Below are 56,482 nucleotides of genomic sequence, written 5' to 3' on the forward strand. Positions count from 1 at the left end.
CGCAAGTTCGAATATTCGGCGCTGGAGGGCACCATCGGGGCAGATGGCTTTGACGGCTACACCCGGGATTTTTACAAGGGCGGCTGGTTCCGCAGCGACAAGAACGTCTATGGCGCGGTGGATGCGGAGCTGGATGCGGCGCTGGATCAGCAGGTTGCCGGGCTGACCTCCGGCCTTCTGTCGATGTCGGAGGCGCTGGGGCTGGGCTCCGATGCGCTGGCGGAGTTCGAGGGCTATACGCTGTCGGTGATGACCTCCGGGCGCACGCAGGAGCAGATCCAGCAGGACATCGCCGATCACATGGCGGCGGCCTCCGACCAAATGGCGGATCTGATCCTCGGCACCGACGACTTCACCCGCGCCGGGGAAAGCGCCTCGGACACGCTGGCGCGGCTCTCGGGCAGCCTGGTGGCGGTGAATGACGCCATGGATCTCTTGGGCGGCACGGCCTTTGATGTGTCGCTGGCGGGCGGTGATCTGGCCTCTGACCTGCTGGCGGCCTTTGGCGGCTCGGAGGCCTTCTCGGTTGCGATCTCGCGCTATTTTGACGGCTTCTATACCGAGGCGGAGCGCAGCGAGACCGTCCTGCGGCGGCTGGAAGAGGAGTTCGAGGAACTGGGGCTTGCCATGCCCGCCTCGCGCGAAGCCTTCCGCGAGCTGGTTGAAAGCCTCGATCTGAGCACCGAGGGCGGGCAGACCCTCTATGCCGAACTGCTGCGGCTGGCCGGGGCGATGGATGAGGTGCTGCCGCAGGTGGGCGCCTTCACGGCGGAGCTGGCCGGGTTGGCGCAGGAGATCGGCGGCGAGATCGGCGTCCAGATCGATGCGGCCCAGGATATGGTGAGCGCGGCGCGAGAGGCGGCGGCGGATTGGCGGCGGACCTCCGAGGATCTGCGCGGCTTTGTCTCCGACCTGCTCACCACCGAATTGAGCGCGGCCAGCGATGCCCAGACCGCCACGGCGCAGAAGGCCCGCCTCAATGCGGCCTTTGCCGGGGTGCAGGCGGGGGATGCAACGGCGGCGGCGGCGCTGCCGGATCTGGCGCGCAGCTACCTGCGCAGTGCCCGCGACATGGCGGGATCGGATCTGGATTACCGCCGGATTGCCGCCGAGGTGCAGGCGCGTCTCACCTACGCGGCGGGGATCGCGGATCTGGAAGCGGGCAATGATGAGGTGCTGGCGGGGCTGTATGAGCAGCAGATCGAGGTTCTGACCGCGCTTGGCACCTTCCTGCAGTTCGAGGGGCTGACGGCGGATGAGGTCGCCAATCTGAGCGAGGGCGTCCAGGCGCTGGCCGAGGATTGGGATGGCACGGTGGCCTCCTTCGAGGCGTCGCTGTCGGCGCTGGAAAGCGCCATCGAACAGGCCGAGGCCTTCAGCTATGACGATCTGGTCGGCGCGCTGGATGTGGCGGTGACGCTGGATGACAGCGCCCCGGGCTGGCTGCGCGAGTTGGTCGAACAGGCCGACACCGGCATTCGCACCACGCTCGATTTTATCATCCGCCGCGATGACCTGACGCCGGCGGATCGCTGGATTGCCACCCATGCGCTCTCGCAGCATGTGGCGACGCTGGACCTGGTGCTGGGCGCCGATCTGGATGCGGAGAGCCGCAGGCTGGCGCTGACCACGGCGGCGGATCTGCGCCGCCGGGTGATGCTGGATCTGACCCGTGACCTCGACCCGGAGACCCGGTCGCTGGTGCTGACCCGTTCCGCCAACCTGTCGCGCCGGGTGACTGTGGCCCTGACCGGGGCGGGGGCCGACACGGTGGCGCGGCTGAGCGAGATCGCCGGGCTGATCGGCGATGGCGGCGGCAGCGGTCGGCTGACCTTTGGCGGCGGCGTGGTGCTGGAGGCCGATGATGTCTTTGCCGATCTGGCGACACAGACCGAACGGCTGCAGGACCCGCTGGACCGGCTGCGCGGCATGCTGGGCGAGCTGCGCGATGCGGTAGAGGCGGATCGGCTGGCACGGGCGGCGCAGACGCAGATTGCCGCGCTGCAGGCGCAGGGGCAGACCGTGGCCAGCAGCCTTGCGGATCGCAGCGAGGCGGCGGGGCTGATCGGCCAGATCGAGGCGCTGGAGCGCCGCACCGGCGTAAGCCTGACCCGTTCCGGCGGCCGCGACGCGGAGCTGCGGCTCTCAGAGGTCTCGGGGCGGATCATCTATGACGCGGATTACCTCACCTATGGGGGCGGGGCGGATCTGGCGGGCTTTCGCTCTGCCTTCCGGGGTGCGGATGGGCTGGAGGCACAGATCCGCGCCTACAACCAGCGCTACAACGGCAACGAGGATCAGATCGAGACCCTGCGGGCGCAGATCCGGGATCTCGGCGGCATTCCCGCCTTTGCCCGGGGCGGGGCGCATAAGGGCGGCGCGCGCATCGTTGGCGAGCGCGGCTGGGAGATCGAGCACACCGGCCCCGCGCGCATTCACAGCCATGCGGAATCGGTGGCGATGCTCGACAACCGACCGCTGGCGCGGGGGGTCGAGGATCTGACCCGCCATGTGGTGGCGCAGGGCCAAGCGTTGCAGCTGATCGTGGACCGGATCGCCAATCAGATGGATGATTGGGACGAGATCGGCCTGCCGGGGGAGCGGAGCTGATGGACTTCAACATCATTGCACCGATGCCCGTGAGCGAGGTGGAGCTGATTGCCTCGAACATCCCGGAGGATGATCATCCGGACTGGGACAGCGCCGCCACCTATGACCAGGGCGCGCGGGTGATCTCCACCCTGTCGCACCGGATCTATGAAAGCCTGGTGGACAACAACCAGGGCCATGACCCGCTGGGGGATGACGGCAGCCATTGGCTGGAGATCAGCGCCACCAACCGCTGGCGGGCCTTCGATCAGCGCCGCTCCAACACCGCAAAACAGGCGGACCGCATCACCTATTCGGTGGTGCCGACGCAGGATTGCGATGCGATTGCGCTCTTTGGTCTGACCGCGGGCACGGTGCGGATCGAGGTCTGGGACGGGGCGGCGCGCATCTATGACCGGAGTTTTGCCATGGCCGACACCGGCCATGTGGTCAGCGCCTATACCTGGTTCTTCGGCGGCGTGGTCTATGCCCGCCAGAAGGTGCTGAACGGCTTTCCCGGTTATATCGGCCACCGCATCGACATCACCATCGATGCCACCGGTGCGGTGGCCGAGGTCGGCCATATCGTCATGGGGCGTAACAATCTCCTGGGGCGGGTGCGCAACCGGCCCACGGTCCAGTTCGTCAGCCACAGCCGCAAGGGCTATGACGACTTTGGCAATGAGATCCTGGTCAAGCGCGGCTCCACCCGCAAGGTCGACCTGTCGCTCCTGGTGCCGACGCATCAGGCGCAGCGGGTGATGGACATCGTGGCCGAGGTCGATGGTCTGGCGACGGCGTTTTACGTCTCCGGCGATGCCCCGTCCTTCGGGATCGAGGGCCTGGGATTTGTCGATGACCACAGCCAGCCCATCGATGTGGCCGGCGAGTCCGTCTTCCCCCTGATTTTGAAAACCTTAAAATAGGAGAGTGCCACAGATGAGCATTCCTGGCTTCTCACCCTTCCCTGAGATCCCCCAGCGCAGCACGCCGGAGGCGGATTTTGACGCCAAGATGTACGCTCTGTTCCAGCACTTCGCGACCACCCATCGCAATGAGCTGCTGGCCTTTATCGAATTCTTGGAAACCAACTCCGTGGTCATCGGCGCGGCGCTGAATGGCACAACCATCGGTCTTAGCGATCCGGCGGCGGCGAAGTTCACCACGCTGGAGGCCGACAGCATTGGCGGTGCAGCGGTGCAGGCGAATGCGACCGATGCGAGCGACGGCAAACTGCTTGCGGTCGGGGCAGGGGGCATTCTGGCCACCAACCCGCCGAACCTCGCGGACCCCGCGCAACTGGATGTGCCCGCCGGTCTCTACAGCATTGCCGCGTCGGACGGCTGGCCCTTTGACGGCGCGCTCCTGCAACTGCGGCGGAACGCGGGGCGCGGGGTTCAGATCGCGGCGCGGGGATCGTCCTCGGCGCCCAATGCCTCCAGCGAGATCCTTGTGCGCACCTCCGGCAACAGCTTTGGCGGGTGGGCGCAGTTGATCCATGCCGAAAACCTTCTCGGCACTGTCTCGCAGTCCGGCGGCACGCCTACGGGCGCAGTGATCGAGCGCGGCAGCAACGCCAATGGCGAATACGTCCGCTTCGCCGATGGCACCCAGATCTGTTGTTCGGGAGACTGGTCGGAAGATGTGACGACGGCACAAGGGGCACTTTATCGCAGCGCGGCTCCGAAAATCTGGACGTTCCCGGCCTCGTTCTACTCGTCAAGCGGTTTGGTCGGCCATGTCGGCGCTACTGGAAACTCGCAAACCCATTGGGGGGTCGTGCGGACCACATCCCCATCTGACGCTCAGATCACGATTTTTAGCCATTCGCAGTATACGGATCGCACGGTCCGCGCCACGGCAATTGGCCGCTGGTTCTGAAGGAGGACATCGCATGCAAATCTCATTTACCCCCATGCGCCTTGACCGGGCGCTGAGCGTCAGCCGCCAGGGCGATAGCCTGACAATCAATGGCGAGACCTTCGACTTCGCGCCGCTCCAGGAGGGCGACGTGCTACCCCGCGCGGCTGTGGCCTGCGACTGGCTGGCCGCCGATGTGACCCGCGAGGGCGGCGTGATCCGCCTGACCCTGATCCTGCCCCATGGGCCGGATGCGCCGGAGGCCACCCGCTTTCCGCAGCCCCTGAGCCTGACCGGCGACGGGCCGGTGCCGCTCCCCGCCTATCAGACCACCGCCACAGAGGACCCCGTGCCATGAGCACCATCGACTTCTCCCAGGTCATCACCGCCCAGGATCGCACCGAGGCGGCACGGGCACAGGCGCTGGCCGATCTGGCCGATCTGCGCTGGAAGCGCACACTTGCGGGCGTGACCCTGCCCGGCGGCCTGCACATGCCCGGCGATGAAACCACCCGCCTCGCGCTCTCCGGTGCGGTCAGCGCGCTTGACCAGGGCATGATCGCCGCGCCGGTCGCCTGGAAGACACCGGCAGGCTTTGTCGAGCTGACGCAAGAAGAGATCAAGGTCGCAGCGGCGGCAGTGGTGCAGCATGTCCAGGCCTGCTTTGCCGCCGAGGCTGTAGTGGCCGCGCAGGTCGCAGCCAGCGCGGACCCGGCGGGGCTGGATGTTGAGGCGGCCTTTGACGCCGTATTCGCAGGATAAGGGCACAGAAGAATGGCCATGATTGAAAACAGCGATCGCGGGATCACCATGAACAAATCCCTTGCCTGGACGGTGGCCTGCGGGCTGGTCGGGGCAGGGCTCTGGGTCGGCATTCAGGTGGCGACCTTACGCGGGGAAACCGCCGGTCTGTCCAGGACCATCAACGCCCTGCGCGCGGATCTGACCGCCTCCGAAGCCCGCCAGGTGACCCTGACCGCCCGCGTGCGCACCAATGAAACCGCGCTCGCTCGCCAGGATGAACGCCTGTCGCTCATCCTCTCTACCCTCAACAAAATCGACAACCGGCTCGAACGTATGGAACGCGCTCCGATCCGCTGATCCACCCCCCGACATTCTGAAACCACCCCGTCTCGCCAAGGTCACCTTGCGCGGGGCGTTCTCATTTGGAGGCGGCATGACCGACATTCTCACCTTTGACACCCTGGAAAAGATCACCGGCAAGATCCCTAAAGCCAGCGCGCAGGAGGCAAACGCCTGCTCGTTCCTGCTGTCGCTGAACACCTATGGCGGCGACCTCGGGCTGAACCGGCGGCACCGCCTGTCCTGTCTTCTGGGGCAGGTGCTGCTGGAAAGCGGGGCGTTTCGCTATGACCGCGAACTCTGGGGGCCGACACAGGCGCAGCAGCGCTATGACACCCGCACGGATCTCGGCAATACGCCGGAGCGCGATGGCGATGGCTACCTGTTGCGTGGACGCGGGCCGATCCAGATCACCGGGCGCTGGAACTATCGGGCGTTCACCGCCTGGGCGCGTGGCCTCGATCATACCGCGCCGGACTTTGAGGCCGATCCCGATGCGGTGCTGACCGATCCCTGGGAAGGGCTGGTTGCGCTTTGGTACTGGACCGTGCGGGGGCTGAACGCGCTGGCCGATCTTGGCGACGTGCGCGGGATCACCCGCAAGGTCAACGGCGGCTTCAACCATCTGGCAGAACGGCAAGCCTGGACCGACCGGGCACAGCTTGTCTTGCTTGGCCATGCGCCCACGGATGCGCGCGCCTTCCAGCGCTCTGCTGGCCTGACCGTGGACGGGGTAATCGGCTCGAAGACCCGCGCCGCGCTGCATCAAGCGCTGCTCACCCTGCCGCCTGTACCCACACTCCCGAAACCCGCGCCGCGCCCGAACTGGCTGCGGCGCGTCCTCGCCTTCCTCTGCAGCTAAGCGGTGGTCGGCTTTCTTCTCCCTGAAATCGAAAGGATTGACTGATGAATGACATCTTGCAGGAATTGCTGCCGGTGGCCCTGAGCGGGCTGAGCGTGCTGTTGACGGCGCTGATCGGCAGCGCGGCCCATACCGCCAAACGGCGCTGGGGTCTCGACATCGAGGCCCGCCACCGCGACGCGCTGCACAGCGCCCTGATGAGCGGCATCCGCGCCGGTCTGGAGCGCGGCCCCAATGAGGCGGCGGAGGTCCTGATCCGCGAGGCCGTGGATCACGCAAAGGCCTCTGTTCCCGACGCGATCCTGCGCCTGGGGCCGAACGATCAAGTGTTGCAGAACCTCGCCCGCAGCAAGCTCGCCAGTGTGGTGGGCGGCCTCATTCAATGACGAAAACGGACTGGCGACAATCGTCGCCAGTTCGTTCCTTTAGTGCAGCAAGCTCGAACGGCGGCAAAGCGCAGTTAGCGTCATTCTCAAACTCGGCCCTTTGGCGCAACCAGCCGAGGTTTTTTACTGCCGCGCGGCCCGTGGTTCCTGCCGTTTGCTGCGACTGCGAGGTTCCGGAGCTGGTGAGTTCACACAGTGCCGAACAAACCGGCCTTTCGTTTATGCCACTATTGCTGACTCGGAAATCCCTCGCTCCCGCGGTAGGAGACTTATGACAGTGCGGCAAATTTCCCGTCCTTCGGTCATTCGGGCAAGCAGAAATCGACGAAGGCTCAATGCCTGATACTGCGCGCATTCGACCGATAAGTCGCGAAGATCCAGGCTCGCACTACCCTTCACACAATCGCTACATAGTTCTTGGCATGCCTGTCAAAGAACCCGTAGGGTAACTCTGTATGGGGATCGGGGAAGCACGTCCGTTACACGATTGTTGAAACAAATCCGGTGTTATTCAGAATTGCTATCGCGCAGTGTGTCACAACGCGCTTGAAAAAAAGAGATTGGATTCATAATGGTAAGCGTAATCAAAGATAACATGCAAAGAATTTTTTCTGACGTTATCTCAGCCGATTGCTGGTTCAGCAGCGTCGAAGGCGAGGAAAGCAGGTACAGGGTCTTTGCAGACATCAGCTTTTCGCAGGCCTGCCTAAGCGGACAAAGCGAAGCCCCGATCTACTTTGATTTGTCAGTTAAATCGGCTAGTGTTCGGTTGTTTCTTCATGATCGCGAGGGTTTTTTTGTACCCAAAATGAGCGTAAGGGAGGACGATCATCTTGTGGAAATCACTTCTGAAAACAAAATCTTGTCCTCAAAAGAGGTTGAGGCCAGCTTGAACGTTTCGCTGCTTCCTAAAAGAGGCGGCTCGGAGCTACCATTAAACGCAGGGATGAATTTTCAGGGGTCAGAAGTACTTACTGGGGATTCTGTGCTGGCGACAAAGACGAACAGGACGATCCAAACAAGGTCATTGGTCCAGCCGAATGGCCAGTACCAGTGGTTGCTAAAGCCGCTGGTCGTGAATGAACTACTTGGGCGGGCTTGGTCAAGAAGCAGTTCCCTTGCTGACTTTATTGCTGTCAACGCTGAAAGCTTGGACAATAATCCGGTGCGTGTCACTGTTACGTGCAAAAATGAAGACCTTAACATTAGCAATATTCGTGCAAAATGTGGCGCGGACGAATGGTTGAAAATATTTAAATCTTCCCCAAAGAGAGCAGCTGCCGCACACTATATTAGGCGGAAGCTGTTGGAGGGTGGGCTTGAGTTCCGAGACGTAGAAGACCCTTATTGTGAAGTTACGTTGGCTGACGTGATGCTCTCGGAAGCACAGCTATGAAAGAAAACTACTTGAAAGCCGCGTACAGCCTCCTTGTGGCAAATACAGATGACCTCAGGGAACTAGCTGTTTTAGCGGGTGAGGACCCAGCCACTTTCTACGAATATTGTGATTTTTCCGGAGTTGATCTCCGCGGCCAAGATTTTACAGGAGTCAGTACTCTTGGAGCGAATTTTATGGGAGCATTGATTGATGAAACTACTAAGTTTGATGAAGGAAATATTGTCGATGAGGCATTTGAAAGCTCGAATGACTTGAAAATTCGTCTGCTAAGGGAGTGTGATTTGTTCACCCACGCATCCGAAGACGTTTTAGAAGAATTGTTCAGTTTTTCTCGTTGGGTAATGTTTGATGCAGAAGATGTTGTCTTTGAAAAAGGCGAATCTTCCGCTTCTGGTGCATACCTTGTCGTTGAAGGTGAAGCCGACTTAATGCTGCCGGATGAGCATGGGGTAAAAAGACTGATTGTGAAAATTGGACCGAATAGACTTGTCGGCGAACTCGGCTTGATTCGTGGAGAGCCTCGCCAGTTGGCAATGGTGGCGAGCAAACCCCTTAAGTGTATTCTAATTGACGGAAAAGGGTTTAATGAATTGCTGCGAAAAGAAGGGGAGTTTTGCTTTGGGGTGCTGCAGGAAGTTGCAGGATATGTTTCCAGTCAATCTGGTTGATGAAAGCAATAAAGTACCACAGGTTTTGTCGCTTCTTTCTTGGAATGTTTGGTGTCTAGATATCTTCGGCGTTTGCTCGAACTTGAGGCGACAACCAAGTGAGCTTTGCGGGATTCTGCAAATTCTGCTTCTGCGCTTCGCTGACATCCGTGCCAAACGCAGTATCGCCTAGTGTCAGGATGCATTGATTTCTCGAGCGTTGCGTGATCCACGGCCCCGAAAACGGAGCGGTGACATGAGCGACCTTTTCTGGCTGAACGACGAGCAGATGGCCAAATGGGCCCCTTTTTTCCCTAAGTCGCATGGCAAACCAAGAGCCGACGACAGAAGGGTTCTTAGCGGGATTATCTTCATCAACCGTAATGGGTTACGGTGGCGCGATGGGCCTGCCGCCTATGGTCCACACAAGACATTATACAGCCGATGGAAGCGTTGGAGCGAGAAAGGTATTTTCGCGCGGATGATGACCGGGTTGGCTGCGGAACACGGCGAGGAAAAGACCGTGATGATTGACGCAAACTACCTGAAGGCACACCGAACCGCGACCAGCATGGCCGCGAAAAAGGGGGGGGGCGTGGCCGCCTGATCGGTTGGACAAAGGCGGTATGAACACCAAACTCCATGCCATCTGTGAAAGTCTAGGACGACCTATCGACCTCTTTGCCACCGCCGGGCAGGTGAGCGATTATATCGGCGCGCGAGCTCTGCTCAGCGGCTTGCCAAACGTCAAATGGCTGCTCGGGGATCGCGGCGATGACGCTGACTGGTTCAGAGAAGAGTAGCAACACAAAGGGATACGTCCCTGTATCCCCGGGAGAACGCAACGAAAGACGCCCGTCAAATACGACAAACGCTGTTACAAGCGGCGCAATCGCATCGAGATCATATTCGGCAGGCTTAAGGATTGGAGACGCGTGGCGACACGCTACGTCTGCTGTCCCAAGGTCTTCCTCTCGGCCATCGCTCTCGCCGCCCTCGTAATCTACTGGTTATGAATCCTGACCCTAGGCTATTGCTAAACTTGTCGCACTCTAGTGAAGTCAGTACCAAATTGAAAAAGGAGCCGCAATTAGAATCCTTTTCAAGTTGAGAGGTGTTTTATTCGTCTCCCGACGGTCCCGAAATGTTCGCCATTTGATCTAGTATTCGAGCGTACTCTTGTCCGACAGATTCTTCCCTGCGGTTCACTTGGGTCACTCTGAATAGCTCCTTGAGCTCAGCATAATTCTTTTTCTGAATCCAGTGTTCAAGGCTATTTTGGGGATCTGAGTTGTTAAAGTTGTCAATTGAATTGCGCTCGATATCTCTCCACACGTCTTTGTACTTCTTTTGAAAAAATCTTCCCCCCCCTTCTCGCGACCTGGAAGTGAAGGCGAAAGTTATGTTCGCGAGATCACAATTGTCCAGCTGTGAGTCTGAAAGGTTGAAGTGTCTTTTATATACCTGTGGCAGGAGACTCGCTATATCAATTTTCCTAGTGCTTACAGGCATTGTAGCTACAAAGGTGCCAATGATTTCAACTATTTGCCTTATGTCGCGGGCTTCGGTTTTGCCTTTGCTAAAGCATTCGGATAAAAATGTGATAACGTCGTATCCTGGTAGGGGTACAAAGTTTTCAACACTTAGCCCATTTCTCTTAAGCGCAAAATCGATAAGCTGGTTTTTTGGCGAGTCTTGGAAGTGGTAGGTCCGATCAACGAAACGTTTCAGGTAGCGTTCACCGTCAAATTCAGAGCCGTATACACCTTTGATAGCATTCGCTAGCTGTCGAGTGTCTGTTCCAAGAATGAAGACGAAGTTTTCAAGGGAAAAGATGTGCTTTACTCGTTCTAAAAGTTCTATGGCATAGCTCGGTCGGCACCTGTCCAGTTCATCGATTAGGATGAAAATCGGCGTTTCTATGCCATCTTGATTTAGAACGTCCTTACCGATTTCGGTGAGTTGGCACCGGAAATTTTCTTGAACCTCTTTCTGTAGCCGAAATTGCGATAGCAACTCTGAACCGGCTGTATCTACCGCGCTATCGACAGCTATTCGAATGGATTCTTCAATTTTGTTGCTTTCACCGTTTCCGAAATCAGTATTGGGATCATCGTTTTCCCATAGCTCGGAAATACCCTCAATGGCTTCTTGCCCGATATACTTTACAGCCCAGTGCTTCCCGCCGGTAAACAAAGCCCCGCCAATGATTCTGATCGCTGACTTCCTGAAGGGAGCAGTCCTCTCCAGCATTACTTCAGGTGTTACTTTTTCAGACAAGCGAGCGGAAAGCTCAGCCTGAATCTCATCGACCACGGTCATGAACGGATCGTTGGAGTGGTCATTCTCCCAGGCATTCACATAGACAGAAATATGGCCGTGCGCCTCAAGGTGCTTCTTGAAACGGTTCAGGAAGAACGACTTACCAGCGCCCCAGTTAGCATCCAAGTTAAGGACGTATGTCCGTGGCTCGCCTGCATTCTCACGCAAGTTTAAATGCCCGATGGTGAAGGTCCTGAGTATCTCAGCATCCTTGGACCTGTTTAGGGCGTCTCCCTCCCAAATCTTGGCCATCGTAGTTGTGTGTTTTTCTTCTACCATGCTCGCCCTCAAATAGTTTGCTTAAAGGTAGGTCGTCCGAGGTAAGAGGAACCGCGCTCAGACCCCGATTGGTACAACAGCGCTGCAGAACTCAACCAGGTATGAGATTGCGGATTAATTCAAGCGTTACTTGCCTTTGTGCCGGTTATGCTCCGTTTTGGTTGCCGTCGGATGGGTCATTACCCAAGGGCTTCAAATTAATACCTAGCTGTCCGGCTAGGATATTAATGCGATGAGCCTCAACCTCGGAACGAACGCTTTCAATCACTTCTACAAAGTGGCCTCTTTGTTCGTCGGTAACCTTTTCGAGCGCGGACCTCAACGATGTAGAATGCCTCTCAACAAAAGCCACACCTTTCTCTCTCGCGGATGCGATGGCCGGCGTGGCAAAATTCCTTACTTTTACATCATCCGATGACTTGGAATAAATTTGGTCGACAAGTTCTGGAAATACTTCTTGTACGTATCCGAATGTTTCTTTGTTTGTGGAGACGTTGGCCATACGGTCCGCGATAGCCTTAGGCATCGCCGCTCGTGCCCTAGGCGGTATCGATTTCAGGACTTGCTCAGACAAATTTGGCCTACTGTCCAGCTGAGCTTGTCCAGACATCAACTCAACCACCAGATCAGAAAAAGGCTCTTGGAACCTATGTGCGGGCAGCTTGAAGTCTCTCAGCGTCGCCTCAACCGACAATACCGTAAGCACAACACTGTCGGAAGCTAGGTGGTTTTTCCAGTTCTCGTCCAAAGAATCCGTAAGAGCTTTTTCCACAGCGGTGTGGAAAAGCTTCCAACCGTCTTCTTCACGATTAGCCGTATCCCGCAACAGTGCGATGGGTATCGAGCCAAGATCTATATTCTCCAATTGATCACTTCGAACAATTCCGCTGGTGTTTGTGAGAACTTGATCGATCCTATCTCCAAAGATTTTATGTATCTGATCGTAGTGGTTAAGCAGTGTTGCTATAGGCAAAGAATACAGGTCATCTCTCTCACTTAGGCGTTCGAAAACGGAGGAATAGATCCTTTGATAGGGTGAAGCCTCGGCAGCTAATCCTATCCAGCGAGAGACCATTTTCTGGCTAATAACATAAGAAGCCAAATGATCGATCACTGCATCCGAAAACTCGACGGAACCACTTAATACTTGACTTAGCCAATGTCGTGCTGGGTGAAGATTGCCAAAAGGTGGTTGGTTTGTGTTTCCGCCAACTTCAAACGTCGCCGTTTTGAGATTCTGCAGCGTCAACCATACCGTTGCGGCCAAGGCTCCATCCGCTTCACTTGACTGTTTTGTGGCGTATGCATGCCATGCCAGAGTGCCGTTGTTTGAAAGCGCTCCAAGCAATTCATTGGCTTTCTTTAGACTTGAAATTTCCCCATAAGTAGCAATGAGATTTTCCGCGCGACAGGCGAAATAGTCTTCGTCACCACCGAAGGTTTGGCTCGTGAGCTGATCGTGCTGGTGTTGCAGAAGCGCCAAAAGCTCAGATGCATTCAATGATTTCGCCGACTTTAGCTGCTTGAAAACGTAGTGAAAAGTTAATGGATCGTCTGAACAGATCTCTTTGAGGGGCTCCAAGAATGCCTTCGAAGAAATGGAATGCTTGAACCGTGAGAACGAAAGGCCAATTTCATCACAATCATAGGCAACTCCGAGTACAAACCGTACATTTGGGGGCAACTGTAACGCATTGAGCAATGGATCGGCGAACGCTTCGACCCTTCTATCGGTGTTATTAATCAGCATGCCGAGCGACTTGACCCAAATATTGCCATCGTCGAAAGTCGCTTCCTTAGCGTCAAAGCAGTTCGTCATCCATTCAGCCAAGCGAAGTGACACAGACGAACGCTGATTGTTTGGGCATAGATCAACTATCGCGCGTAGGCTCTGCACGTCTTCGGGGGTCTCAATTTCTAGGGTACTCAGATCTTTCAGCCCCGAAAGGTAGAGCGCGAGCACATGAGTCGAGGTCTGAACATCTAGAGCAATGGAACTTAGATTTTTTGCAACTTGGGCATAGGTGACTGCTGATTCCTTTGCCCAACTTGATGCCTGTGTCTCCAAAATCCCTATCAGAACCTGTGGGAATCCCGGGGCACGCGAGACGTTTTTAATTTGTTCGGGGTCTTTGTCCACAAGCGCTGCAGAGACAGGACCTTCCAGCAAGACTTGGTAGGCCAACTGTGGCTCAACGTTGTAGGCAATCGCCGCTAGATGCCGATTCAAGTCAACATCATTCGAATTGACTAAATACGGTGCCAGCTGGCTCGATAAATTGTTTAGTGATTGCGGCTTGCGTTCTATATCCTCTCTGAAAACTTGAAAAATGGCTATCGTGTCTAGAGGTATTCTTCCTCCCCATTGAGCAAATATGCTCGAAATTTCATTGATGAATGAAATGACTTGTCTTGGTGTGACGGGGCGACCTTGTAGATGTGTTGACCGCTGAAAGATTTTTGTTACGTTGTAGATTGCGTTTTTATCATTGAAATTGGGCAGCCCTTTTCGAAGTGTGGCTTCAACATGCGCGGATATATTCGAAGCAACCGGAGGAGACACCCGAAATATTTCATCGAAGGTTTTTCGGAATAAGTCCTTTTCGGAATAATTGTTATTCTTTCCATCAGATATCGCCTCGAAAACGTGATCTCTGTCGTATGGAACGATCGCAGTGCACGCGCGTGGCCCCGTGTTCAGGCTGGCCGGATCGCCAGAAAAAACTGCCCGTATATCTGCCCAAGCGTTCGAAATACCATCCTTTGGAAGGCGGTCGATGTTGTCGAATACGACGACAATTCGGTCATTATCTTCTTGAAGAACCTGCAGAATATCCAGTAGTGTGATCTCAAATTCATACTCGTTTGGATCTTCTTCTCGAATGTTTTGGGTGGTTGTTTCATTCTCTTGCTGTTTGGTGAATAGCGACGCCGACATTGAGAGTGCGTCGGTAAACTTTATGCTTTCATCCTCGGCGCGTTTCCAAACTCTGACAATGAAAGCTACATAAAGGAAACCGACCAGAAGAATTGCCACGGACCAAGCCGGTACACAGAATCCGAAAATCGAAAGCGACAAGGCTGAACCGCTCGTGGGGTTAATCGAGAATGGGCTGAGCCAAGCAAAAGCCAAAGGCAGCATTGGTCCAAGTAAAATGAAGAGAACCCCAAACCAATCAAGTCGTCTGAAAGATTTAGACTCTGTTGTAACGGTTCTGTCACGAACCCTGTCGAGTAGTTCATTAAGTTTATCAACGCGGGACTTGTCGTCTGTGAATTCGCGCTTTCCCCAGTCTATCAGTTTCTCAAGGAAGGTGCGGCGAAAGGGGCTCGTTTGGTTGCTCCACATATCAAAAGTGAAGAACCGATAGTTTCTTTTTTTTATCTCAGACAATTCGTTGGCGGCGAGTTGAACAACTGTTGATTTCCCTGCCCCCCAATCTCCCTCCAACCCAATAGAACGATCTTCGTTGTCAAATTCTACAATGGTCCTGGCCAGTTGATGAGCCGTCCGTAGGTGGCCTTTACCTTCGAAAACGTCCTCGCGAGCCGGTTGATCGACGACTATGTGGCGCTCAAAAATTTCTTCTTCACTCATTGAAGTATCCGTATTGCAATCGCTCTGTTTAGAGTTGTGTCGCCAACCTATCCGCCTTCGAGAACAAAGACAAAACTTATTGTAGTTCAACCAATCTACGGTCATTTCAAGTGCGGCGAATGTCTCGGAAGCGCGCTACTACCGCAGCATTGGCTGGGCCAGGTCAATGGCCAGTATGGGCCGCAATGGTCGCTAACTCCGCTTTGCGGTCCTTGAGCCAGAACATAGGAAGATCGACTTTACGCCCTTTCGTTAACACGCAGCTCCAGCTGCTATATGCACGATGGATTTGGAAGGTTTGGTTTCTCGTCCAAGAAAACCTGAATGAAGCAGGGATGGTCTGAGTAGACTCGTCTAAGGTCGCGACCTAATCATGAGGCGCCAACTCTTTGAGCGCCGTACTCGCCGTTCTGCTCGGACCGCATTGATCCGAATATTTAGAAGTTCTACTTATGTTCCGTCATGCGAAGCGGAGCAGTGAATGCCTCTTTTTCTTCACATCTGGTGTGAGTGCGGTCACGTTGGCAAGATCGAGGTAAGCCTCCACGACAACCATCATGCAGTTTTTCGGAAAGCGGGATGTAGGATCCTTCGCTCCGCGGGGTACCGGGGAATTCCTGTCAAGGCCGTGCTGGGGTGGGATCACGAATGCGATTTAGAGGGGGAGGTTGACGTGTTGAGGGGACGTGTGCCTCACATCAGCTGAATGCTACGCTGCTCGATCTGACCTTGACCTGTTCTCGCGCTCCGACGCTTCAGCTCTCGCGCTGGTCCTGTTACGGATGCTGGCGGCAAAGCAAAGCGCTGATAGAGCTCGCAAGTCGTGAAACAGGCCGAGCTGAGGGGAGAGTTGATGAGCGTAGACAAAATCAAGGTTGAGCGGCTGGAGAATGGGCAGGTCAGCGTTCGAAAGGGAACTTGGTCCGATGTCTTCCCCGAAGACCGGAGAGAGCCATGGGCGGCATGGTATGAGCGGATGCATGTCGAATATAGCTATCTCGGGTATCTGGATATGGCGAAAGCTCTGCGGGATCTACCAACATGATAACCCCGGACTTCATCGTGAGGTCCGGGGCTCATTTTCTCGTGGCACCAACACTCTGAAAATAAAGGCAAACCTACCTACTTAAAATCCCCAGGCTTTAGCCGTGCGGGTTCGAGTCCCGCCGCCCGTACCAATCTGAAGATAATAGATTTTTCCCAACAATGAGTTTGCCTTCAAAAGCGTTCGGTACACGAGTTGGTACAGGTTGCGTTCTCAGCCTCGTCGTTTCCTGATTTCTACGATCTTCGACGCCCCACCAGAGCGGTCCCGGGGGGAGGTGGTGCCCTCAGTGTGCTGGTCTACGGGCTTCAGGGGGGTGGGACCCATCTGTGGGGTTTTCTGCGGGCCGAGAAAGGTGTGTTCTGTGCGGCCCTGTGTATGGTGAAAACGATCCGGTCAACCTTGGGGCGGCGGACCGGCAAAAGGGTAATACGCGCGGGGCGATGCCCGTTGGCGCGGTTGCCAAGGCTGGCGCCCACTGAGGCAGATTGGAAAGTGATCGACCGCCTGCGGGCCTTGGCGGAACCTGGCGAAAACGGGGGCGTGAAGGGATAAACCCTTTCGTCGTCCCGTGAGAGGACCGGCAGCAGGATCTTTGCTGCCAGCCAAGGTGACTCCGCGCGTCAGAACCGGGTGATGACCGTGGCTCCGACGGATTGGAACTTGTCCATGCTCATAAGGGCCTCGGGGGCCTCGGTGAGGCTGATCTGATCGCCCACCAGCCGCGCCGGATCAAGTGTCCCGCTGGCGACCATGTCCAGCATCGCGCCATAGCGGTGCGCCCGCATCCCGTGCGAGCCGAGCAGCTCAATCTCCTGGCCCACGATCTTGGGCATGGGCACGGCTGGGGTGGCATGCTCTCCCAGCATCAGCCCGACCTGAACGTGTTTGCCCCGTGGTCGCAGGCAAAGGATAGAATTGGTCATGGTGACCGGATGCCCAAGCGCATCGAGCGAAACATGGGCGCCGCCGCGTGTCAGTTCCTTGATCGCTTCCGGCACATCGGCCTCGCCACCGTTGATGACCGCGGCGGCACCGAGATCTTTGGCCAGGTTAAGCTTGGCCTCATCGAGATCCACGCCGATGACGTTGGCCCCCGCCGCCGCCGCGATCATGACGGCCGACAGCCCGACACCGCCGCAACCGTGTACGGCCACCCATTGGCCTGCGCGCACCTTGCCCTGATCGATGACAGCGCGGAAGGATGTCGCGAACCGGCATCCAAGGCTGGCGGCGGTCGCAAACCCCATGCTCTCCGGCAGCGCCACAAGGTTCAGATCGGCTTGGTGGATGGCGACATATTCTGCAAACGAGCCCCAGTGAGTGAAGCCGGGCTGCTCCTGATGCAGGCACACCTGCTGTTGGCCTGCGTGGCATTCGCTGCAGCTGCCGCAACCGCAGATAAAGGGGACGGTGACCTTGTCGCCAACCTTCCAGCGGGTGACGTCCTTTCCCACCGCCTCGACCACGCCGGCCAGCTCGTGGCCGGGGACATGCGGCAGATCGATATCGCTGTCATGACCCATCCAGCCATGCCAGTCGCTGCGGCAGACCCCCGTTGCGGCAACCTTCAGGACGACACCATGTGGCGCGGGGCTCGGGTCTGCGACCGTGACCACCTTCGGGGCGTGTTGGAACTTTTCGAACAGGACAGCTTTCATCGGGGTGTCTTTCGGTTCTGGTGTTTGATCAAGGCGATCATATCGTTTCCTGTGGAAAGACACCTGCCAATCTTGCAGAAATCCAGGTGATCCTGAGCGGGATCTCCTTTCTATTCCTCATTTTCTGAAAGTTTCTGCCCTTGCCTGACCTTGATGCCGTAAACGTTCACCTCCTGTCCTTGCTGCAAGAGGATGGCCGTATGACCAATGCGAAACTGTCCGAAACCCTCGGGATGAGCGAAACACCCTGCTGGCGCCGCTTGAAAAAAACTGGAGGAAAGCGGGGTCATCGAAGGTTATCAAGCCAATCTGAACCGCCGCAAGCTGGGGCTGGGCGTCATGGCGTTTGTACAGCTGCGCTGTTCAGAACACGATCAGGCCGCCACGGCGGAGTTCCAGCGGATTGTCGAGACAACCCCGAATATACTGGCCTGTCACAACACCACCGGAGCGGACGATTTTCTGCTGATCGTCGTGGCGCGGGATCTGGACGATTACAGCGCCTTTGTCGACAGCACCCTGCGTCGCCTGCCGGGGGTCACCAGCATTCGCTCGAACCTTTCACTGAAAGAAATGAAAGCGTCCAACAAACTGCCGGTGAGACCGTCTGCGAGGACATGACACCAATGACATGACGCGGCGAACCCGCGTTGCGACATCCGTCCGCCGTCGTCGGTACAGCCGCGACGGATCACCGAAGGGATATGAGGGGTGCGTTGCTGCCCTGCGCGGCGACGGTGCAAACGACGGCTGTGTCAAACGGGAGGCTGGCCGCTCAGTCTCGCTATCCGGCAAAGAACTCAGGCTCCGGGCCGCCAGGGTATATCCGTAGCGCGATAGTGCACCTTCAGCGCACTGGTGACCTGGCTACGATGGTGTGGTCGCGGGTCTGTCCCGATATCGTCGCAGCATTTGAAGAGGCTATCGTTCTGCCAGCGAGAATAGGCCGCCATTTCCTGAATGTAGTCGCTTGTGATCATCGTGCTCTCTCGAAACTGTCCGGTTGTCTGAACGTTACAAAGCCCTGCCGGTCATCGCGGTGAAACAGGTTTGCGTATGATTGGCCGGTGGAGTGTTGTGCAGAGATCCGTATCGCCTTGGGCGACGGGCCGCCCTGTGGCCCGGTGTTACCCGCCGTCCGTGACAACGAACCGGTGGAGGATGCGGCGCACGATGGGCGCGACGACCAGCACGGTGGGAAAGGCAATGGCCCAGGAGGGCAGCCAGGCGGAGAGCCAACGCGGTACAAAATCGGCTGCAAAGCCGATGGCCAGGAATGTCGCCACGGCAGATATCAGCAGCGACATGAAGCAGGACAGAAGAAAGCCAAAAGCAATATGCTCAAGCTTGCGTGGAATGAACGCGCGTATCATGGAACCTCTGCATGGGTTTGACAGGGGGAACGGCGGTTGTGGACATGCAGCTTGGTCTATTCGGCTGCGGCGCGCGTGTCATCTGTAAGGGCGGTCCATGCATCGTTTTGTGACAGGAAGATCCGGCCGTTCAGATCATCGATCAGATGCGACCGTTTCAGCCGATCCATCACCGGGCCTTTGACCTCGGACAGATGGAGGCCGACACCCATATCCCTGAGCCGGGCGTTCACCGCTTCAAGGCTTTCGAGGGCGGAATAGTCGACCTCATTCACCGCTGAGAACATCAAGACGACATGCGCGATGCTGCATCCTTCGGTGACGCGGGACTGGACAAGATCCTCCAGAAAACGCGCGTTGACGAAATAGAGGCTTTCGTCGATCCGCAGGCTGAGCACGCGAGGGTCGGTTTCCACGTCATGGCGCAGCACGTTGCGAAAATGCTCGCTGCCGGGGACGCGGCCGACCTCGGCCACATGGGGCCGCGAGGTTTTGTAGAGATGCAGCAGGACGGACAGGATGACCCCGGCTGCGACGCCAACCTCGACGCCGAGCGTGAGGGTCAGCACGATGGTTGCGGCAACGGCGGTAAAATCCGCGCGGCTGTAGGTCCAGGTTTTTTGCAGGATCGACAGATCGATCAGCGACAGCACCGCCACGATAATGGTCGCAGCGAGGGCAGCGTTTGGCAAATAGTAGACCAGGGGCGTCAGCGCGACGGCTGCAATCGCCAGGCCAAGGGCGGTGAAGGCCCCGGCGGCCGGGGTTTCCGCGCCGGCGTCAAAGTTCACGACGGAGCGCGCAAAGCCACCGGTGACGGGATAACCGCCGGTGAAGGCCGCCCCGAGGTTGGCGGCGCCCAGGCCGATCAGCTCCTGATCCGGGTCGATCCGCTGACGTTTCTTGGCGGCAAGTGTCTGGGCGACCGATACGGATTCGACAAACCCGATGATCGAGATCAGGATTGCGGGCACCAGGAGCGCCTGCAAAAGCTCGGCGGAAAACCCCGGACGTGTCAGCGGCGGCAGGCTTTGCGGGACGGCGCCCACGATCTTGACGCCGTGGCCGGCGAGATCGAGCGCCCAGACCACGACCGTGGTGCCGACAACGGCGGCGACTGGCCCGGCCTTGGCTGCAATCTCGGTGACCAGCGTCGCAGCCCCAAGCCGTTTAAGCGTCGGTTTCAGGCCCGTGCGGACCCAGAACAGGAATGCGGTCGCCGTGACGCCGATGGCCAGCGTGATCCAGTTGATCTCATGCAGCTGCGTCGAGAGCGCCACCAGTATGTCCGGCAGCGTATGCCCATGGGCCGGGACGCCCAGGATATGCTTCAGCTGGCTGGTTGCGATAAGAATGCCCGAGGCGGTGATGAAACCAGCGATCACAGGGTGGCTGAGAAAATTGGCAAGAAACCCCAGCCGGAACACCCCCATAAGGACCAGAAAACCGCCCGACAGGAACGCAAGCGTCAGCGCCGCGATCGCGTAGCCCGCGGTGCCTTGCTCTGCAACCTGACCGATGGCCGAGGCGGTCAACAGCGAAACCACCGCGACCGGGCCGACGGCCAGCGCACGGCTGGTCCCGAAGAGCGCGTAGAGCATGATCGGCGCGATCGAGGCATAGATCCCGGCCTCTGGCGGCAGACCTGCCAGAAGGGCATAGGCAAGGCTTTGCGGGATCAGCATGATCGTGACGATCAATGCGGCGATCATATCGTTGGAAAACGCCTTGCGGTCGTAAGTGCGCCCCCAGTCGAGGACCGGCAGGTAGCGGCGTAGAAGTCGGGTCATGTTCTTGTCCAGAAAACAGGGCAGGGGGCTGATCTGTGCACGCAGGCGCCCCGCGCCGGGCGCGCGCATCCGGGTGGCGATGCGCGCGGGTCAGGTCTTGGTGTCTCAGTCCGTTGCGGGGTTGAGCTTTTCAGGCTTGGCCATCCATTCCTTGCCCTTCAGCATGGCCTTCCAATAGATCGGCGGCAGCATCTTTTCCTTCAGGAACCAGGCCAATCGCGTCGGCTGTGTGCCGTCCAGCAGCACCGAGGGGAAGCTGGGTTTGAGCACGCCGCCATAGCCGAACTCCGCCAGCACGATCTTGCCGCGCTCGACGGTCAGCGGGCAGGATCCGTAGCCGTCATATGCGGCGGTGGGGGACCGCCCGGCAATATCGGCGACGATGTTTTCCGCGACTGTTGGCGCTTGTTTGCGCGCGGCCGCGGCGGTCTTGGCATTTGGGGCGTTCATGACATCGCCAAGCGACCAGATGTTGTCGAAACTCTTGTGGCGCAGCGTGGTCTGATCCACATCCACCCAGCCCGCAGCATCGGCAAGCGGCGACACACGGATGAAATCCGGTGCGGTCTGCGGCGGGCAGACGTGCATCATGTCAAAATCGACCGTGACGGTTTCGGGGGTGGTGTCCGGTTTGGAGACCTTGAACGTCGCGGTCTTTGCAGGCCCATCCACGGCCACCAGATTGTGGAAGAAGTTCAGCGTCGCATCGTATTTCTCGACGTATTTCTCCAGCGCCGGAACGTAGTCTTTGACACCAAACAGAACACCGCCGGCAGTCATGAACTGGATGTCGATATCCTTGAGCGCCCCGGTGCGGAACCAGGCATCGCCGGACAGATACATTGCCTTTTGCGGCGCTCCGGCACATTTGATCGGCATCGGCGGCTGGGTGAAAAGCGCGCGCCCTTCATTCAATCCCTGCACCAACTGCCAGGTGTAGGGCGCAAGGTCGTAGCGGTAATTCGAGGTCACGCCATTGCGACCAAGCGTGTCTTCGAGGCCTTCGACCGCGTCCCAGTCCAGCTTCAGGCCGGGGCAGACGACCAGCCGGTCATATTTTACCACCCGGCACCCATCCAGGATGACCGCGTTGTTGTCCGGCTCGAATGCGGCGACGGCGGACTTGATCCAGGCCACGCCGCGCGGGATGAGCGACCCCATGGTCTTGGCGGTTTCGCGGGCCTCGAAGATCCCGCCGCCGACCATGGTCCAGCCGGGCTGGTAATAGTGAATCTCCGCAGGATCGATGATGGCGATCGACAGGTTCGACTGTCGCGACTGAAGGCTCGCGGCCACCGAGACGCCACCGGCGCCGCCACCGACGATGACCACATCATATTTGGCGTCACCGGTGTCCGTCGGGGTCTTGCCGCCGTTGGCAATCCGCCTTGCAACCCCGTTCATGTCATAGCCCGCAGCCTTGGTCGCCGCGAGGATCTCCGGCATCGGGCGTTTCTTGCTCTCATGGAACGACCAGAGCGTCGCCGACCGCGTGCCGGTCCGGCAATAGGCCAGAACCGGACGTGGCAGATCGGCAAGCGCGGTGCTGAACGCCGCCACATCCGCATCCTGCACCAGACCGGATTGCACAGGAACATAGGCCGCCTTGATCCCGACAAGATCCGCAGCCGCAGCGATTTCCGCAAAACTGGGCTGGTCTGCGCCTTCCCCGTCGGGGCGGTTGCAGATAATGGCGCGAAAGCCGGCCTCCTTGATGGCGGCGATATCTTCGACCGTGATCTGGGGGGTGACAGAGGTTTTGTCGCTGATTTTCCGGATGTCCATCGTCCCGCCCCTCAAAGCCCGTTCACGGGCACTTTGAGCATGGGGTTGCCGTCCTTGTCGGTCGGCACTTCGCCCGCGCGCATGTTCACTTGCAGCGAGGGGATGATCAGCCTTGGCATGGCCAATTGCGCATCCCGTTCGGTGCGGAACTTGACGAACTCCTCCTTCGTCTTGCCACCGCCGACGTGGATGTTGTGGGCTTTCTCTTCGCCCACCGTGGTTTCCCACTGGATGTCGCGACCGTTGGGGCCGTAGTCGTGGCACATGAACAGACGCGTCTCGTCCGGCAGGGCCAGGACCTTCTGGATGCTGTCATAGAGCTCGCTCGCGTCGCCACCGGGGAAGTCGGCACGGGCGGAGCCGCCATCCGGCATGAACAGCGTATCCCCCACAAAGGCGGCATCGCCCATCACATGCACCATGCAGGCGGGCGTGTGGCCGGGCGTGTACATCGCAAAGGCCTGCATCTCGCCGATCTGATAGGTGTCGCCATCTTCGAACAGCGCGTCGAACTGGGACCCGTCACGCTGGAACTCGGTGCCTTCGTTGAAGACTTTGCCAAAGGTATCCTGGACCACCATGATCTTTGACCCGATGCCGATCTTGCCGCCCAGCCGGGACTGGATGTACGGGGCCGCGCTCAGGTGGTCGGCGTGGACGTGGGTTTCGATGATCCACTCCAGTTTGAGGTTTCGGGCCTCGATCTGGCGGATCAGCTCATCCGCGTGGTCGTAGGTGATCCGCCCGGCAGCATAGTCGATGTCCATGACGCTATCGACGATGGCACAGGCGGTCGATGACGGGTCTTTCACGATGTAGCTGATCGTGTTCGTGGCCTCATCAAAGAAGGCCTGCACCTCCGGCTTGATGTTCATGTTGACGGGGTAGGTCATGCTGTGTCCTCCGGTTGCGGGGTCAGGGGCTAGGGGGTTACGTGGCGCGGTTTGCGGCCAGCCAGGCGGCGCAGAAAGAAGCCGGCTGTGACCGACACCAGGAACAGGGCGACCTCCCAGCGACCGGTGCCAAGTGCAGGGATGGCGGCGCCCGGGCAGAACCCTGCGATGCCCCAGCCCACACCAAACAGGGCCGCGCCGCCGATCAGCCTGCTGTCGATACGCGTTGATGTCGGCACTTGAAAGCTCTGCCCAAAGAGCGGTTTGGACCGGCGCCAGACCCACCGGTAGCCGATGGATGTCACGATCAGCGCACCGCCCATGACGAACATCAGGCTCGGGTCCCATGTCCCGGCAATGTCAAAGAAGTTCAGAACCTTGGCCGGGTCCATCATGCCGGAGATCGCAATCCCGGTGCCAAAGACAAGGCCGGTCAGAAGCGCAAACAGATGTTTCATCTCAACCTCCAAGGACGTGGCGGATCACAAAGACGGTGATGGCGGCGGTCGCCATGAAGGTCGGCACGGCCACCAGCGACCGGATCGACAGGCGCGACAGGCCGCAGACGCCGTGACCCGACGTGCAGCCGGAGCCGAGGCTGGCACCAAAGCCGACGATGACACCGCCGATGATGATCATCATCGGGCTCACCGGCACCGTCAGCGCAGGCATCGCGCCTGTCACCGCAAAGATCAGCACCGGGGCGAGGATCATGCCCAGGATCACGGCGATGCGCCATGACATCTCCTGCCGGTTTTCGACGAGGACCGCGCCGGACAAGATTCCGGTTGCGCCAAAGATCCGTCCCAGGCCCAGCATCAGCAAGACCGCGCCGAGACCGATGAGCAGACCGCCCCCGAGGGACGCGAAAGGTGTGAACACGGTTTCCATCGCGTCAGGCCCGGCAGGTCTTGAAGCCAAAGATGGAATAGATCGGGCACACGCGGATGGCGGCGACGATCAGCATCACACAGCCAACAAGCGCTGCGCCATATTTCAGAAGCCCCCCGTCAAATGCGGGCACCCCGCTCAGAAAGGCGAGATAGAGCAAGCCAACGCCAAGGGCTGCGCGAAGGAGGCGGTCAAGGGTGCCGACATTGGTGGTCATGGGGGTCTCCAATCCGATAACTTGGAGAACAGATATAAGTTTGCGGTGCGCGCTTCAGTGACAATGTCACTTAGCAGGCACAAAGTGGAACGCTACGCCGAAGCGGCAAGGGCGCGCAAAGCCGGTTTGTCCAGCAATTCTATGCGGCCACGCGACTGTGCGATCATCTCGCGTTTCTGGAAATCCTGCAGGATGCGACTGATGACTTCGCGCGCGGTGCCCAGCTCGCTCGCGAGATCCTGATGCGTGGCGGCGACCTCTTTGAAATCACCCGCCAGTGCAATGAGCCGTTCCGCCAGACGCACATCCATATGCCCAAAGGCGACATCATCCACGACGCGCAACAAGTCGATCAACCGCCGGGAGTAGGCGGCAAAGACAAACTTTCGAAATGCGTCTTCTTCCGCCACCAGCCGGTCAAAGTCCGGCTTGGGCAGAACGATGGCGGTGATGTCGGTCTCGGCGATGCCTTCGGCGTTGTAGGCCTCTTCGGCCAGCATGCAGGCGGTGGTCAGAACACAGCTTTCGCCGGCATCCACGCGGTAGAGCACGATCTCCCGGCCGGTGTCAGAGCTTTGCGACACGCGGATGCGGCCCTCGTAGAGGAAAAACAGGCTGTCGGGGATGTTTGCCGGTCCAAAGACCTGCGCGCCCGCGGGGATTTGAATTGCGCGCGCAACCTTCTGCAACCGGTCCCGCACCGGGCGCGGCAAGGCCGCAGTGCCCTGAAAGCGCTCTGTCCAATCGGCGATCATCGTGCTTTGCGCATCGGTGCGACGATGCCCTCCTCAAGCGGGGCGATACGCGCCAGCAGATCATCGCGGTTGGAGGCAATGTCGGCGAGTGTCAGATCGTCCAGAACCTCCATGAAGGCGCGCGCGGCCCGCTGCAGCGCCCGCGACAGTTTGCAAACCCCGATCAGCGGGCAGGTGTTGTGTTCGGGATTGAAACACTCCACCAGTTCGAGCGGGCCTTCTGTCAAGCGCACGACATCCCCGATCACGATGTCTTCGGCGGGTTGTCCCAGACGAAACCCACCATTGCGCCCGCGTTGTGTCACAACATACCCCGCAACGCCCAGTTCATGGACGATTTTGACGATATGCGGCCGCGCCAGCCCGTGTACGCGCACGACATCATCGACTCTGATCAGGTCCGGGGACTTCAGCGCCGCCAACTGCAAAGAACGCAGCGCGAAATTGGTGTAGGACGTCAGTTTCATCGCCTCTCCTCGCCCGAAACTTATATTTGCACTATATGTTATTGCAAGATGGGTGGAACCGTCTTGTTGCTCTGTCCGTGCGGCGGCCGATGCCGGCTTGGACACCAAATCAGCCTGCGCTCCCCGGACAGCACGCGGATCGCCCTTGGAAACCGCCGCAAGGGGCGTGCTCGACGCCATGCGGATCCAAGCTGCAGCGCCGTGTCGGCGGAAATACGCGGCTTGGGGCAGGGGCAGGGTCCGGCGTCGACATCGGGCTTGGCAGCGCCTCCGTGGTGCCCATAGGATAGTGTTGTCCGGCACCCGTTGCGGCGCCTTTTGGGGCGGTGTGACAAAGTGGTGCCGGGCAAAAACCGATGACGTTGGCGTGGGTTACACGATTTGACCGAAGATTTTATTGCAAGAGCAACGCTGCTGGATCAGGGGTATTCGATCCAGGGGCTCTACGCGGTCCTCGACGGCGCTTGCCTGCCCGGATTGCCAGAGCGGCTGGAGGTGTCGAACGCGGCATTTGAGTGCCTGTTTCAAGGAGACGCAGCAGAGGATCTGCGTGACGTTGCCCCCTATCTGGTGGAGGTCGCGCAGGGTGGGGAGTTGCTGCGAGATTTTGTCGACACCCAGGACACCCCGCAGGCCATGTGGCACAAACGCCCCGGCATTCTGATCGCGACCGATATGGAAATTGCCCCGCTGCGCAAGCACTTGCGCCGCTTTCTTCGGGTCACGGTCGAGGCGCGCCCCTATCTGTTCCGGTTCTGGGAAGCCGCGCCCGCAAGGGTCTATTTCCAGGCGGTCCAAACGCAGGAGCGGCGCTCTCGCTGGTTTCTGCCGCGTGACGGGGGGCGTGTGGACGCCTTCCTGCTCCCGGACCCGGAGAAAGACGGGCTATGGGTCGCGGGGCCGGGGCCCTCCGGCGCGGTGGATGAGACCGCCGCCGCCCCGCTGCGGCCCTTCAACCTGTCGGAGCCAGAGCTTCTGGCGCTGCGCAGCGCCCGCACGCGTGACAATCTGGCGGAAATGGTGGCGCTTCTGACGCAGACCTTTCCCGAGCAGGTCGCGGGGAAAGAGCCCGCCGGGCTGGAACGTCAGGTGCAGCGGTCCGTCGGCCGAGCCTGGGAGTTCGGGATCCGCCAGCGCGCGAACGCATTTCGCATTGCGGCGTGGGATTTGCATGCTGAAGGGGCGTTCGAAGATCTTGATCCCGAAGCCAAAATTCGTGCGATCCTTGAGCTGCCCGTCGGTGAGGCGGACAAGATGCGCCGTCTCGCGGCGCGGGTGGCAGAGCTGGATCGCCCCTCGCTGTGATCCTAGACCGCTTGGCCCGGGTCGTTGTCATATTCGACCCTGACGTGGTTCGTTTCCGGGCCGTGGCCCTGATGATCGGCGCTCAGGAAATCGCCGTCCTTCATCGAAACATGGCCGAAGTTGCGCAAAATGGCGGCCCGGTCCGCCGATGAGATGGACCCACTGCGCATGGCGGCCTCATAGGGTTTCAGCCCCTCGGGAATTACGTAATTCTCGTCAGTGCTCGGCAATTCCAGGAACGCGCCATCGACCTCCGCCACGGCGGCCTCGTGCATCATGTGCAGCGCGACCCGCGACAGGCCAAGCTGCACCCAGGGGCGATGCAGGGCCAGTTGCTCGTCATAGGTGAAGGTCTGGCGGGTGATGGTTTCGAACCCGTGCTGGACCGTGACCGTCCGTTCGACGATCGGGGTCATCACGCGAAGCACCCCGCCTTCGGTTTCGTTCGGACCAAGCCAGCCCTCGCGCACGAACACCGCTTCCAGATCGCGATGCGCTCCCGGTTGCAGATCCGCCTGCTCGACGGCAGCGCGTGCGGCCTCGGCCTCGGCCCGCTGATAGTAGAATTGCCCCCTCGCGCTTTCGAGAGGGGCGGTGTCACCGGGATCGGCGTAGCCGCCGCCGACATCGGAATGCGCCCCGGGCAGTTCGAATGTGTCACCGCCGCCGGGAATGTTGCGGTTGAGGCGGAAGTTCTTGCGGTATTCATCCCCCGCAGTCAGATGGTAAATCCGGTTGCTGGCCTGATCGCTGCGCAGATGCACGTTCACCGGGTCGTTGTCGTCATCTGTGGCCTTGCCGATCGCGGCGACGGTGTCGAAGATACCAACGAAGCGAATGGAGACGGGGAGGTCTTCGGGCCAGGTTTCCTCGTAATCGCCAATGCCCCAGGGGTCATAGGTTGCCCGTCCGGCGCGGATCGAGTTCACGAAATGACGCGCCCCCGCGGCGCCGCGCGAAAACCCGAACACGTCGAGCACCACCTCCTTGAGGTAGGGCGCGCCGCCGAGGAGGTTGACGCGACGCAGAACTTCTCTGAAGCCTTCGAGGACGCGCGCTTCGACACCGCTTTGACGGCCCTGGCCAAAGGCATAGCCCATGGTGTCGTCGGCTTCGCCAGCGGTCGAACCGGGGCCTTGGACATAGACCGACCGGAACGCGCGCGCGGTGCCGCCGCAGGCATTGGGTTCGTCGAAATCGGGATCGTTCTTGTAGCGATCATAGAGCAACGCCGGGTTCGACAAGGCATTCTGGTAGCTGCCGTCCTCGCGCCCGCCGGACAGCACGTTGAAGCGATTGTTCAGCGTCCCATCGAAGAACACGCCGATTTCAAGCGTCGTCTTGGGGCAGGTCTGGGCAATGTTGCCGGTCTCTCCGGACATGCCGGCCTCCGCCGACGCGCCCTGCGCCGCGGTATCAATATCGGTCAGACCCATGTTATCCTCGCGGTTACGGGCAGTGGGACGATCCGTCCTCAGCTGCGCTGTTGCTGTCGATGCCCTCAAGAAGACGGGGCAGTTCTGGGAATTGCCCTGTCTCAAGGCGCCAGGCCTTGTCGGCCGCGGGCGCCCGGGTGCCGCAGACCCGTGCCAGGTCATTCTGAGCGGAGCGGTCGGGCCGGGCCTCGTCAGAGCCGATCAGAAGTTCGCCATTCGGCCCCAGGATCACCAGCAGGTGATAGGTGGATGTGTCGCGCACCAGATCCTCGATCGCGATGGTTGCCGAGGCGGTCCAGGCCTTGTCGGTCGGCAGCTCCACCCATTCCACCGAAATCGTCCATGTCCCGTCCCCCCCGACATCGTTGGGAAGTGACAGGACCGATCCGCCGGCGGAATCGCGCGGTATGTTTATATCCGCGCTTCCGGAGGCGATCAGCGGCTGAATGGGCGTGAGCGGCTGTTCGATGGCAAATTGGGTCACCACGGCGGGGGCGGTCCGATAGGCCTGAAATCCCAACGACACGGCGCGATGCGGCGGCGTCGAGAGCCACAGGGCGAGACTGCCGCCCCCGGCCAGCCCCATGACGGCGAGGAGCGCAAGCCCGTAGGTGCGCCGCGAAAGGGAGGAGCCAGCCATGCCCGGACCTACCGTTTCACAAAACGCAGCATCGGATTGGCGCGCGCCCAATCGACGATGCTGACCTGATAGGCGGTATAGAGGTCCTCCAGGCAGGTCTCCAGCGGCACGATGCCGTAGTCCTCGATCGGTCGGCCGCCGGGGCGCGGGGGCAGGATCTTGGGCGCGTAGACCATGCCATCGGGCAAGGGGCCAAGCGCGGCTGCAAGCCGGTCATAAAGCGGCTGCTGCGCGCCGTCGTGTACTTCGATCATCTGCGGCGGAATTTGCAGCAGGCGTTCGCGGATCTGCCGGTCCGCCGGGATGGCCGTGTCGCCGGTCAGGTTCGGCATTTCCAGCGTTGACAGGATCGGGGACAGAAAGCCGAAGCCATGACGTTGCGACCAGACCATCAGCTCGCCGAGGTTGCCATAGGCGATGGCGTGGGTATCTCCGGCAAGCTCGGGGTCATTGCCAAAAATGAAATCCATCAGTCCGGCCAGCCGCGCGGGCTCCAGCAGGTGAACGCGGCCCATCGCCACGGAGACAAGGCCATAGGTGGCCCAGACCTCAATCAGCAACGGGGGCAAACGCGGCTGCCACCGCGCCAGTGTGTCTGGGGCCACGGGCATTGCATCGTCCGGGACCGGGCCAAGCACAGAGAAAAGATCGGACATGCTGACTCACAAATGCTTCAAAAAAATAGACTGTCGGTGCACCAGAGGCTGCGACCGCAAGTGCTTTTATCTGTACTCGACCAAAGGTTGTTTCGCAATCCGCCGCCAGCGCAACGGCGCCCTGTTGCCGATGCCGGTCAGATTAAAAAATTCCCTTCCTGCGCGCCGGGCCGGACATGCAGGTGCGCATCGGTCTGGTGCTAGGGCGCTGATAAATCGCGCGTTTTGCGGCGGGCGGGTCAAGGCGGGCACAGTGGCGCCGCCACATCAGCTTGTGTAACACTGGCGGGCGCGATCGACATCGCGTATCCCCCATGCTAATGTGTGAGAATCAAACGTGAACGAAGGGCGCTGAAAGTTGAGACCGATCGCAGTCGAGTTGTTTGCGGGCGCAGGTGGCCTCAGCCTCGGGTTTGAGCAGGCAGGGTTCGACGTCCGGGCCGCGGTGGAAATCGACCCGGTCCATTGCGCCGTTCACAAGTTCAACTTCCCTCATACGGCGGTTCTGGCGCGCTCTGTCGAGGGGTTGAGCGGCGATCAGATCCGCGCGGCGGCGGGCCTGGGCGATGCGCAGATCGACTGTGTCTCCGGAGGGGCGCCCTGCCAGGGGTTTTCCATGATCGGCAAGCGGGTGCTGGATGATCCGCGCAACCGCCTGGCGATGGATTTCCTGCGCATTGTCAAGGAACTGGATGCCCGGTCCTTTGTGTTCGAAAACGTCAAGGGGCTGACGGTCGGCAAGCACAAGCAGTTCCTGGAGGAGCTGGTGGCGGCCTTTGATGCTGCCGGTTATGCCTGCCAGACCCCGTGGAAAGTGCTCAACGCCGCCCATTTCGGCACGCCGCAATCGCGTGAGCGGCTGATCCTGATGGGGGTCAAGAAAGGCCTGCCGTTGCCTCAATACCCGGCGCCGCAGACCAACATCAGCGGCAAGCCCAAGACCTTCGAGGGGCTGCCCGACGGGCCCAGCTGCCACGAGGCGCTGGGGGATCTGCCGGATGCGGAACGTTTCGACGCGCTGCTGGACAGCGATGCCACGCGCGGTGTGCGGTTCGGCAAGCCATCGGACTACGCGGCAGAGCTGCGCGGGCTGACCAATGACGCCTGGCATCACGGCTATGTGCGCGACTGGCAGCCCAAGGTGCTAACCTCCAGCGCCCGCACCGGCCACACCGAGATCACCCGCCGTCGCTTTGCCGAAACCGCCGAAGGCGCGGTGGAGCCGATCAGCCGTTTCTTCAAGCTGGCCCGGGGGGGCGTCTCCAACACGCTGCGGGCGGGGACGGATGGCGCGCGCGGCGCGTTCACCAGCCCGCGCCCGATCCACTACAAGTACAACCGCTGCGTCACCGTGCGCGAGATGGCGCGGCTGCACGGCTTTCCCGATTGGTTCCGCTTCAACGCCACCAAATGGCACGGCGCGCGCCAGATCGGCAATTCGGTGCCGCCGCCGCTGGCCCGCGCCGTGGCCGCTCAGATGATGGCGGCGCTTGGTCATGCACCACAGCGTCCCGAGGGTGTCATGCAGCTGGGCGACCCCGATCTGCTGCAATTCGACCTGACCCGCGCCGCCGCCCATTTCGAGGTGGATGCCATGCCATCGCGCCGCGACCGCAAGAGCGGCGCAACCAAACGGCGCCAGGCGGATATCGAGCTGGAGCGCGCCGCAGCCGCCCCCAAGAGCGCCAATGGCTAAGCGACAGAACCGCTACAGCGCCCTGATCGAGAAGATCTTTGTCGAGCGCTACAGCGAGGGCGCGACCGAGTTCGGCTTCACCCGCGAAGAGCTGGAGCAGGCGGCGGCGGAACTGGCGATCAAGCTGCCCAAGAACCTGGGCGATGTGCTCTATTCCTTTCGTTTTCGCAATGCGCTGCCCGAGGCCATCGTCGCCACCCAGCCCGAGGGGCGCGAATGGGTGATCGAACTGGCCGGGCGCGCGGTCTATAAATTCAGCCTGGTGAAGATCAACCGCATTCTGCCGCAGCAGGATCTGGAGGTCATCGACATCCCGGATGCCACCCCCGCCATCATCCGTGCCTATGCGCTGGATGACGAGCAGGCGCTGCTGGCGGTGGTGCGCTATAACCGGTTGATCGACACGTTTCTGGGCCTCACCACCTACAGTCTGCAGAACCACCTGCGCACCACGGTAAAGGGCATGGGCCAGATCGAGATCGACGAATTGTATATCGGGCTCGACCGGTACGGCTGCCACACCATCATTCCAGTGCAGGCCAAGGGCGGCAAGGATCAGATCGGCATCGTGCAGGTCAGTCAGGACATCCGCTATGCGGAGGCCAAGTTCCCCGGCATGCGCTGCCGCGCCATCGCCGCGCAGTTCATGGAGGATAGCGTCGTGGCGCTGTTCGAACTGGCGGTGCAGGGGGACGAGATCCAGGTGCTGCAGGAACGCCACTACCGGCTGGTCGCCGCCAATGCGCTGAGCTACACGCGGCGGATCGCCTATCGGGACGAGGTCTGAGGGGATGGACGCGTCGGCGCCCGTGGCGGGCGTGGAACAGGTCGCCCCGTTCAAGACCCAGTTGCTGAAATGGGTCGGCAACAAGCAGCGCTTTGCCCATGAGATCGTTGCCCATCTGCCCAAGGACTACGGCACCTATTTCGAGCCGTTTCTGGGGGCGGGCGGGGTGATGGCCAATCTGCGGCCCCAGCGTGCGCTCGGCTCCGACATCTACCCGCCGCTGGTGGAGATCTGGCAGGCCTTGCAGGAAGACCCCGACCAGCTGAACCACTGGTATCAGGCGCGGTATGAGGCCTTCATGGCCGGGGACCGTGTGGCGGTCTACGAGGCGATCAAGGCCCGTTACAATGCCACGCCCAATGGGGCGGATTTCCTGTTCCTGTGCCGGGCCTGCTACGGCGGTGTGGTGCGGTTTCGCCGCAAGGACGGCTATATGTCCACACCCTGCGGCAGCCACCCGGTGATGAAGCCGCATAAATTCGCGGAACGGGTGGAGATGTGGCGCGACCGGATGGCGGGCGCGCGCTTTGCCTGTCTGGATTACCGCGCCGCGATGGCGCAGGCGCGCGCGGGCGACGTGATCTATTGCGATCCGCCCTATGCGCATTCGCAAACCATTCTCTATGGCGCGCAGACCTTCCGGCTGGAGGAGCTCTTTGCCAGCATCGCCGCCTGCAAGGCGCGCGGGGTGCAAGTGGCGATGTCGATCGACGGCACCAAGAAATCCGGGGACGTTTATTGCGATATCGAAATCCCGCAGGGCCTGTTCGACCGCGAGATCCTCGTCAATATGGGCCAGTCAATGCTAAAGCGTTTCCAGATGAGCGGCCAGCGGATGGAAACAGAGATGGTGAGGGACCGGTTGCTCCTCACCTACTGACCCGGCCTCTTCTAACCCCAAATATCCCGGGGGAGGCCCCCAAAGGGCCGGGGGCAGCGCCCCCAATACCGGTTCCGCGATCACGCGTTCAGGAAGCTGCGCACTGTAGCTTCAAACTCACGCGGTTTTTCGGCGTGCAGCCAATGGCCTGCACCGGGGATCTTGGCAAAGCGAGCGCCGGGAAACAGCGATTTGATGCGGCCGCGATGTTCCGCCAGCACGTATTCCGAATTGGCCCCGGTCAGGAACAGTGCCGACCCGTCCCAATGGGTATCGACCTCCGGAAACGACAGGATGTGCGGCATCTCGCGCTCCAGCGTGTCGAGGTTCAACCGCCAGCATTTGTTTTCCACATCAAGGGACTGGGTGAAGAAGCTCTGCAACATCGCGTCCACGCCAGCCTCTGCCAGCTGTTCTTGCGCGTCCGAGCGGCGCGTCACGCGCGACAGATCCACGCTGCGCATGGCGGTGATGAAATGCGCCTGTGTGTGCTGATACCTCACCGGCGCAATATCGGCGACCACCAGACGGTTCACCGCCTCCGGGTGGTTGAGTGCCAGCATCATCGCCGCCTTGCCGCCCATGGAATGTCCCACCACATCCATGCGACCGCCATGGGTGGCGATCACCTCCGCCAGATCCTCGGCCAGATCGACATAGGTGTGGCTCTCGGTTTGCGGACTGAGGCCGTGGTTGCGCATATCCACGGCGATCACCTGCCGTTCGTCCGAAAGCCGCTTGGCAATCACCCCCCAATTGCGTCCGGAGCCATAGAGGCCATGCGCGATCAGCAGGGGTGGTTGGTCCGTCGGGGTGCCATGTAGGATCGTGTTCAACATACCGCGGTGATAGCGGGCAGAGGACAGGCTGTCAGCCCCCAACCGCCCCCCTGCGGCATTGAGATCCCGACAGGCGATGGCTATGGTCGGGCGCGTTGCATCTGCTGAACGAGGGCAAAGCGCCATGCGCGAGACGTTACAGAGTGAGTTGGACCAGATCCGCGCGTTGCTGGAAAAGCGGCTGAAGCTCTCAGGCGACCTGTCGGAGAGTTTGCGCCGCGCCCGGCGTCATTTGCCGCATCGGTTACGCAAAGCGGCGGATGATCTTATGTCTGCCGAGGAGAGCTTTGCCCATCCACGTCTGGCCGCGGCCCTGGATGAGGACCGACTGGTCAAGAAAGCGCGCCGCCTGCGGGCCTATCTTGCGGAGCTGGACCTCAAGGACAGGCGCAAGGGGCGCCTTCTGGATATGGCCGCCACCTCTGCCTTTGCCGTATTGTGCGTCATAGCGCTTCTGGTGGTCGTGCTGCGCTGGCGGGGGTTCGTCTGATCCCGTGTGACCCGACCGGGCGGTAAGGTGCGCGTGAGAGCGCGTCGCGCACCACCAGGGTGACGGTGACAAAACTCACATATAACAGCAGATACCAGCTGCCCATTTTGGCGATACTGACCCATTGATCACTGTCCTGCCCGGCATAGAGCCATGTGCGCGTGCGGGTGCCGACGTTTTCCGCCACCCATAGGAAGAAACTGGACAGGAAGGCCGCCAGTGGCAGTGGCATCCAATAGGCGTGGCCGCCGATATAGAACCAGATCCGGGTGCGGATAAAAATCACCACCGTGGCAACAAACAAGGCCAGCCTGATGTCCGGCAGGAAATGGTGGCTGAAGAAATTCACATAGATCGCCACCGCAAGGCCCGTCGCCATCCAGAGCGGCGGGTAGGGGGCAAAGCGCATGTCAAACAGGCGGATCACCCGCGCCATGTAGGATCCCACCGAGGCATACATGAAGCCCGAGAACAGCGGCACACCCCAGAGTTTCACCAGACCATCACCGGGATAGGCCCAACTGCCGGCATCGACCTTGAAGATTTCCATGATCGTGCCGGTGAGGTGAAACAACAGGATCACCCGCACCTCGCGCCAGCTTTCCATGCCAGTGGCCAGAAACACCACCTGAAGCCCCAGCGCATAGATCAATAGCGCATCATAGCGCGCCAATGCCCAGTCCGCTTGCCAGATACGGCTGGAGATCAACAGCCCGCCCAGAAGCAGGATACCAAAGATCGCAGCCCAACCCTGTTTCAGAGTGAACATCACAAATTCCGACAGATAATGCGGCAGCCGCGCGCGCATCCAGTCCCCAAGGGCGCGCTCAAGGCGGCGTGTGCGGTTGGCGCTGGCGGGCGGCTGGGGTGTCTGCTGGGTCATATGAGCGAAATGACTGCAAAACGGCCATGAAGTCTATGTGCTTTTGACGCGCGGAGGACCTTTGAGGGCGGGATTTGCATTTGAGGGGACATGCGGCCTATAGACGGGCATGGCGTGAACGCGGTTCAGGAAATCGGATGAGTAAGATGGCAACAAAGGCAGAGCAGCGCAGGGCGGACCTTCGAGAGAAGCTGGTGAATGCAGCAGAAGCGCGTATTCGCGACGCAGGCGTCACTTCGCTCAGGGCGCGGGATCTGGCCAAGGATGCAGGCTGCGCGGTGGGGGCGATCTACAACGCCTTTGACGATATGACAGCCTTGGTCATGGTAGTAAACGGGCGCACGTTTCAGCGGCTCGGGGCAGAGGTCGAGGCCGCCGTGGCCGCATCACAGGGTGCCGCCGCCAGTGAACGGCTGATCCGGATGAGCGAGGCCTATCTGGACTTTGCCAGCGCCAACAATCGCCTGTGGCGCGCTTTGTTCGATCTGGAGCTGCCAGCCGACGGGGAAGTGCCCGATTGGTATCGCACCGCACTTGATCGCTTGTTTCAGCATATTGCCGGCCCGGTTGCCGAGCTGTTTCCAGATCAGCCCCGCGCGGAGCAGGCGCTGACCGTGCGGGCGCTGTTTTCTTCTGTGCATGGCATTGTGCTGCTGGGGTTGGAAAACCGCATCTCTGGCGTGCCCCCGCAAGAGATCCGGCGCATGATTGCACTGGTGCTGTCACAGTTGACGGTAAGGTAAACCTTACCTTTGTGAACATTGTTCATTTTTGTTCTTGAACGACGTTCAGGAATTCCGTACATCCTCCATATGAACGATGTTCACGAATGGAGGAATGATCGTGTTCTCAACGCTCAAAACCCTGATGGTCGGTGCAAACCGCCGCGCCGAAACCCAGGTGCGCCAGCAATTTTCCATCGAGTTGATCGAGGAAAAGATCGCCCAGGCCAATGATGATCTGAAGTCGGCCAAATCCACATTGGTCAGCCTGATCCAGAAGGAACGCGCCGAAGGGCGTCAGATTGCAACGCTGACAACGCGGATCAATGATCTGACCCTCCGCGCCAAAGCCGCACTGGCAGATGGGCGCGAAGATCTGGCGACAACCGCCGCAGCCGCCATCGCCGAGATGGAGAACGAACGTCGCTTGCGTCAGGAGACACAAGCGCGACTGGAAGCCCGCATTCTGCGTCTGCGCCAATCTGTGGAAACCGCCAGCCGCCGTCTGATCGACCTGCGTCAGGGGGCCATCGCCGCCAAAGCCGTGCGGGGCGAGCATCGCGCGCAGGCGTCTCTGGGACACGTGCTCCACGGTCGGCCAATGGATGAGGCGGCAGAGCTTATTCAGGAGGTGCTGGGACAGGAAGATCCCTTTGAGGCCTCGGAAATCCTCAACGAGATTGAAACCAGCCTCACGCCCCATTCCGTTGCAGATCAACTGGCAGACGCGGGCTTTGGTGCCGCCACCCGCAGCACTGCCAATGATGTGCTGAGCCGTCTGAAATCCGACAGCTGACCTGAAAACTCTGCGGGGCAAAGACGCCCCACTCCATATGGGCAAACGCCCGGTATTATCTGACTAATTTCAAGTCAAAGGACCTAACTTATGTCTAACATGCGCAACGAAAACGCTCTGATCACCAACCTCAACATTGCTGGCGTCGTCATCGCTTATGGGATGCTCGGCATTTCGCTCTGGCTCTCGACCGAGGTGCCGCTGTCGACCAAAGGGTATTGGGCCATGGGCATCCTGCTGCTGACCCTGAGCCTCATCAACGTGGTGAAGTACCGCTTTGACATCCGCCAGAGCGAAGACCGTATTCGCCGCATCGAGGATATTCGCAACGAGCGCATGCTGGAAGACGCGCTGAAAGAGCCGACGTCCGAGGGGTAACCCCGCAATACAAGGAACATATTTCGGGCCGGAGCCAGCTCAGATGAGCGGCTCCGGCCCGATGTCTTCGATCAGCTCCGGTCCATCGTCCTCAATCCCGAACCGCGCCACCTGATGAAACCGCATGCGTCCGTCCCAATTGGTGCCGAGGTCTGATTTTGCCGTGTCCCGGTCGATCTCGCCACTCAGCCATGCCTGAAGCTGCCCATCTGCCAGAATGACCGGAGAGCGCGGGTGCAGATGGGCCGTTTGCGTCAGCGCCGGGCGGGTCAGGATCGAACAGGTCCGAAGCCCGCTCTCCAACCGTGTTTGCAGCCCTGCAAAAAACAGCATCGGCGCATTGCTTTGCGTGGTGATCCACCACGGCTGCTTTTGCCCTTTGTCACCTGTCCATTCGAAATACCCGCTGGCCGGAATTGCGCAGCGGCTGGCGCCGCGAAAGCTCGGCAGGGTGTCGGCGGTCTCGATCTTGGCGTTGAAGGTGGTGGCCTTCCAATCCTTCGGCGCGCCCTTGAACCACTGTGGCACCAGCCACCAGCGCGCATTGGCGGCGACGAGGGCGCCCTTGCGGACAAAAAACGCATCTACGGTTTGGGTGGGTTTGACGTTCCAACTCATGACCAGATCGTCAGAGCCGTCCTCGCGGAGGATGTCGAGCCAGTCGAACTCGCCGCGCTGCCACGCCACGAATTGTTTCCACGTCAACTGGGGAAGGCCGATTCTACCACACATGCCAGTATGATAGCGGTCTCTGCCACACCGGGCAAAGGTGGCCCCCACAATGAAAAACCGCCGCGCAATCTGGCGCGGCGGTTTGATTTTTACCCGTAATGGGGATGGATCAGAGGTTCGGGTAGAGCGGGAAGCGGGCGCAGAGCGCCGCGACCTTGCCGCGCACCGCTTCTTCAACCGCGCCGTTGCCGTCTTCACCATTGGCGGCGAGACCGTCGACCACTTCGACAATCAACTGCGCGATTTCGCGGAACTCAGCCTCGCCAAAGCCACGGGTGGTGCCTGCCGGGGTGCCCAGACGAATGCCGGAGGTCACGGTGGGCTTTTCCGGGTCGAACGGGATGCCGTTCTTGTTGGTGGTGATATGCGCGCGGCCCAGGGCCTTGTCGACGATGTTGCCGGTCACGCCCTTGGGACGCAGGTCGACCAGCATCACATGGGTGTCGGTGCCGCCGGTCACGATGTCCAGACCGCCCTTGATCAGCTCATCCGCCAGCGCAACCGCGTTTGCACGCACCTGTTTCTGGTAGGCCTTGAACTCGGGCTTCAGCGCTTCGCCGAACGCGGCGGCCTTGCCGGCAATCACATGCATCAGGGGACCACCCTGGATGCCCGGGAAGATGGCGGAGTTGAACTTCTTCGCCAGATCCGGGTTGTTGGTGACGATCATACCACCGCGCGGACCGCGCAGAGTCTTGTGGGTGGTGGTGGTGGCCACATCCGCATGCGGGAAGGGCGAGGGGTGCTCGCCTGCGGCCACGAGACCGGCGAAATGCGCCATGTCGACCATCAGCCAGGCGCCGACGCTGTCGGCCACGGCGCGGAACTTGGCAAAGTCGATCTGACGCGGAATGGCGGAACCACCGGCGATGATCAGCTTGGGCTGGTGCTCGGTGGCGAGCGCCTGCAGCTGGTCATAGTCGATCAGGTTGTCGTCTTCGCGCACGCCGTAGTGCACCGCGTTGAACCATTTGCCAGACTGGTTCGGCGCCGCGCCATGGGTCAGGTGACCGCCGGAGGCCAGATCCATGCCCAGGATGGTGTCGCCGGGTTGCAGCAGCGCCTGGAACACGCCCTGGTTGGCCTGAGAGCCGGAGTTCGGCTGCACATTGGCGAATTCGCAGTTGAACAGCTGTTTGGCGCGGTCGATGGCGAGGTTTTCCGCCACGTCCACATGCTGGCAGCCACCGTAGTAGCGGCGGCCCGGGTAGCCTTCGGCGTATTTGTTGGTGAGCACGGAGCCCTGTGCTTCCATAACGGCAGCGGAGACGATGTTCTCAGAGGCGATCAGTTCGATCTCGTCGCGCTGACGGCCAAGTTCGTCGGTGATTGCGCCGAACAGCTCCGGGTCGCGCTCCGAGAGGCTTTGGGTGAAGAAACCGGTGTCACGGGGGGTCTCAGTCATGCTGGCTCCGTCTGGTTGGGGGTGATCTTTGCGAGATTTCCTATCGGAAACTTCACAGATCTGAAAGGCTGTAAAGCGACGAAACGGGACAGGTGAACGGCAACTCTGGTCTTCGGGGAAAACCTGTGCTTGTTTCGGAACCGTTTGGACCCTTCCGGAAACAGGACCGCGCCTTATGAGAATCGCATTTCTGGCCAGCGAGGCCCCTTTGGCGCAAACGGCCCTGTCTGTCCTGAGCAAGCGCTATGGCTCTGTCGCGGTGGAGGCGGCGGATGTGATCGTCGCCCTGGGCGGCGACGGCTTCATGCTGCACACGCTGCGGGATACGGTGAACCTGAACATTCCGATCTATGGGATGAACCGTGGCACGGTGGGGTTCCTGATGAACTCCTACGGCGAGGGGGAGCTTCTGGAGCGGCTGGAGGCGGCCAGCGAGGAGATCATCCATCCCCTGCGTATGTGTGCCAAGGACCGCGCCGGCAAGATGCATGCGGCGATGGCGATCAACGAGGTGTCGCTGTTGCGGCAGGGGCCGCAGGCGGCCAAGCTGAAGATCTCGGTCGATGGACGTCAGCGCATGGCGGAGCTGGTCTGCGACGGGGCGCTGGTGTCGACGCCTGCGGGCTCCACCGCCTATAATTTCTCCGCCCATGGCCCGATCCTGCCGATCGGGGCGGATGTGCTGGCCCTGACCGCGATCGCGGCGTTTCGCCCGCGGCGCTGGCGCGGGGCGTTGCTGCCAAGTGGTGCGACGGTGCGGTTCGACGTGATCGATGCCGCCAAGCGGCCGGTGATGGCAGAGGCGGATTCGGTGTCGTTCAAGGAAATCGACTGGGTCGAGATCCAGAGTGAACGCCGGATCAGCCACAAGATCCTGTTTGATCCTGGCCACGGGCTGGAAGAACGGCTGATTTCCGAGCAGTTCAACTGAGATCGGTGCCAAGCGGGCGCGCTGGCGCGCGACAGGGTAAGCCCCGGACCGGTTGGTCCGGGGCCGTTGCCTCCGGCGGAGGTATTTAACAAAAAGATGAAGGGCATAGGGGCGGAGCCCTGCGTCACATCCGCTCCCACAAGAGCGGAGCCATCTGACCGATGCGGTCCTCGATGGCGATGGCGGCGTCCACGGCCATATCCTCGCGCCAGCGTTGGGCCACGATCTGCACATTGATGGGCTGCGGGCCTTTGGGCAGCTGCGCCAGCCGGGACGGCACGCAGGCGGCGGGCAGCCCCATGTAATTCATGGCGTAGGAATAGACCGCACAGCCGAGCACATCATGCGCGCCCTCAACACCCTCGCGGTCGCGGTCCGGGGCAAAGAACGGATGCGGCAGGAAAGGCGTCAGCACCAGCGGGTAGTCCGCCATGAACATCGCCCACTGACGGGCGTAGTGGCTGCGTTTGGCGTACATCTTGAGGAGGTCTTCGCCGAGGAAGGGGGGGAACTCCTGAAAATAGGTGTCGAACATGGTGCGGATGACCTCGGACCCCATCGCGTCGAGATCCGGTTTCATCAGCGCGTGGATTTCGCCCATGAGCGCGCGATAGCCGGTGCGTCCGGCCTCGAATACATTGGGGGGCTCGACCTCCTCGACGATATAGCCCGCATCCGACAAGGCATCGCGGGCCGCCAGCAGCGCGGCCTCGACCTCCGGGTGCAGATCATAGCCATGGGTGTTGCGGGTGAAGGCCACCTTGATGGGGGGCTCCGGGGTGGGGCCTTGCCACGGAACCGGCGCATGGAAGGGATCGCGAATGTCTGGCGCGATCATTGCGGGCATGGCGAGATGCAGGTCGCGGGCACTGCGGGTCATCAACCCCTGCACGCTCATCAGCTGTGCCAGCAACCCGCGTTCGGCTTTCTGGCTGGGGTTCCAGGCCGGCACGCGGCCCAAGCCCGGTTTAACCGTCACCGCGCCATTGGCGGCCGCGGGAAAGCGCAGGGAGCCGCCGATGTCGTTGCCATGCGCCAGCGGGCCGATCCCGGCCATGACTGCGGCACCGCCGCCCCCCGAAGAACCGCCGGGAGAGATATGCTGCCCCCAAGGGTTATGGGTGCGCCCGTAAAGCGGATTGTCGGTGTCCGCGCGGAAAGAAAACTCCGGCGTGTTGGTGCGTCCGATCACAACCGCGCCCGCACGTTCCAGATTTTGCACCACCGGGGCATCATCGGGTGCGATCAGATCCTTGAGCGCGGGAATGCCATTGGAGGTGGCGTGGCCGGTCTGATCCACGTTGATCTTGATCGTCACCGGCACGCCATGCAACGGCCCGCGCGCGGTCTCTGGCGTGCTGTCCAGAACCTCGGCCCGGGCGAGCGCCTCATCCCGCAGATCCTCAACCACCGCGTTGAGGGCCGGGTTCACCGCATCCATCCGCGCCAGTGCGGAGGCAACCGCCTCGCTGGGGCGGACCGCGCCACTGCGGGTCAGGGGGGACAGTTCAGTTGCGCTCAGGCGCCAAAGTTCCTGATTTGACATGTTAATAATCTCCTTGGGGGCGAGCCTAGTGCCGGTTCCCCGGGCTGGGAAGGGCAAATTCCGGGCACAGCGCGCCCGCCTTTTGGAGCACGGCACATTGCGGGGGGCGAAAAATATTCTGCATCCCGCGGGAACAACTGCGGGCCGGCGGCGTTATCAGGTCAAGCAGCAAGCGTTTGAAAACGCACTGTGATCCGACCTGAACGTAAAGGAGCAGAGATCATGAACTGGGATATTATCGAAGGCAAATGGAAGCAACTCAAGGGTGAGACGCAGACCCAGTGGGGCAAGCTGACCGAAGACGAGATCGATCAGGCCGCAGGGGACCGTTCGAAGCTGGCGGGTCTCATTCAGGAGCGCTATGGCGTGGCCAAGGATGAGGCCGAGCGTCAGATCGACGAATTTGCGGAGCGCCTCAAAGATCGCGTCTGATCTTGGGTCTCCCACTGGCGAGATTGGCAAAAGCGGCCCTCGGCGGGGCCGCTTTCTGCTTGAGGGTTACCGGCTTGCGTAGCCGAGGCTTTGCAGGGCGGTGGTAATCTCGTCCAGAATGGCCGGATCATCAATGGTGGCCGGCATCTTCCAATCGGTGCCGTCGGCGATCGACACCATGGTCGCGCGCAGGATCTTGCCCGAGCGGGTCTTGGGCAGGCGATCCACCACGCAGGCGAGTTTGAACGCTGCCACCGGGCCGATCTTCTCGCGGACCAGTTTCACCACCTCTGCGGTGATCTCGGCATGGGGGCGGTTGCAGCCCGCGTTGAGACAGAGGAACCCCAGCGGCATCTGGCCCTTGAGCTGATCCGCCACGCCAATCACCGCACATTCCGCCACATCGGGGTGGCCTGCCAGAACCTCTTCCATCGCGCCGGTCGACAGGCGATGGCCTGCGACGTTGATCACATCATCGGTGCGCGCCATGATGTAGAGATAACCATCCGCGTCCATCATCCCCGCATCGCCGGTCTCATAGTAGCCGGGGAAGGTGGTGAGGTAGCTTTTCTTGAACCGATCCTCCGCATTCCACAGGTTTGGCAGCGTTCCGGGGGGCAGGGGCAGTTTGACCGCAATCGCGCCAAGCTCTCCCGGCGGCATGGGGTGGCCACCCTCATCCAGGATCTGCACGTCATAGCCGGGCATCGGCACCGCCGGAGAGCCCAGTTTCACCGGCAGTTCCTCGATCCCGAGCGGGTTGGCGGCAATGGACCAGCCGGTTTCGGTCTGCCACCAGTGATCGATGACCGGCACGCCCAGCTGGTCCTGCGCCCAAGTGATGGTGTCGGGATCGGCGCGCTCGCCTGCCAGATAGACCTGCTCCAGACAGGAAAGGTCGTATTTGCCGACAAACTCGCCCTTGGGGTCTTCGCGCTTGACGGCGCGGAAGGCGGTGGGCGCGGTGAAGAAGCTCTTGACCTTATGTTCCGAGATCACCCGCCAGAAGGTGCCCGCATCCGGCGTGCCCACGGGCTTGCCCTCAAAGACCACAGTGGTGTTGCCGTGAATGAGGGGGCCGTAACAGATGTAGCTGTGACCCACGACCCAGCCCACGTCGGACGCGGCCCAGAACACATCGCCGGGGTCGACGTTATAGATGTTCTTCATCGACCAGTTGAGCGCCACCAACTGCCCGGCGGTGTGGCGGATCACGCCCTTGGGCTGCCCGGTGGTGCCAGAGGTATAGAGGATATAGGAGGGATGATTGCCCTCGACCGGCACACAGTCCGCAGGCTCCACGCCATATTGGAACCCGTGCCAGTTCACATCGCGGCCCTCGATCAGCTCTGCCACTTCCTGCTCGCGCTGGAAGATCACGCAGAAGTCGGGCTTGTGGGTCGCCAGTTCAATCGCCCCATCCAGGAGCGGCTTGTAATGCACGGTCCGCCCCGGCTCGATCCCGCAGGAGGCGGCGATGATCGCCTTCGGGGTCGCGTCGTCAATCCGCACCGCAAGCTCCGAGGAGGCAAAGCCGCCAAAGACCACCGAATGCACCGCGCCGATCCGGGAACAGGCGAGCATCGCCTCCAGCGCCTCGGGGATCATCGGCATGTAGATGATGACGCGGTCGCCTTTCTCCACCCCCTTGGCCCGCAGCGCACCGGCCAGTGTCGCAACCCGGTTGCGCAGCTCGACGAATGAAATCTCGCGCTTAGTGTGGGTGACGGGGCTGTCGTAGATGATCGCGGTCTGCTCGCCGCGCCCGGCCTCAACATGGCGGTCGACGGCATTGTAGCAGGTGTTGACCTTGGTATCGGCAAACCACTCATACAGCCCGCCGCCCAGATCGCTCAGCGCCTTGGTCGGGGCCTTGTCCCAGCTGATGGCGTTTGCAGCCTCCATCCAGAACCCCTCCGGATCTGATTTCCACTGCGCGTACACCTCAGAATAGGTCATGGGGGTCCTCCTCACTGTCTCCTCCGCGTCAGAGCCTAGGCGGAGGGTTCGAAGTCCCGCAAGCGTGCTGCGCGACCCTGCGTCACATTGGAGCGGATTTGCGGAATATTTTGCCCCGATGGGTTGCAAAGATTTGCAAAGCCTCTGGGATACAAGAGTTTCGCTAAGTAACTTGCCGGTTTCTGCAAATTTGCAAAATCGGTGTTTGCGCTCGCAGTTGAAAACGGCAGGTGGGGTAGACTGGTGCGACTCACCCGTGTCGGGGCTGTTTCAAAGGAATTCTGCCCCGGTCTCGAATAATGCGCCGCCCTTGATCGTTATCCCGGCACAAAGGAGAAACGTTCATGACCAAATCATTTCTGATCCCCCTGTTTGCGGCCGCGATACTGGCGGCGCAATCGGCGCTGGGCGCGCCGGCCGTGTTCGATTTGAACACGGATAAAAGCGTGGTGGCCTTCACCTATTATCTGGATGGCACCCCGACCGAAGGCCAGATGCCGGTGAGTGCTGCGGAGCTCTCGCTGGATCTCGACAACATCGCGGCCAGCCAGATCGACGTGACGCTCAGCCCGGGCGGCGCACGGGCCGGGTTCCTGATCGCGACCGAAGCCTTGAAGAGCGCCAGCGTGTTGGATGCGCGGCGTCATCCGCGTATCCGGTTTGTGGCGCGCAAGATCACCGGGTCGCTTGCCGGTGCGCAGGTGTTCGGGGATCTGACGGTGAAGGGCGTGACGCGGCCGGTGACCCTGTCGGCGCAGCTTTATCGGCAACGCGGGACCGATGCGGGGGAGCGGGACCACCTGGCGATCCTGCTGACCGGCAGCCTTGATCGTACCGCATTTGGCGCGGCGGGCTATCCGGAACTGGTCGGCTCGCAGATCGATCTGCGCATTCTGGCCCAGGTGGACCGGGCAGGCCGCTGAGGCAACGGCCCCTATACGCAACGCTCAAGACAGGCGGGTTCGAGATGGCCCGCCTGTCTTGGTCTTGTCTGTCCGGCCTTAGCCGTAATGCGCCACAGGGGTGCCAGCGATGGCGGCCATGTTCAAAAGGCCGCGCGCCGTGATCGAGGGCGACACGATATGGGCGCGGTTGCCCATGCCCATCAGGATCGGCCCGACCTCCAGCCCGCCGGAGCGCATCTTCAGAATGTTGCGCACGCCAGAGGCCGCATCCGCATGGGCAAAGACCAGCACATTGGCGGCCCCTTCCAGACGCGAATTGGGGAAGATCCGCGCGCGCAGCTCCGGGTCGAGTGCGGTGTCGATGTTCATCTCGCCCTCATAGACGAAGTCGCGACGCTTATCATCGAGGATTTCCAGCGCCGCGCGCAGGCGGGCACCGGTGTCACATTGGATGTTGCCGAACTGACTTTGTGAACAGAGCGCGATCTGCGGTGTCAGGCCAAAGCGGCGCACATGGCGTGCGGCACCGATCACCGTCTCTGCGATCTCTGCGGGGGTCGGTTCGATCCGCACCTGGGTGTCGGCAATGAACAGTGGCCCGTCTTCGAGGATCATCATCGACAGCGCCCCATGCGGCGCATAGGAACCGCCGCCCAGGATCTGCTGCACGTAGTTCAGGTGCCAGCGATATTCACCAAAGGTGCCGCAGATCAGGCTGTCCGCCTCACCGCGATGCACCATGATGGCGCCGATGGCGGTGGTGTTGGTGCGCAGGATCGCCTTGGCGAGATCCGGGGTCACCCCCTGGCGCTGCATGATGCGGTGATAGCTGGTCCAATAGTCGCGGTAGCGCGGATCGTTTTCCGGGTTCACGATCTGCACGTCCTGTCCGGGCCGGATCGACAGGCCAAGCCGTTCGGCGCGACTCTCGATCACCTCGGGACGTCCGATCAGGATCGGGGTTTCGGTGGTTTCGCGCAGGATCTCCTGCGCGGCCCGCAGCACGCGCTCATCCTCGCCCTCGGCAAAGACGATCCGGCGGGCGGCCGCGCGGGCGGCCTCGAACACCGGTTTCATCAGAAGGGCGGATTTGAACACGCTCTGGTTCAGTTTTGCCCGATAGGCGCCGAGGTCCTCCATCGGGCGCTTGGCCACGCCGCTGGACATGGCGGCACTGGCCACGGCGGAGGACACGACGGCCACCAGACGCGGGTCAAAGGGCTTGGGGATCAGGTAATCGGCCCCAAATGTCAGCTGTTCGCCCTTATAGGCGGCGGCGGCTTCGGCCGAGGTGGTGGTGCGCGCCAGCTCTGCGATGCCGTCGACACAGGCGATCTGCATCTCGTCGTTGATCTCGGTTGCACCGACATCCAGCGCGCCGCGGAAGATGAACGGGAAGCACAGCACGTTGTTGACCTGATTGGGGAAATCGCTGCGCCCGGTGGCGATGATTGCGTCCGGTGCCACCTTGCGCGCCACATCCGGCATGATCTCGGGCGTCGGATTTGCCAGCGCAAAAATGATCGGACGTTTGGCCATTTTTGCGACCATTTCGGGCTTTAGCACATTGGGGCCGGAAAGGCCGAGGAACAGATCCGCGCCGTCGATCACCTCATCCAGCGTGCGCTTGTCAGAAGCTTGTGCAAAGGCCGCCTTATGCGGGTTCATGTCCTCTTCGCGGCCCTCATGGACCAGCCCGTGAATGTCGCAGAGCCAGACGTTTTCGCGCTTCACGCCGAGTTTGAGCAGCATATTGAGGCAGGCAATCCCTGCCGCGCCGCCACCGGTTGAGACGATCTTGATGTCTTCAAACTTCTTGCCGGCTACATGCAGCGCGTTTTTTGCAGCAGCACCCACAACAATCGCAGTGCCGTGCTGGTCGTCGTGAAACACGGGGATGTTCATCCGCTCGCGGCAGAGTTTTTCGACGATAAAACAATCCGGTGCCTTGATGTCTTCAAGGTTCACCGCGCCAAAGGTCGGTTCCAGTGCACAGACGATATCAGCCAGTTTTTCCGGATCGCTCTCGTTCACCTCGATATCGAAACAGTCGATATTGGCGAAATTCTTGAAGAGGACCGCCTTGCCCTCCATCACCGGTTTGGAGGCCAGCGCGCCGATATTGCCAAGGCCCAGAACCGCAGAGCCGTTGGAGACCACCGCAACCAGATTGCCGCGGGCGGTGTAGCGCGCGGCGTTGACCTCATCCTCCTTGATCTCGACGCAGGCCTCGGCCACGCCGGGGGAGTAGGCGCGGGCAAGGTCATTGCCAGTGGCCAGCGGCTTGGTGGCGCGGATTTCCAGTTTACCGGGACGCGGGAACTCGTGATAACGCAGGGCCGCGTCGCGCAGGGATTCCGAAGTCTTGTCGGTCATGAATAGGCGCTCCTGATGGTGATAGTTTAGTGTTAAACTATCTTGAGGCTCAGGGAAACAGGCTTTCCGCGCCTTTGTGGGCAGCGGCAGAGAAGCGCTGAACGGGCCTGGCCGACCCGTCCGAAGCGACGCCATGTCGGGGGAAGGGGGGCGCTCCCGCCCCCGCGCGGGCCAGCGCCTGCGGCGTGACCCGCTGGCGGCGTTGGGCCGCGCCCGCAGCGCGCAAGGCGCGCTGCGGGCGGTGGCGCGCGACGCGACCGGATCACGCGTAAAGACCGCCGGGCAGGGGAGGCGGGGGGCATGAAACGCTGCGGGCTACAGAGCCCATCCGCAATGAAGCGCGAATGCCGGTGAGGCGAGGATCTGCTGGCCTTCGCCCTTGAATACCGTACGGGGAGCGCGCAGGGTGGCGACACATCACGATATCACCAGCCTCAAGGGAGTGCACCATGGCCGACACGGTCGCCGAGATCCTGCTGCCCACATCCGAGTTAAGGGATGATATTCCCTTTTATACCAAGGTTCTGGGAATGAAGCTCGACATGATCTACCCGGCGGACGACCCGCGCGTGGGGGTATTTTCCGGCCATGGGTTGCGGGTGCGGATCGACCGGGATGCACAGACCGCGCCCGGGGTCATCCGGATCCTGACCGATGATCCCGATGGCTTTGCCGCGGGGCAGCGCGATCTGGCTGCGCCGAATGGGACGCGGGTTCTGATCGACGCGCGCAATCCGCCTCTGGTGATGCCCGCAACCGTGCACAGTTTTGTCGTGCGACGGCTGAAGGACCAGGCTCCGTGGATCATCGGACGCGCGGGCATGCAGTATCGCGACCTGGTGCCGGATCGGCTCGGAGGCTCGATCATTGCCAGCCATATCCGCATTCCGGACGGCGGCCCGGTGCCGGATATGGTGCATTTTCACAAGGTCGGGTTTCAGCTGATTTTCTGCATCCACGGTTGGGTCGATGTGGTCTACGAGGATCAGGGCGACAAGATGCGGCTCACCGCCGGGGACTGCTTTATCCAGCCGCCGGAGATTCGTCACCGGGTTCTGGAAGCCAGCGACAACGTTCAGGTGATCGAGATCGGCGTGCCTGCGGAGCATGTCACCGAGATCGACCACGATATGCGCCTGCCGACGCCGCATTACCGGCCGGAGCGGGAATGGGACGGGCAGCGCTTTGTCTATAACACAGCCGAGGGCGCGGCGTGGCAGGCGTTCCGACTGCCGGGGTTTCTGTGCCGTGACACCACCATTGCCGAGAACACCAAGGGCGTTGCCGGGGTGCAGGTGGTGCGTCCGGCTCCCGATGGGGGCACCAGCCCCTGGGCGGCGCATGATACCGATATTCACTTTGCCTTTGTGATGGCGGGCACGGTGACGCTGGAAGGAGAGGGCCGAGCGCCCTATGATCTGGAACAGGGCGATGCGTTTGTGATCCCGCCGCATATGAAGACCCGGCTCAGTGCCGCCTCGGCGGATCTGGAGATCCTGGAGGTCACCTTGCCCGGGCAGTTCGACACCACGCTGGAGCAGGATGCGGAGCCGCAGCGGGCTTGACCTTCGCCGGCAGATCCTATTTGACCATTTGGTTAAAATAAGAACAGATATCTGCGGGGCCGCCCTGCCGGCTCCGTCATCAATCCGGAACACCGCCGCAAGAGCACCTTGGCGCCGGTGTCGCAACTGGGAGTGCAGCCATGTCTCACGTCGAAAAATCCACCAGCTCTTTGCGGTCGTCTGCGGCTGCGGTGCGTGAGAATGCCCATGCACCCTATTCGAATTTCAAGGTCGGCGCGGCGATCCGGGCCGCATCCGGTACCGTCTATGTGGGCTGCAACGTCGAGAATGTTGCCTACCCCGAAGGCACCTGTGCCGAAGCGGGCGCCATTGCCGCCATGGTTGCGGCGGGCGAGACCGAACTGGTGGAGGCTTATGTCATCGCCGATTGTCCCAGCCCGGTGCCGCCCTGTGGCGGTTGTCGCCAGAAACTGAAGGAATTCGGCGCCGCCGATGTTCCGGTCACGCTGGCCACGACCGATGGCACGGAGATGGAGACCACCATCGGGGCCTTGCTGCCCGGTGCCTTTGACGCGGGCCACATGGAACGGAGCTGAGAGCGATGGATGCACGATCTGTCATCGCCAAGCTGCGCCAGCGCCAGGTGCCCACCGCGCCGGAGCTGTCTTGGTTTGCCGAGGGGCTGGCCGGAGGCGCGGTGAGTGATGCGCAGGCGGGCGCCTTTGCCATGGCCATCTGCCTGACCGGCCTGCCGGCCGAGGCGCGTTCGGCCCTGACATTGGCCATGCGCGACAGCGGTGATGTGCTGCATTGGGATTTGCCGGGACCGGTGGTGGACAAGCATTCCACCGGCGGGGTCGGCGATTGTGTCTCGCTGCTGCTGGCGCCGGCCCTGGCGGAATGCGGGGCCTTTGTGCCGATGATCTCGGGCCGGGGCCTGGGGCATACCGGCGGTACGCTGGACAAGCTGGAGGCCATTCCCGGCCTGTCCACCCAGGTGCCGCAGGATCGACTTGCCAAGATCGTGGGGGATGTCGGCTGCGCGATCGTCGGGGCGACCGCACGTATCGCCCCTGCGGACAAACGGCTCTATGCGGTGCGGGATGTGACGGCGACGGTCGAGAGCCTGGACCTGATCACGGCGTCGATCCTGTCGAAGAAACTGGCGGCCAGCCCGCAGGCGCTGGTGCTGGATGTGAAGATCGGCTCCGGCGCGTTTATGAAAACGGTCGAGGAGGCCCGTGCCCTGGCGGTCTCTCTGGTGGAGACGGCCAAGGCTGCGGGCTGTCCGACGCAGGCGCTGATCACCGATATGAACCAGCCGCTGGTGCCCGCGCTTGGCAATGCGCTGGAAGTCGCGGAGGTGATGCGGGCGCTGACCGGGCAAAGCGGCGGAGCAATCATCGACATCACCGTGGCGCTGGGGGGCGCCCTGTTGCATCAGGCGGGGCTTGCCGACAGTGCCACGGCCGGAGAAGCGCAGATCGCGGCGGTACTTGCCGACGGGCGCGCGGCGGAACGCTTTGCCCGGATGGTGGCGGCCCAGGGCGGGCCGGTCGGGTTTGCCGACGACTGGGCGCAGCTGTTGCCGGAGGCCCCGGTTATTCACGAAGTGACGGCGCAGACACCCGGGCAGATTGCGGCGATCGACGGCGAGGCGCTCGGGCTGGCGGTGGTGCGGCTCGGTGGTGGGCGCATGGTGGAGAGCGACCGTGTCGACCCGGCGGTGGGCATCGCGGATCTGCTGCCCCTGGGGAGTACCGTCGCCCCGGGTGATGTGATCGCCCGCATCCATGCCGCCCGCGCCGAGGATGCGCAACAGGCGGCGTCGGCCCTGCGGGCGGCGGTGACCGTTGCGCCTGCGGCCCCCGATCTGCCGCCGCTGTTGCATGAAAGGATCTCCTGATGGCGCGCGCTTTCCTGGTGGTCATGGATTCGGTCGGGATCGGCGGTGCGCCGGACGCCGGCGCCTATTTCAACAAGGATCTGCCCGATCTGGGCGCCAATACCGTGGCGCATATCGCTCAGGCCTGTGCGGCAGGGCGCGCCGAGGAAGGGCGCAGCGGCCCGCTCCAGGTCCCGACGCTGGATCGGCTGGGGTTGGGCGCGGCGCTGCGTCTTGCCACGGCCCAGCCCGCACCCGGGCTGGAGGCGGAGCCAGCGGGGCTCTGGGGTGCTGCCCGCGAGATCAGCACCGGCAAGGACACCCCCTCGGGGCATTGGGAGCTGGCGGGGCTGCCGGTGCCCTGGGCCTGGCATTACTTCCCCGAGGACGGCGATGCCTTTGACGCCGATCTGGTTGCGCATGTGGCGCAGGCGGCGGGCACCACGGGCGTGCTGGGCAATTGTCATGCCTCCGGCACCGAGATCATTGCAAAGCTGGGCGAGGCCCATATGCGCAGCGGCCTGCCGATCTGCTATACCTCTGCCGACAGCGTCTTTCAGATCGCCGCGCATGAGGAGAGTTTTGGCCTCGACCGGCTGCTGGCACTCTGTGCCGAGGTGGCGCCCTTCCTGCACCGGATGAAGGTCGGTCGCGTGATTGCGCGGCCCTTTGTCGGTACGGCAGAGACCGGGTTCACCCGCACCGCCAACCGGCGCGATTTTGCGATCACGCCACCGGCACCGATCCTGACGGATTGGGTGCAGGCCGGCGGTGGCCGTGTGCACGGGATCGGCAAGATCGGCGACATCTTCTCCATGCAGGGCATAGATACTCTGGCCAAGGGCACTGATGCGGAGCTGATGAACCATCTCCGTGCGGCGGTGAACAGCGCCGAAGAGGGCAGCCTGACCTTTGCCAATTTTGTCGAATTCGACAGCCATTTCGGGCACCGGCGTGACATTGCGGGCTATGCCCGCGCGCTGGAGTGGTTTGATGGCGAAATCGCCCGCGTCCTGGAGGAGCTGCGCGACGGGGACCTGCTGATCCTGACCGCCGATCACGGCAACGATCCAAGCTGGCCGGGCTCCGACCATACCCGCGAGCAGGTGCCGGTGCTGATCGCAGGGGCGGGCACAGGCAGTATCGGCAGCATCCGCTTTGCCGATGTCGCAGCCTCTGTTGCCGCCCATCTGGGGGTCCCAGCACAGGGGCCCGGGCGGAGCTTTCTGCCCGCATGAACCACCGGCATGCGCCGGAAAACGCCTTGCCTGCCCCCGGGTGCGGCGCTTAAGAGAACCAAAAGCAAAATGGAGAGCGCCCGATGAGTGACCACCTGACCGTCGTTGACCACCCGCTGGTGCAGCACAAGCTGACCATCATGCGCGACAAGGCCACATCCACTTCGGAATTCCGCCAGTTGCTGCGCGAACTGACCCAGCTGCTGGCCTATGAGGTCACCCGCGAACTGCCCCTGACCACCACCACCATCGAAACCCCGATGGAAGAGATGGAAGCGCCGATCCTGGCGGGCAAGAAACTGGCGCTGGTGTCGATCCTGCGCGCAGGCAACGGCATGCTCGACGGGGTGCTGGAACTGGTGCCCTCGGCGCGGGTCGGGTTTGTCGGCATGTACCGGGATGAAGAGACGCTGGAGCCGGTGCAATACTACTTCAAGGTGCCGCAACAGATCTCTGACCGGATGGTGATCGCGGTGGATCCGATGCTGGCCACCGGCAATTCCTCTGTCGCGGCGATCGATCTGTTGAAGAAGGCGGGGGCGAACAATATCCGCTTCCTTTGCCTGCTGGCCTCGCCCGAAGGGGTGGCCCGCATGAAAGAGGCGCATCCGGATGTGAAGATCATCACCGCCTCGCTGGACCGCCAGCTGAACGAGAAGGGCTATATCCTGCCCGGTCTGGGGGACGCCGGGGATCGTATGTTCGGGACCAAGTAACGCCCGACCTGCAGGGCGCGCGCAGGGCCAGCTCGGCACCGCCCGCGCGCGCCTGACCCGGGGCCCGAGCGGGCCTGCCGGATCTGAGCGCCAGGTTGTGGCGACGATCTGCCGGAACCTGCCATATTGTTGCCAGCATTTCCTTTACTCAGCGGGGCTTTTCAGGCATCCTGCCGCCATATATTGTGGGGCAGTTCCATGAAAATAACTAGAATTACGGCAGTATCCCTTATCTGGGCGGTTTCAGGTGGGGCGGGTCTTTACGCGCAGACCATTCAGCCCATCGCGCGCCCTGCGGAGGTCCCTCCGGCGTCATTTGAGGGGCGTCAGTTCGTGGACAGCAAGGGCTGTGTGTTTATCCGTGCCGGTGTCGACGGCAATGTCGCGTGGATTCCGCGGGTGAACCGGGCGCGACAACAACTCTGCGGTGCCACGCCGACAGAGATCGCCGGGGCCCGCCCCGCCGCGGAGGTTCCCCCGTCACCCGCCCCCGAAGTGATTTCACTGGCGCCCGGAACCGCAGCAGGATCCGACGCGGCCTCCGCGCCCGCCGCCTCCGCAGCTACCTCTGTCGCGCCGGTGACGCCGGTGGTGAAACCGCAACGTGCGGCCGAGAGCACCTCTGCGGCGCAGACGGCGGTGAACCTGTCGCCGGTGCGCCCCGCTCGCCCGGTCTCCGCACCCCGGGCGCCCACATCCGGCACCCGGCCTGCGGTGGTCCCCGTCGCACGCCCGCAGACCGCCGCGGCCTCCGCCGATCCCTTGTCCCGCATCACGCCGAACACACGCATCCTGCCGGTTCATATCTATCTCGAACGCCGCAAGAGCGAGGGGCTGCAGGTGCCCGAGGGGTATCGCGTGGTGTGGGAAGATGACCGCCTGAACATCCACCGCGCCGAGCAGACCATACGTCCCACGGTTCTCAGTGATCGCATGGTGGTCCCGGACGGCTACGCCCCTGCCGATCGCGCCGACAACCGCATGAACGCCCAGCGGGGCGTGCGGACCCCGCAGGGCGATGCGCAGATGGCGCAGGTCTGGAGCGAAGAGCTGCCCCGTCGGCAGGTCGAGCGACCGCTGGACAAGACACCCTTTGTTCTGTGGGACGCGAAGGCGAAATATGGCATCGTGCCGCCGCGCCGGGGTGGGACAGGGTCCGCCATCTCGAGCCGCTCTGCTCCCGATGCAACCTTGCCCGAGGCCGCTCCCGTGGCGCGCCGTTACGTGCGTGCCGCAACCCTGTCGGATCCGGCCGAAGCCCGGCGCGTGGCGCGGGATCTTGCCTCTGCCACCGGATTGCAGATGCGGCTGGGCACGCTGAAACGGAACGGGCAGACCTACAAGGTGGTGCTTGCCGGTCCCTTCACGGTCGGAGCTCAGCAGGCGCTTCACCGCATTCGTGCGGCTGGCTTCAGCGGCGCGCGCCTCAGCAAATAGGCGCGCGCAGGCGCAAGGGCGACCAGAGCTGCCTAGCTGTCCCACGCCGGGCGGAACCTCGGTGCCAAAGCGGATGTCGTATGCGGGGGGCTTAAGGGCTGTGGCGCGTCAGCGCCGGGGGCTGCGCCTAGCCGCAGATGTTCTGCAACTGCACCCAATCCCGGTCGTTCAGCACCGGCGCCAATTCCCGCCCGGCCATCGGATCGGCTTCGATCAGTCCCAGCGTGGTTTCGCCGGTGACATCGCGGGCGTAGGCATAGGGAGTGGAGGGAATGGCCGCGCGGGCAAATTCCGCCAGTAGGGTCTCCACATCGACGCCGGGGCGCGGCGAGGCCAGCATGGTCTCCGAATAGCGGTCCAGGGTCTCGCGCCGGATTTCGCCGGTGGTCAGCAGGCGGAAGGTGGCGCCGATGCCGCCAATGTCGAGGATCTCGGCCATCGGGTCGCGCGTATCAGCCCGCACATGTTCCACCAGCACTGCCCCGGCAGCCACCGCCGGGTCCTCGTAGTCTTCGACAAAGGAGCGGTGGATCAACACGATGCCGCCGGGTAAGGTCAGGCTTTCGGCAATACCGGAGCGCAGCACCACCACGCGGCGCACATCGGTGCGATCCGCGAGCTTTCTCAGGATCGGTTCCGCCTCGGCCGTGGAGCAGGCCTGCCCGGAGACCCGCTCGATGCGCCCGAGAAGGGCCTGACCAATGGCCTTGCGATGCACGTCCGACACCGCCGCGAGGGTCTGCGTGCGCATGGTCTGTGGCAGGCCAAAGGCCAGCAGCGTGGCAACACAGGCCAGAATGCCAAGACCGCCATAGAGCCGCAGCCGCCCGGGATGCGGGCGCGCGCGGTCGATGGCGGTCTGCACCGTCTCGATCGCCTCGCGCATGGTGACCTCATCCTCGGCCAGTTCCAGCGTCTCGCCGGGGTCGCCATCGGGATGATAGAGGGCAGGAAACGCGCCCGGATTGGCCCGCTCGACCGCGGCCAGCGACCAATGGGCGAGGGGGCGATCCTGCATATCGGTAATGGTGAGCGTCGCATCCCCGAGCGAGACAATCACGTCGCGCCGCTGCTCTGACGGCGAAGGCCGCCAGATGCCCACCGCCTCAAGCCGCTGAAATTCACGGAGTACCGTCATCGACCGGGATTGCCTGCTCCTGTTGTTCTAGATGGTATTTAACATGCAAGCCGCATCGGCGGCAAACCGCTTTGCGGCTCAAATGGCGGCGCTTGAGTGTTTTTCTAAGCGTTGAGAGGGCGTTGAGGTGGAAAGGAGCCGGATGTGGACGTGCAAGACGTGCCGTTGGACTGTTGACGAGCATACCAGAGGGCACCTGCGAAGGCAGACGGGCGGGATGGTGTGTCAGGCACGGATGCGAGGGGGGTGGTGTCTGAGCTTGGCGATATAGAGACCATGTACGAGATATCTGTTATTCGTGTTGCGTGTCGCGACTTTTTGGGTCTGAGCCTATATTGACCTAGAGCCTGTCCGATCTGTCCGACATCCAAGTCCGATACCTGCTTTCAAGCTCGTTTATCTTTCCGGGTAGCAGACTTATTATATCGAAGCCTCCTCCATACGGCGCGAGCACAGTTTGTGTGTTCTCTGAGAATAGAACTGCTCGTTCTCGGTCATTAGCAATTTCACCAAACAATCCGTCCAGCGATCTTGGCTTCCAATCATGTACCTTCGCAAAGAACGTTATCTCGAATTGATCTGAAGGATCTTCGCTCTCGTCGATCCAATTCATGGCCTTAGTCATACTCATGCGGACCGGTAAGCCATTGCCTTTAGGCATCAAGTCAGCGAAATAACCGGTTACCACCCATACGCGCGCATGATCTCCAAAACACTCGGTTGTAAGAGTGTTGGCCCTAGATAAAACAGTGTCCCAGTCATGGTTGGCATCTGCATATCGCTTGGATTCTGGGAGCGCATGAAATCTCGTCCAGTAGTCGGAAAAGTCATACCTCAAAACGTGCC

The 56,482-nt window shown here is 61.2% G+C and carries 53 protein-coding genes and 1 pseudogene (1 of these 54 cut by a window edge); 30 read left to right on the forward strand and 24 right to left on the reverse strand.

From position 1 onward, the window contains the following. The 11 genes and pseudogenes from MHM97_RS02805 to MHM97_RS02855 all read left to right on the forward strand — a co-directional run. On the forward strand, positions 1-2,610 hold a 2,610-nt coding region (locus MHM97_RS02805), incomplete at its 5' end, for a hypothetical protein (RefSeq protein WP_239319226.1). Then, positions 2,610-3,515, forward strand: a complete 906-nt coding sequence (locus tag MHM97_RS02810) for a hypothetical protein (RefSeq protein ID WP_239319228.1) — start codon at positions 2,610-2,612, stop codon at positions 3,513-3,515. The genes MHM97_RS02805 and MHM97_RS02810, both read left to right, overlap by 1 nt. A 13-nt stretch (positions 3,516-3,528) precedes the next feature. Beyond that, the gene (locus MHM97_RS02815) at positions 3,529-4,470 is read left to right on the forward strand and encodes a hypothetical protein (protein ID WP_239319230.1); all 942 of its coding nucleotides are present in this window, start codon (positions 3,529-3,531) and stop codon (positions 4,468-4,470) included. Positions 4,471-4,483: 13 nt separating this feature from the next. After that, entirely contained in the window at positions 4,484-4,807 is a 324-nt protein-coding gene (locus MHM97_RS02820; protein ID WP_239319233.1) for a hypothetical protein, read from the forward strand. Continuing rightward, positions 4,804-5,211, forward strand: coding sequence for a DUF4376 domain-containing protein (locus MHM97_RS02825; RefSeq protein ID WP_239319234.1), 408 nt, complete (start codon positions 4,804-4,806; stop codon positions 5,209-5,211). Before MHM97_RS02820 ends, MHM97_RS02825 begins: the two co-directional genes overlap by 4 nt. Positions 5,212-5,229: 18 nt before the next feature. After that, positions 5,230-5,550: a hypothetical protein gene (locus tag MHM97_RS02830; RefSeq protein WP_239319235.1), complete on the forward strand. Its 321-nt coding sequence runs from the start codon at positions 5,230-5,232 to the stop codon at positions 5,548-5,550. A 76-nt stretch (positions 5,551-5,626) separates the two neighbouring features. Continuing rightward, entirely contained in the window at positions 5,627-6,394 is a 768-nt protein-coding gene (locus MHM97_RS02835) for a peptidoglycan-binding protein (protein ID WP_239319237.1), read from the forward strand. A gap of 44 nt (positions 6,395-6,438) precedes the next feature. Beyond that, positions 6,439-6,780: a hypothetical protein gene (locus tag MHM97_RS02840; protein ID WP_239319238.1), complete on the forward strand. Its 342-nt coding sequence runs from the start codon at positions 6,439-6,441 to the stop codon at positions 6,778-6,780. A gap of 571 nt (positions 6,781-7,351) precedes the next feature. Further along, positions 7,352-8,176: a hypothetical protein gene (locus MHM97_RS02845; protein WP_239319240.1), complete on the forward strand. Its 825-nt coding sequence runs from the start codon at positions 7,352-7,354 to the stop codon at positions 8,174-8,176. Next, positions 8,173-8,847, forward strand: a complete 675-nt coding sequence (locus MHM97_RS02850; RefSeq protein ID WP_239319249.1) for a cyclic nucleotide-binding domain-containing protein — start codon at positions 8,173-8,175, stop codon at positions 8,845-8,847. The genes MHM97_RS02845 and MHM97_RS02850 overlap by 4 nt, the downstream gene beginning before the upstream one ends. Before the next feature lie 235 nt (positions 8,848-9,082). Further along, a pseudogene (locus MHM97_RS02855) lies at positions 9,083-9,842 on the forward strand (IS5 family transposase). 103 nt (positions 9,843-9,945) lie between these two features. Here MHM97_RS02855 and MHM97_RS02860 read toward each other — a convergent pair. Together MHM97_RS02860 and MHM97_RS02865 are read right to left on the reverse strand one after the other, a co-directional pair. Beyond that, on the reverse strand, positions 9,946-11,427 hold the full coding sequence (locus tag MHM97_RS02860) for a KAP family P-loop NTPase fold protein (RefSeq protein WP_239319251.1): 1,482 nt from the start codon (positions 11,425-11,427) through the stop codon (positions 9,946-9,948). Between the two features lie 145 nt (positions 11,428-11,572). Next, a complete protein-coding gene (locus MHM97_RS02865) occupies positions 11,573-15,025 on the reverse strand; it encodes a P-loop NTPase fold protein (protein ID WP_239319252.1) in 3,453 nt (1,150 codons plus the stop codon). 853 nt (positions 15,026-15,878) lie between these two features. Between MHM97_RS02865 and MHM97_RS02870 the strand changes: the two genes are divergently transcribed. Next, on the forward strand, positions 15,879-16,070 hold the full coding sequence (locus MHM97_RS02870) for a hypothetical protein (protein WP_239319253.1): 192 nt from the start codon (positions 15,879-15,881) through the stop codon (positions 16,068-16,070). A 623-nt stretch (positions 16,071-16,693) separates the two neighbouring features. Here the strand turns inward: MHM97_RS02870 and MHM97_RS02875 are convergent. After that, positions 16,694-17,731 carry a zinc-dependent alcohol dehydrogenase family protein gene (locus MHM97_RS02875; protein ID WP_239319255.1) on the reverse strand — a complete coding sequence of 346 codons (1,038 nt, stop codon included), beginning with the start codon at positions 17,729-17,731 and terminating at the stop codon, positions 16,694-16,696. A gap of 339 nt (positions 17,732-18,070) precedes the next feature. Between MHM97_RS02875 and MHM97_RS02885 the strand changes: the two genes are divergently transcribed. After that, positions 18,071-18,352, forward strand: coding sequence for an Lrp/AsnC ligand binding domain-containing protein (locus tag MHM97_RS02885; RefSeq protein WP_239319256.1), 282 nt, complete (start codon positions 18,071-18,073; stop codon positions 18,350-18,352). Positions 18,353-18,858: 506 nt separating this feature from the next. Here the strand turns inward: MHM97_RS02885 and MHM97_RS02890 are convergent. The 9 genes from MHM97_RS02890 to MHM97_RS02930 all read right to left on the reverse strand — a co-directional run bounded on the left by MHM97_RS02890 (position 18,859) and on the right by MHM97_RS02930 (position 25,902). Beyond that, a complete protein-coding gene (locus tag MHM97_RS02890) occupies positions 18,859-19,104 on the reverse strand; it encodes a DUF2798 domain-containing protein (RefSeq protein ID WP_239319258.1) in 246 nt (81 codons plus the stop codon). Between the two features lie 56 nt (positions 19,105-19,160). Further along, a complete protein-coding gene (locus tag MHM97_RS02895) occupies positions 19,161-20,894 on the reverse strand; it encodes a SulP family inorganic anion transporter (protein WP_239319260.1) in 1,734 nt (577 codons plus the stop codon). A 105-nt stretch (positions 20,895-20,999) separates the two neighbouring features. Further along, positions 21,000-22,679: a bifunctional protein tyrosine phosphatase family protein/NAD(P)/FAD-dependent oxidoreductase gene (locus tag MHM97_RS02900; RefSeq protein ID WP_239319261.1), complete on the reverse strand. Its 1,680-nt coding sequence runs from the start codon at positions 22,677-22,679 to the stop codon at positions 21,000-21,002. Positions 22,680-22,690: 11 nt separating this feature from the next. Then, positions 22,691-23,572 carry an MBL fold metallo-hydrolase gene (locus MHM97_RS02905; RefSeq protein ID WP_239319264.1) on the reverse strand — a complete coding sequence of 294 codons (882 nt, stop codon included), beginning with the start codon at positions 23,570-23,572 and terminating at the stop codon, positions 22,691-22,693. Between the two features lie 29 nt (positions 23,573-23,601). Further along, a complete protein-coding gene (locus MHM97_RS02910; RefSeq protein WP_239319267.1) occupies positions 23,602-24,030 on the reverse strand; it encodes a DUF6691 family protein in 429 nt (142 codons plus the stop codon). Between the two features lies 1 nt (position 24,031). Next, complete coding sequence (locus MHM97_RS02915; protein WP_239319273.1) at positions 24,032-24,463, reverse strand: YeeE/YedE family protein; 432 nt, start codon at positions 24,461-24,463, stop codon at positions 24,032-24,034. 4 nt (positions 24,464-24,467) lie between these two features. After that, on the reverse strand, positions 24,468-24,680 hold the full coding sequence (locus MHM97_RS02920) for a YgaP family membrane protein (protein WP_239319274.1): 213 nt from the start codon (positions 24,678-24,680) through the stop codon (positions 24,468-24,470). A 92-nt stretch (positions 24,681-24,772) separates the two neighbouring features. After that, complete coding sequence (locus MHM97_RS02925) at positions 24,773-25,435, reverse strand: Crp/Fnr family transcriptional regulator (protein ID WP_239319276.1); 663 nt, start codon at positions 25,433-25,435, stop codon at positions 24,773-24,775. Further along, positions 25,432-25,902 (reverse strand): Rrf2 family transcriptional regulator, encoded by a 471-nt coding sequence (locus MHM97_RS02930; RefSeq protein WP_239319277.1) that lies wholly within the window; start codon positions 25,900-25,902, stop codon positions 25,432-25,434. Before MHM97_RS02930 ends, MHM97_RS02925 begins: the two co-directional genes overlap by 4 nt. 381 nt (positions 25,903-26,283) lie before the next feature. On the opposite strand from MHM97_RS02930, the gene MHM97_RS02935 reads away from it, so the two are divergent. Beyond that, a complete protein-coding gene (locus MHM97_RS02935) occupies positions 26,284-27,207 on the forward strand; it encodes a DUF4123 domain-containing protein (protein WP_239319279.1) in 924 nt (307 codons plus the stop codon). A gap of 2 nt (positions 27,208-27,209) precedes the next feature. Here the strand turns inward: MHM97_RS02935 and MHM97_RS02940 are convergent, their stop codons facing one another. The 3 genes from MHM97_RS02940 to MHM97_RS02950 are packed head-to-tail and all read right to left on the reverse strand — an operon-like array spanning position 27,210 to position 29,894. Then, positions 27,210-28,643: a phospholipase effector Tle1 domain-containing protein gene (locus MHM97_RS02940; protein ID WP_239319281.1), complete on the reverse strand. Its 1,434-nt coding sequence runs from the start codon at positions 28,641-28,643 to the stop codon at positions 27,210-27,212. A gap of 13 nt (positions 28,644-28,656) precedes the next feature. Further along, positions 28,657-29,283, reverse strand: coding sequence for a hypothetical protein (locus MHM97_RS02945; protein WP_239319283.1), 627 nt, complete (start codon positions 29,281-29,283; stop codon positions 28,657-28,659). Positions 29,284-29,291: 8 nt separating this feature from the next. After that, positions 29,292-29,894, reverse strand: a complete 603-nt coding sequence (locus MHM97_RS02950; protein WP_239319285.1) for a GAD-like domain-containing protein — start codon at positions 29,892-29,894, stop codon at positions 29,292-29,294. 403 nt (positions 29,895-30,297) lie between these two features. Between MHM97_RS02950 and MHM97_RS02955 the strand changes: the two genes are divergently transcribed. From MHM97_RS02955 to MHM97_RS02965, 3 genes are read left to right on the forward strand one after another with little or no spacing between them, the layout of a single operon-like run. Beyond that, a complete protein-coding gene (locus MHM97_RS02955; protein WP_239319288.1) occupies positions 30,298-31,635 on the forward strand; it encodes a DNA cytosine methyltransferase in 1,338 nt (445 codons plus the stop codon). After that, entirely contained in the window at positions 31,628-32,422 is a 795-nt protein-coding gene (locus tag MHM97_RS02960; RefSeq protein WP_239319291.1) for an endonuclease, read from the forward strand. Before MHM97_RS02955 ends, MHM97_RS02960 begins: the two co-directional genes overlap by 8 nt. Before the next feature lie 4 nt (positions 32,423-32,426). Beyond that, positions 32,427-33,302 carry a DNA adenine methylase gene (locus MHM97_RS02965; RefSeq protein ID WP_239319293.1) on the forward strand — a complete coding sequence of 292 codons (876 nt, stop codon included), beginning with the start codon at positions 32,427-32,429 and terminating at the stop codon, positions 33,300-33,302. 80 nt (positions 33,303-33,382) lie between these two features. Here the strand turns inward: MHM97_RS02965 and MHM97_RS02970 are convergent, their stop codons facing one another. Continuing rightward, positions 33,383-34,141, reverse strand: coding sequence for an alpha/beta fold hydrolase (locus tag MHM97_RS02970; protein WP_239319295.1), 759 nt, complete (start codon positions 34,139-34,141; stop codon positions 33,383-33,385). A gap of 124 nt (positions 34,142-34,265) precedes the next feature. Here MHM97_RS02970 and MHM97_RS02975 point away from each other — a divergent pair, with 124 nt between their 5' ends. After that, positions 34,266-34,631: a hypothetical protein gene (locus MHM97_RS02975; protein ID WP_239319297.1), complete on the forward strand. Its 366-nt coding sequence runs from the start codon at positions 34,266-34,268 to the stop codon at positions 34,629-34,631. Here the strand turns inward: MHM97_RS02975 and MHM97_RS02980 are convergent. Then, positions 34,585-35,514 (reverse strand): DUF817 domain-containing protein, encoded by a 930-nt coding sequence (locus MHM97_RS02980; RefSeq protein WP_239319299.1) that lies wholly within the window; start codon positions 35,512-35,514, stop codon positions 34,585-34,587. The genes MHM97_RS02975 and MHM97_RS02980 overlap by 47 nt on opposite strands. A gap of 146 nt (positions 35,515-35,660) precedes the next feature. Between MHM97_RS02980 and MHM97_RS02985 the strand changes: the two genes are divergently transcribed. The 3 genes from MHM97_RS02985 to MHM97_RS02995 all read left to right on the forward strand — a co-directional run bounded on the left by MHM97_RS02985 (position 35,661) and on the right by MHM97_RS02995 (position 37,410). After that, positions 35,661-36,257 (forward strand): TetR/AcrR family transcriptional regulator, encoded by a 597-nt coding sequence (locus MHM97_RS02985; RefSeq protein WP_239320323.1) that lies wholly within the window; start codon positions 35,661-35,663, stop codon positions 36,255-36,257. A gap of 94 nt (positions 36,258-36,351) precedes the next feature. Next, the gene (locus MHM97_RS02990) at positions 36,352-37,032 is read left to right on the forward strand and encodes a PspA/IM30 family protein (protein WP_239319301.1); all 681 of its coding nucleotides are present in this window, start codon (positions 36,352-36,354) and stop codon (positions 37,030-37,032) included. A gap of 90 nt (positions 37,033-37,122) precedes the next feature. Further along, complete coding sequence (locus MHM97_RS02995) at positions 37,123-37,410, forward strand: YiaA/YiaB family inner membrane protein (protein ID WP_065329230.1); 288 nt, start codon at positions 37,123-37,125, stop codon at positions 37,408-37,410. 39 nt (positions 37,411-37,449) lie between these two features. Here MHM97_RS02995 and MHM97_RS03000 read toward each other — a convergent pair whose 3' ends face one another. Both MHM97_RS03000 and glyA read right to left on the reverse strand, forming a co-directional pair. Beyond that, positions 37,450-38,142 carry an SOS response-associated peptidase gene (locus MHM97_RS03000; protein ID WP_255729030.1) on the reverse strand — a complete coding sequence of 231 codons (693 nt, stop codon included), beginning with the start codon at positions 38,140-38,142 and terminating at the stop codon, positions 37,450-37,452. A 109-nt stretch (positions 38,143-38,251) separates the two neighbouring features. Continuing rightward, a complete protein-coding gene (gene glyA, locus MHM97_RS03005; protein WP_239319304.1) occupies positions 38,252-39,547 on the reverse strand; it encodes a serine hydroxymethyltransferase in 1,296 nt (431 codons plus the stop codon). Positions 39,548-39,722: 175 nt separating this feature from the next. On the opposite strand from glyA, the gene MHM97_RS03010 reads away from it, so the two are divergent. Beyond that, positions 39,723-40,478: an NAD kinase gene (locus MHM97_RS03010; protein WP_239319305.1), complete on the forward strand. Its 756-nt coding sequence runs from the start codon at positions 39,723-39,725 to the stop codon at positions 40,476-40,478. A 124-nt stretch (positions 40,479-40,602) separates the two neighbouring features. Here the strand turns inward: MHM97_RS03010 and MHM97_RS03015 are convergent, their stop codons facing one another. Beyond that, positions 40,603-42,024: an amidase family protein gene (locus MHM97_RS03015; RefSeq protein ID WP_239319307.1), complete on the reverse strand. Its 1,422-nt coding sequence runs from the start codon at positions 42,022-42,024 to the stop codon at positions 40,603-40,605. 222 nt (positions 42,025-42,246) lie between these two features. Between MHM97_RS03015 and MHM97_RS03020 the strand changes: the two genes are divergently transcribed. Continuing rightward, positions 42,247-42,456, forward strand: a complete 210-nt coding sequence (locus MHM97_RS03020; RefSeq protein WP_239319310.1) for a CsbD family protein — start codon at positions 42,247-42,249, stop codon at positions 42,454-42,456. 66 nt (positions 42,457-42,522) lie between these two features. On the opposite strand, the gene prpE is transcribed toward MHM97_RS03020, so the two are convergent. After that, positions 42,523-44,415 (reverse strand): propionate-CoA ligase PrpE, encoded by a 1,893-nt coding sequence (gene prpE / locus MHM97_RS03025; RefSeq protein ID WP_239319312.1) that lies wholly within the window; start codon positions 44,413-44,415, stop codon positions 42,523-42,525. A 344-nt stretch (positions 44,416-44,759) separates the two neighbouring features. Between prpE and MHM97_RS03030 the strand changes: the two genes are divergently transcribed. Then, positions 44,760-45,338 carry a YceI family protein gene (locus MHM97_RS03030; RefSeq protein WP_239319314.1) on the forward strand — a complete coding sequence of 193 codons (579 nt, stop codon included), beginning with the start codon at positions 44,760-44,762 and terminating at the stop codon, positions 45,336-45,338. A gap of 78 nt (positions 45,339-45,416) precedes the next feature. On the opposite strand, the gene MHM97_RS03035 is transcribed toward MHM97_RS03030, so the two are convergent. Beyond that, the gene (locus MHM97_RS03035; RefSeq protein ID WP_239319316.1) at positions 45,417-47,696 is read right to left on the reverse strand and encodes an NADP-dependent malic enzyme; all 2,280 of its coding nucleotides are present in this window, start codon (positions 47,694-47,696) and stop codon (positions 45,417-45,419) included. A gap of 449 nt (positions 47,697-48,145) precedes the next feature. Between MHM97_RS03035 and MHM97_RS03040 the strand changes: the two genes are divergently transcribed. The 6 genes from MHM97_RS03040 (at position 48,146) to MHM97_RS03065 (ending at position 54,498) form a co-directional block, all read left to right on the forward strand. Then, positions 48,146-49,261: a cupin domain-containing protein gene (locus MHM97_RS03040; protein WP_239319318.1), complete on the forward strand. Its 1,116-nt coding sequence runs from the start codon at positions 48,146-48,148 to the stop codon at positions 49,259-49,261. 140 nt (positions 49,262-49,401) lie between these two features. Beyond that, entirely contained in the window at positions 49,402-49,818 is a 417-nt protein-coding gene (locus tag MHM97_RS03045) for a cytidine deaminase (RefSeq protein ID WP_239319320.1), read from the forward strand. Between the two features lie 5 nt (positions 49,819-49,823). After that, positions 49,824-51,128, forward strand: coding sequence for a thymidine phosphorylase (locus MHM97_RS03050; protein WP_239319322.1), 1,305 nt, complete (start codon positions 49,824-49,826; stop codon positions 51,126-51,128). Next, positions 51,128-52,345, forward strand: coding sequence for a phosphopentomutase (locus MHM97_RS03055; protein WP_239319325.1), 1,218 nt, complete (start codon positions 51,128-51,130; stop codon positions 52,343-52,345). Before MHM97_RS03050 ends, MHM97_RS03055 begins: the two co-directional genes overlap by 1 nt. A gap of 83 nt (positions 52,346-52,428) precedes the next feature. After that, positions 52,429-53,061 (forward strand): uracil phosphoribosyltransferase, encoded by a 633-nt coding sequence (upp, locus tag MHM97_RS03060; RefSeq protein ID WP_239319328.1) that lies wholly within the window; start codon positions 52,429-52,431, stop codon positions 53,059-53,061. Between the two features lie 198 nt (positions 53,062-53,259). Then, positions 53,260-54,498 carry an SPOR domain-containing protein gene (locus tag MHM97_RS03065; RefSeq protein WP_239319331.1) on the forward strand — a complete coding sequence of 413 codons (1,239 nt, stop codon included), beginning with the start codon at positions 53,260-53,262 and terminating at the stop codon, positions 54,496-54,498. A gap of 127 nt (positions 54,499-54,625) precedes the next feature. Here MHM97_RS03065 and MHM97_RS03070 read toward each other — a convergent pair whose 3' ends face one another. Together MHM97_RS03070 and MHM97_RS22970 are read right to left on the reverse strand one after the other, a co-directional pair. After that, entirely contained in the window at positions 54,626-55,636 is a 1,011-nt protein-coding gene (locus MHM97_RS03070) for a hypothetical protein (RefSeq protein ID WP_239319334.1), read from the reverse strand. Between the two features lie 340 nt (positions 55,637-55,976). Next, positions 55,977-56,482: the 3' portion of a DUF3885 domain-containing protein gene (locus tag MHM97_RS22970; protein WP_441316269.1), read on the reverse strand. 136 nt of this gene lie beyond the right edge of the window; 506 of the gene's 642 nt are visible here — the last part of the coding sequence; its start codon lies off the right edge, out of view; it ends in the stop codon at positions 55,977-55,979.

The sequence above is a fragment of the Epibacterium sp. Ofav1-8 genome, from assembly GCF_022348185.1.
Lineage (GTDB): Bacteria > Pseudomonadota > Alphaproteobacteria > Rhodobacterales > Rhodobacteraceae > Epibacterium.

Excerpts from the sequence above, each read along its gene's own strand:
- MHM97_RS02810 (WP_239319228.1), top strand. The coding sequence starts at position 2,610 with ATGGACTTCAACATCATTGCACCGATGCCCGTGAGCGAGGTGGAGCTG.
- MHM97_RS02815 (WP_239319230.1), top strand. The coding sequence starts at position 3,529 with ATGAGCATTCCTGGCTTCTCACCCTTCCCTGAGATCCCCCAGCGCAGC.
- MHM97_RS02820 (WP_239319233.1), top strand. The coding sequence starts at position 4,484 with ATGCAAATCTCATTTACCCCCATGCGCCTTGACCGGGCGCTGAGCGTC.
- MHM97_RS02825 (WP_239319234.1), top strand. The coding sequence starts at position 4,804 with ATGAGCACCATCGACTTCTCCCAGGTCATCACCGCCCAGGATCGCACC.
- MHM97_RS02830 (WP_239319235.1), top strand. The coding sequence starts at position 5,230 with ATGATTGAAAACAGCGATCGCGGGATCACCATGAACAAATCCCTTGCC.
- MHM97_RS02835 (WP_239319237.1), top strand. The coding sequence starts at position 5,627 with ATGACCGACATTCTCACCTTTGACACCCTGGAAAAGATCACCGGCAAG.
- MHM97_RS02840 (WP_239319238.1), top strand. The coding sequence starts at position 6,439 with ATGAATGACATCTTGCAGGAATTGCTGCCGGTGGCCCTGAGCGGGCTG.
- MHM97_RS02845 (WP_239319240.1), top strand. The coding sequence starts at position 7,352 with ATGGTAAGCGTAATCAAAGATAACATGCAAAGAATTTTTTCTGACGTT.
- MHM97_RS02850 (WP_239319249.1), top strand. The coding sequence starts at position 8,173 with ATGAAAGAAAACTACTTGAAAGCCGCGTACAGCCTCCTTGTGGCAAAT.
- MHM97_RS02860 (WP_239319251.1), bottom strand. The coding sequence starts at position 11,427 with ATGGTAGAAGAAAAACACACAACTACGATGGCCAAGATTTGGGAGGGA.
- MHM97_RS02865 (WP_239319252.1), bottom strand. The coding sequence starts at position 15,025 with ATGAGTGAAGAAGAAATTTTTGAGCGCCACATAGTCGTCGATCAACCG.
- MHM97_RS02870 (WP_239319253.1), top strand. The coding sequence starts at position 15,879 with ATGAGCGTAGACAAAATCAAGGTTGAGCGGCTGGAGAATGGGCAGGTC.
- MHM97_RS02875 (WP_239319255.1), bottom strand. The coding sequence starts at position 17,731 with ATGAAAGCTGTCCTGTTCGAAAAGTTCCAACACGCCCCGAAGGTGGTC.
- MHM97_RS02885 (WP_239319256.1), top strand. The coding sequence starts at position 18,071 with ATGGCGTTTGTACAGCTGCGCTGTTCAGAACACGATCAGGCCGCCACG.
- MHM97_RS02890 (WP_239319258.1), bottom strand. The coding sequence starts at position 19,104 with ATGATACGCGCGTTCATTCCACGCAAGCTTGAGCATATTGCTTTTGGC.
- MHM97_RS02895 (WP_239319260.1), bottom strand. The coding sequence starts at position 20,894 with ATGACCCGACTTCTACGCCGCTACCTGCCGGTCCTCGACTGGGGGCGC.
- MHM97_RS02900 (WP_239319261.1), bottom strand. The coding sequence starts at position 22,679 with ATGGACATCCGGAAAATCAGCGACAAAACCTCTGTCACCCCCCAGATC.
- MHM97_RS02905 (WP_239319264.1), bottom strand. The coding sequence starts at position 23,572 with ATGACCTACCCCGTCAACATGAACATCAAGCCGGAGGTGCAGGCCTTC.
- MHM97_RS02910 (WP_239319267.1), bottom strand. The coding sequence starts at position 24,030 with ATGAAACATCTGTTTGCGCTTCTGACCGGCCTTGTCTTTGGCACCGGG.
- MHM97_RS02915 (WP_239319273.1), bottom strand. The coding sequence starts at position 24,463 with ATGGAAACCGTGTTCACACCTTTCGCGTCCCTCGGGGGCGGTCTGCTC.
- MHM97_RS02920 (WP_239319274.1), bottom strand. The coding sequence starts at position 24,680 with ATGACCACCAATGTCGGCACCCTTGACCGCCTCCTTCGCGCAGCCCTT.
- MHM97_RS02925 (WP_239319276.1), bottom strand. The coding sequence starts at position 25,435 with ATGATCGCCGATTGGACAGAGCGCTTTCAGGGCACTGCGGCCTTGCCG.
- MHM97_RS02930 (WP_239319277.1), bottom strand. The coding sequence starts at position 25,902 with ATGAAACTGACGTCCTACACCAATTTCGCGCTGCGTTCTTTGCAGTTG.
- MHM97_RS02940 (WP_239319281.1), bottom strand. The coding sequence starts at position 28,643 with ATGGGTCTGACCGATATTGATACCGCGGCGCAGGGCGCGTCGGCGGAG.
- MHM97_RS02945 (WP_239319283.1), bottom strand. The coding sequence starts at position 29,283 with ATGGCTGGCTCCTCCCTTTCGCGGCGCACCTACGGGCTTGCGCTCCTC.
- MHM97_RS02950 (WP_239319285.1), bottom strand. The coding sequence starts at position 29,894 with ATGCCCGTGGCCCCAGACACACTGGCGCGGTGGCAGCCGCGTTTGCCC.
- MHM97_RS02960 (WP_239319291.1), top strand. The coding sequence starts at position 31,628 with ATGGCTAAGCGACAGAACCGCTACAGCGCCCTGATCGAGAAGATCTTT.
- MHM97_RS02965 (WP_239319293.1), top strand. The coding sequence starts at position 32,427 with ATGGACGCGTCGGCGCCCGTGGCGGGCGTGGAACAGGTCGCCCCGTTC.
- MHM97_RS02970 (WP_239319295.1), bottom strand. The coding sequence starts at position 34,141 with ATGTTGAACACGATCCTACATGGCACCCCGACGGACCAACCACCCCTG.
- MHM97_RS02975 (WP_239319297.1), top strand. The coding sequence starts at position 34,266 with ATGCGCGAGACGTTACAGAGTGAGTTGGACCAGATCCGCGCGTTGCTG.
- MHM97_RS02980 (WP_239319299.1), bottom strand. The coding sequence starts at position 35,514 with ATGACCCAGCAGACACCCCAGCCGCCCGCCAGCGCCAACCGCACACGC.
- MHM97_RS02985 (WP_239320323.1), top strand. The coding sequence starts at position 35,661 with ATGGCAACAAAGGCAGAGCAGCGCAGGGCGGACCTTCGAGAGAAGCTG.
- MHM97_RS02990 (WP_239319301.1), top strand. The coding sequence starts at position 36,352 with ATGATCGTGTTCTCAACGCTCAAAACCCTGATGGTCGGTGCAAACCGC.
- MHM97_RS02995 (WP_065329230.1), top strand. The coding sequence starts at position 37,123 with ATGTCTAACATGCGCAACGAAAACGCTCTGATCACCAACCTCAACATT.
- MHM97_RS03000 (WP_255729030.1), bottom strand. The coding sequence starts at position 38,142 with ATGTGTGGTAGAATCGGCCTTCCCCAGTTGACGTGGAAACAATTCGTG.
- glyA (WP_239319304.1), bottom strand. The coding sequence starts at position 39,547 with ATGACTGAGACCCCCCGTGACACCGGTTTCTTCACCCAAAGCCTCTCG.
- MHM97_RS03010 (WP_239319305.1), top strand. The coding sequence starts at position 39,723 with ATGAGAATCGCATTTCTGGCCAGCGAGGCCCCTTTGGCGCAAACGGCC.
- MHM97_RS03015 (WP_239319307.1), bottom strand. The coding sequence starts at position 42,024 with ATGTCAAATCAGGAACTTTGGCGCCTGAGCGCAACTGAACTGTCCCCC.
- MHM97_RS03020 (WP_239319310.1), top strand. The coding sequence starts at position 42,247 with ATGAACTGGGATATTATCGAAGGCAAATGGAAGCAACTCAAGGGTGAG.
- prpE (WP_239319312.1), bottom strand. The coding sequence starts at position 44,415 with ATGACCTATTCTGAGGTGTACGCGCAGTGGAAATCAGATCCGGAGGGG.
- MHM97_RS03030 (WP_239319314.1), top strand. The coding sequence starts at position 44,760 with ATGACCAAATCATTTCTGATCCCCCTGTTTGCGGCCGCGATACTGGCG.
- MHM97_RS03035 (WP_239319316.1), bottom strand. The coding sequence starts at position 47,696 with ATGACCGACAAGACTTCGGAATCCCTGCGCGACGCGGCCCTGCGTTAT.
- MHM97_RS03040 (WP_239319318.1), top strand. The coding sequence starts at position 48,146 with ATGGCCGACACGGTCGCCGAGATCCTGCTGCCCACATCCGAGTTAAGG.
- MHM97_RS03045 (WP_239319320.1), top strand. The coding sequence starts at position 49,402 with ATGTCTCACGTCGAAAAATCCACCAGCTCTTTGCGGTCGTCTGCGGCT.
- MHM97_RS03050 (WP_239319322.1), top strand. The coding sequence starts at position 49,824 with ATGGATGCACGATCTGTCATCGCCAAGCTGCGCCAGCGCCAGGTGCCC.
- MHM97_RS03055 (WP_239319325.1), top strand. The coding sequence starts at position 51,128 with ATGGCGCGCGCTTTCCTGGTGGTCATGGATTCGGTCGGGATCGGCGGT.
- upp (WP_239319328.1), top strand. The coding sequence starts at position 52,429 with ATGAGTGACCACCTGACCGTCGTTGACCACCCGCTGGTGCAGCACAAG.
- MHM97_RS03065 (WP_239319331.1), top strand. The coding sequence starts at position 53,260 with ATGAAAATAACTAGAATTACGGCAGTATCCCTTATCTGGGCGGTTTCA.
- MHM97_RS03070 (WP_239319334.1), bottom strand. The coding sequence starts at position 55,636 with ATGACGGTACTCCGTGAATTTCAGCGGCTTGAGGCGGTGGGCATCTGG.